The sequence below is a fragment of the Vampirovibrio sp. genome, assembly GCF_041737375.1.
GTDB lineage: Bacteria > Cyanobacteriota > Vampirovibrionia > Vampirovibrionales > Vampirovibrionaceae > Vampirovibrio.
This window is the reverse complement of the sequence record NZ_JBGSRV010000002.1, coordinates 1-55,325: the sequence shown is the minus strand read 5'-3', so window position 1 is coordinate 55,325 and position 55,325 is coordinate 1. Positions and strand designations below refer to the sequence as shown.

General features: G+C 50.0%; 61 protein-coding genes, 2 tRNA genes and 1 pseudogene (1 of these 64 running past the window's edge). 33 read left to right on the top strand and 31 right to left on the bottom strand.

The features are described from left to right. From truA to rpsE, 14 genes are all read right to left on the bottom strand, one after another. Positions 1-278 carry the beginning of a tRNA pseudouridine(38-40) synthase TruA gene (gene truA / locus ACEW81_RS00545; RefSeq protein ID WP_373531008.1) on the bottom strand. 640 nt of this gene lie to the left of the window's left edge, so 278 of the gene's 918 nt are visible here — the first part of the coding sequence; its start codon is at positions 276-278; its stop codon lies beyond the left edge, outside the window. Positions 279-319: 41 nt separating this feature from the next. Continuing rightward, a complete protein-coding gene (rplQ, locus tag ACEW81_RS00540) occupies positions 320-733 on the bottom strand; it encodes a 50S ribosomal protein L17 (protein ID WP_373531007.1) in 414 nt (137 codons plus the stop codon). A 34-nt stretch (positions 734-767) separates the two neighbouring features. After that, positions 768-1,745, bottom strand: a complete 978-nt coding sequence (locus ACEW81_RS00535; RefSeq protein ID WP_373531006.1) for a DNA-directed RNA polymerase subunit alpha — start codon at positions 1,743-1,745, stop codon at positions 768-770. Positions 1,746-1,799: 54 nt separating this feature from the next. Beyond that, positions 1,800-2,408, bottom strand: coding sequence for a 30S ribosomal protein S4 (gene rpsD / locus ACEW81_RS00530; RefSeq protein ID WP_373531005.1), 609 nt, complete (start codon positions 2,406-2,408; stop codon positions 1,800-1,802). A 35-nt stretch (positions 2,409-2,443) separates the two neighbouring features. Further along, positions 2,444-2,833: a 30S ribosomal protein S11 gene (gene rpsK, locus ACEW81_RS00525; RefSeq protein WP_373531004.1), complete on the bottom strand. Its 390-nt coding sequence runs from the start codon at positions 2,831-2,833 to the stop codon at positions 2,444-2,446. Positions 2,834-2,954: 121 nt separating this feature from the next. Continuing rightward, positions 2,955-3,323, bottom strand: a complete 369-nt coding sequence (rpsM, locus tag ACEW81_RS00520) for a 30S ribosomal protein S13 (RefSeq protein WP_373531003.1) — start codon at positions 3,321-3,323, stop codon at positions 2,955-2,957. 242 nt (positions 3,324-3,565) lie between these two features. Continuing rightward, the gene (gene rpmJ, locus ACEW81_RS00515) at positions 3,566-3,679 is read right to left on the bottom strand and encodes a 50S ribosomal protein L36 (protein ID WP_373531002.1); all 114 of its coding nucleotides are present in this window, start codon (positions 3,677-3,679) and stop codon (positions 3,566-3,568) included. Positions 3,680-3,709: 30 nt separating this feature from the next. After that, positions 3,710-3,925 (bottom strand): translation initiation factor IF-1, encoded by a 216-nt coding sequence (infA, locus tag ACEW81_RS00510; protein ID WP_144102307.1) that lies wholly within the window; start codon positions 3,923-3,925, stop codon positions 3,710-3,712. A gap of 44 nt (positions 3,926-3,969) precedes the next feature. After that, positions 3,970-4,731, bottom strand: a complete 762-nt coding sequence (gene map, locus ACEW81_RS00505; RefSeq protein WP_373531001.1) for a type I methionyl aminopeptidase — start codon at positions 4,729-4,731, stop codon at positions 3,970-3,972. Between the two features lie 10 nt (positions 4,732-4,741). Next, on the bottom strand, positions 4,742-5,521 hold the full coding sequence (locus tag ACEW81_RS00500) for an adenylate kinase family protein (protein ID WP_373531000.1): 780 nt from the start codon (positions 5,519-5,521) through the stop codon (positions 4,742-4,744). 29 nt (positions 5,522-5,550) lie between these two features. Beyond that, on the bottom strand, positions 5,551-6,882 hold the full coding sequence (secY, locus tag ACEW81_RS00495; protein ID WP_373530999.1) for a preprotein translocase subunit SecY: 1,332 nt from the start codon (positions 6,880-6,882) through the stop codon (positions 5,551-5,553). Positions 6,883-6,931: 49 nt separating this feature from the next. Beyond that, positions 6,932-7,462, bottom strand: coding sequence for a 50S ribosomal protein L15 (gene rplO / locus ACEW81_RS00490; protein WP_373530998.1), 531 nt, complete (start codon positions 7,460-7,462; stop codon positions 6,932-6,934). A 2-nt stretch (positions 7,463-7,464) separates the two neighbouring features. After that, positions 7,465-7,671, bottom strand: coding sequence for a 50S ribosomal protein L30 (gene rpmD, locus ACEW81_RS00485; protein ID WP_373530997.1), 207 nt, complete (start codon positions 7,669-7,671; stop codon positions 7,465-7,467). 29 nt (positions 7,672-7,700) lie between these two features. Further along, positions 7,701-8,438: a 30S ribosomal protein S5 gene (gene rpsE / locus ACEW81_RS00480; RefSeq protein WP_373531046.1), complete on the bottom strand. Its 738-nt coding sequence runs from the start codon at positions 8,436-8,438 to the stop codon at positions 7,701-7,703. A gap of 341 nt (positions 8,439-8,779) precedes the next feature. Here rpsE and ACEW81_RS00475 point away from each other — a divergent pair, with 341 nt between their 5' ends. Both ACEW81_RS00475 and ACEW81_RS00470 read left to right on the top strand, forming a co-directional pair. After that, a complete protein-coding gene (locus ACEW81_RS00475; protein ID WP_373530996.1) occupies positions 8,780-9,757 on the top strand; it encodes a metallophosphoesterase in 978 nt (325 codons plus the stop codon). After that, positions 9,754-10,728, top strand: a complete 975-nt coding sequence (locus ACEW81_RS00470; RefSeq protein WP_373530995.1) for a metallophosphoesterase — start codon at positions 9,754-9,756, stop codon at positions 10,726-10,728. The genes ACEW81_RS00475 and ACEW81_RS00470 overlap by 4 nt, the downstream gene beginning before the upstream one ends. A 35-nt stretch (positions 10,729-10,763) precedes the next feature. Here the strand turns inward: ACEW81_RS00470 and ACEW81_RS00465 are convergent, their stop codons facing one another. After that, positions 10,764-11,096, bottom strand: coding sequence for a hypothetical protein (locus ACEW81_RS00465; RefSeq protein ID WP_373530994.1), 333 nt, complete (start codon positions 11,094-11,096; stop codon positions 10,764-10,766). Positions 11,097-11,368: 272 nt separating this feature from the next. Between ACEW81_RS00465 and ACEW81_RS00460 the strand changes: the two genes are divergently transcribed. Beyond that, positions 11,369-11,584 (top strand): helix-turn-helix transcriptional regulator, encoded by a 216-nt coding sequence (locus tag ACEW81_RS00460; RefSeq protein WP_373530993.1) that lies wholly within the window; start codon positions 11,369-11,371, stop codon positions 11,582-11,584. A 4-nt stretch (positions 11,585-11,588) separates the two neighbouring features. On the opposite strand, the gene ACEW81_RS00455 is transcribed toward ACEW81_RS00460, so the two are convergent. After that, complete coding sequence (locus tag ACEW81_RS00455; protein ID WP_373530992.1) at positions 11,589-12,926, bottom strand: thymidine phosphorylase; 1,338 nt, start codon at positions 12,924-12,926, stop codon at positions 11,589-11,591. Positions 12,927-13,016: 90 nt separating this feature from the next. On the opposite strand from ACEW81_RS00455, the gene ACEW81_RS00450 reads away from it, so the two are divergent. The 5 genes from ACEW81_RS00450 (at position 13,017) to ACEW81_RS00430 (ending at position 18,894) form a co-directional block, all read left to right on the top strand. Beyond that, positions 13,017-13,877 (top strand): purine-nucleoside phosphorylase, encoded by an 861-nt coding sequence (locus tag ACEW81_RS00450; RefSeq protein WP_373530991.1) that lies wholly within the window; start codon positions 13,017-13,019, stop codon positions 13,875-13,877. Beyond that, positions 13,877-16,432 carry a DEAD/DEAH box helicase gene (locus ACEW81_RS00445; protein WP_373530990.1) on the top strand — a complete coding sequence of 852 codons (2,556 nt, stop codon included), beginning with the start codon at positions 13,877-13,879 and terminating at the stop codon, positions 16,430-16,432. Before ACEW81_RS00450 ends, ACEW81_RS00445 begins: the two co-directional genes overlap by 1 nt. Then, positions 16,429-16,605, top strand: a complete 177-nt coding sequence (locus ACEW81_RS00440; RefSeq protein ID WP_373530989.1) for a hypothetical protein — start codon at positions 16,429-16,431, stop codon at positions 16,603-16,605. Before ACEW81_RS00445 ends, ACEW81_RS00440 begins: the two co-directional genes overlap by 4 nt. Before the next feature lie 44 nt (positions 16,606-16,649). Further along, positions 16,650-17,987, top strand: coding sequence for a DEAD/DEAH box helicase (locus ACEW81_RS00435; RefSeq protein WP_373530988.1), 1,338 nt, complete (start codon positions 16,650-16,652; stop codon positions 17,985-17,987). A gap of 115 nt (positions 17,988-18,102) precedes the next feature. Continuing rightward, positions 18,103-18,894: an alpha/beta hydrolase gene (locus ACEW81_RS00430; RefSeq protein WP_373530987.1), complete on the top strand. Its 792-nt coding sequence runs from the start codon at positions 18,103-18,105 to the stop codon at positions 18,892-18,894. Between the two features lie 100 nt (positions 18,895-18,994). Here the strand turns inward: ACEW81_RS00430 and ACEW81_RS00425 are convergent, their stop codons facing one another. Beyond that, entirely contained in the window at positions 18,995-20,131 is a 1,137-nt protein-coding gene (locus tag ACEW81_RS00425) for a hypothetical protein (RefSeq protein ID WP_373530986.1), read from the bottom strand. Positions 20,132-20,600: 469 nt separating this feature from the next. Between ACEW81_RS00425 and ACEW81_RS00420 the strand changes: the two genes are divergently transcribed. The 7 genes from ACEW81_RS00420 (at position 20,601) to ACEW81_RS00390 (ending at position 30,412) form a co-directional block, all read left to right on the top strand. Next, complete coding sequence (locus tag ACEW81_RS00420) at positions 20,601-21,992, top strand: MptA/MptB family glycosyltransferase (protein ID WP_373530985.1); 1,392 nt, start codon at positions 20,601-20,603, stop codon at positions 21,990-21,992. 29 nt (positions 21,993-22,021) lie between these two features. Continuing rightward, on the top strand, positions 22,022-23,704 hold the full coding sequence (locus ACEW81_RS00415) for a glycosyltransferase family 39 protein (RefSeq protein WP_373530984.1): 1,683 nt from the start codon (positions 22,022-22,024) through the stop codon (positions 23,702-23,704). A gap of 143 nt (positions 23,705-23,847) precedes the next feature. Then, positions 23,848-24,276, top strand: coding sequence for a hypothetical protein (locus ACEW81_RS00410; protein ID WP_373530983.1), 429 nt, complete (start codon positions 23,848-23,850; stop codon positions 24,274-24,276). Positions 24,277-24,586: 310 nt separating this feature from the next. After that, positions 24,587-25,624 carry an aspartate carbamoyltransferase catalytic subunit gene (locus tag ACEW81_RS00405; RefSeq protein ID WP_373530982.1) on the top strand — a complete coding sequence of 346 codons (1,038 nt, stop codon included), beginning with the start codon at positions 24,587-24,589 and terminating at the stop codon, positions 25,622-25,624. Beyond that, entirely contained in the window at positions 25,621-26,934 is a 1,314-nt protein-coding gene (locus tag ACEW81_RS00400) for a dihydroorotase (RefSeq protein WP_373530981.1), read from the top strand. The genes ACEW81_RS00405 and ACEW81_RS00400 overlap by 4 nt, the downstream gene beginning before the upstream one ends. 336 nt (positions 26,935-27,270) lie before the next feature. Continuing rightward, positions 27,271-28,764: a hypothetical protein gene (locus ACEW81_RS00395; RefSeq protein ID WP_373530980.1), complete on the top strand. Its 1,494-nt coding sequence runs from the start codon at positions 27,271-27,273 to the stop codon at positions 28,762-28,764. 190 nt (positions 28,765-28,954) lie between these two features. Then, complete coding sequence (locus ACEW81_RS00390) at positions 28,955-30,412, top strand: hypothetical protein (RefSeq protein ID WP_373530979.1); 1,458 nt, start codon at positions 28,955-28,957, stop codon at positions 30,410-30,412. On the opposite strand, the gene ACEW81_RS00385 is transcribed toward ACEW81_RS00390, so the two are convergent. The 3 genes from ACEW81_RS00385 to ACEW81_RS00375 form a co-directional block, all read right to left on the bottom strand. Continuing rightward, complete coding sequence (locus ACEW81_RS00385) at positions 30,390-30,746, bottom strand: hypothetical protein (protein ID WP_373530978.1); 357 nt, start codon at positions 30,744-30,746, stop codon at positions 30,390-30,392. The genes ACEW81_RS00390 and ACEW81_RS00385 overlap by 23 nt on opposite strands. Positions 30,747-30,835: 89 nt before the next feature. After that, positions 30,836-31,828 carry a hypothetical protein gene (locus tag ACEW81_RS00380; protein ID WP_373530977.1) on the bottom strand — a complete coding sequence of 331 codons (993 nt, stop codon included), beginning with the start codon at positions 31,826-31,828 and terminating at the stop codon, positions 30,836-30,838. Then, entirely contained in the window at positions 31,825-32,295 is a 471-nt protein-coding gene (locus ACEW81_RS00375; RefSeq protein ID WP_373530976.1) for a YkgJ family cysteine cluster protein, read from the bottom strand. Before ACEW81_RS00375 ends, ACEW81_RS00380 begins: the two co-directional genes overlap by 4 nt. Before the next feature lie 271 nt (positions 32,296-32,566). On the opposite strand from ACEW81_RS00375, the gene ACEW81_RS00370 reads away from it, so the two are divergent. The 9 genes from ACEW81_RS00370 to ACEW81_RS00330 all read left to right on the top strand — a co-directional run bounded on the left by ACEW81_RS00370 (position 32,567) and on the right by ACEW81_RS00330 (position 36,805). Continuing rightward, positions 32,567-33,022: a YaiI/YqxD family protein gene (locus tag ACEW81_RS00370; RefSeq protein ID WP_373530975.1), complete on the top strand. Its 456-nt coding sequence runs from the start codon at positions 32,567-32,569 to the stop codon at positions 33,020-33,022. 41 nt (positions 33,023-33,063) lie between these two features. Next, on the top strand, positions 33,064-33,387 hold the full coding sequence (locus ACEW81_RS00365; RefSeq protein WP_373530974.1) for an ArsR/SmtB family transcription factor: 324 nt from the start codon (positions 33,064-33,066) through the stop codon (positions 33,385-33,387). Further along, the gene (locus ACEW81_RS00360) at positions 33,375-33,584 is read left to right on the top strand and encodes an arsenate reductase/protein-tyrosine-phosphatase family protein (protein WP_373530973.1); all 210 of its coding nucleotides are present in this window, start codon (positions 33,375-33,377) and stop codon (positions 33,582-33,584) included. The genes ACEW81_RS00365 and ACEW81_RS00360 overlap by 13 nt, the downstream gene beginning before the upstream one ends. A gap of 40 nt (positions 33,585-33,624) precedes the next feature. Then, complete coding sequence (locus tag ACEW81_RS00355) at positions 33,625-34,119, top strand: ArsI/CadI family heavy metal resistance metalloenzyme (RefSeq protein ID WP_373530972.1); 495 nt, start codon at positions 33,625-33,627, stop codon at positions 34,117-34,119. Next, on the top strand, positions 34,119-35,183 hold the full coding sequence (arsB, locus tag ACEW81_RS00350) for an ACR3 family arsenite efflux transporter (RefSeq protein WP_373530971.1): 1,065 nt from the start codon (positions 34,119-34,121) through the stop codon (positions 35,181-35,183). Before ACEW81_RS00355 ends, arsB begins: the two co-directional genes overlap by 1 nt. Positions 35,184-35,360: 177 nt before the next feature. Then, positions 35,361-35,433, top strand: a tRNA-Gly gene (locus tag ACEW81_RS00345). 197 nt (positions 35,434-35,630) lie between these two features. Beyond that, positions 35,631-36,119 carry a hypothetical protein gene (locus ACEW81_RS00340; protein ID WP_373530970.1) on the top strand — a complete coding sequence of 163 codons (489 nt, stop codon included), beginning with the start codon at positions 35,631-35,633 and terminating at the stop codon, positions 36,117-36,119. A gap of 141 nt (positions 36,120-36,260) precedes the next feature. Further along, positions 36,261-36,464: a hypothetical protein gene (locus tag ACEW81_RS00335; RefSeq protein ID WP_373530969.1), complete on the top strand. Its 204-nt coding sequence runs from the start codon at positions 36,261-36,263 to the stop codon at positions 36,462-36,464. 113 nt (positions 36,465-36,577) lie between these two features. Continuing rightward, entirely contained in the window at positions 36,578-36,805 is a 228-nt protein-coding gene (locus ACEW81_RS00330; RefSeq protein WP_373530968.1) for a hypothetical protein, read from the top strand. 21 nt (positions 36,806-36,826) lie between these two features. Here ACEW81_RS00330 and ACEW81_RS00325 read toward each other — a convergent pair whose 3' ends face one another. The 3 genes from ACEW81_RS00325 to ACEW81_RS00315 all read right to left on the bottom strand — a co-directional run bounded on the left by ACEW81_RS00325 (position 36,827) and on the right by ACEW81_RS00315 (position 40,792). Further along, positions 36,827-38,689, bottom strand: a complete 1,863-nt coding sequence (locus tag ACEW81_RS00325) for a motility associated factor glycosyltransferase family protein (RefSeq protein WP_373530967.1) — start codon at positions 38,687-38,689, stop codon at positions 36,827-36,829. A 116-nt stretch (positions 38,690-38,805) separates the two neighbouring features. Beyond that, positions 38,806-39,471, bottom strand: a complete 666-nt coding sequence (locus ACEW81_RS00320; RefSeq protein WP_373530966.1) for a hypothetical protein — start codon at positions 39,469-39,471, stop codon at positions 38,806-38,808. A 190-nt stretch (positions 39,472-39,661) separates the two neighbouring features. Beyond that, on the bottom strand, positions 39,662-40,792 hold the full coding sequence (locus tag ACEW81_RS00315; protein WP_373530965.1) for a YkgJ family cysteine cluster protein: 1,131 nt from the start codon (positions 40,790-40,792) through the stop codon (positions 39,662-39,664). A gap of 8 nt (positions 40,793-40,800) precedes the next feature. Here ACEW81_RS00315 and ACEW81_RS00310 point away from each other — a divergent pair, with 8 nt between their 5' ends. After that, positions 40,801-41,628 (top strand): prolipoprotein diacylglyceryl transferase, encoded by an 828-nt coding sequence (locus ACEW81_RS00310; protein ID WP_373530964.1) that lies wholly within the window; start codon positions 40,801-40,803, stop codon positions 41,626-41,628. On the opposite strand, the gene ispF is transcribed toward ACEW81_RS00310, so the two are convergent. The 4 genes from ispF to ACEW81_RS00290 form a co-directional block, all read right to left on the bottom strand. Beyond that, positions 41,625-42,122, bottom strand: coding sequence for a 2-C-methyl-D-erythritol 2,4-cyclodiphosphate synthase (gene ispF / locus ACEW81_RS00305; RefSeq protein WP_373530963.1), 498 nt, complete (start codon positions 42,120-42,122; stop codon positions 41,625-41,627). The two genes, ACEW81_RS00310 and ispF, sit on opposite strands and share 4 nt — an antisense overlap. A 58-nt stretch (positions 42,123-42,180) precedes the next feature. Next, on the bottom strand, positions 42,181-43,008 hold the full coding sequence (locus tag ACEW81_RS00300; protein WP_373530962.1) for a hypothetical protein: 828 nt from the start codon (positions 43,006-43,008) through the stop codon (positions 42,181-42,183). Positions 43,009-43,131: 123 nt separating this feature from the next. Next, complete coding sequence (locus tag ACEW81_RS00295; protein WP_373530961.1) at positions 43,132-43,947, bottom strand: Cof-type HAD-IIB family hydrolase; 816 nt, start codon at positions 43,945-43,947, stop codon at positions 43,132-43,134. Positions 43,948-43,989: 42 nt separating this feature from the next. Further along, positions 43,990-44,376 (bottom strand): winged helix-turn-helix transcriptional regulator, encoded by a 387-nt coding sequence (locus ACEW81_RS00290; RefSeq protein WP_373530960.1) that lies wholly within the window; start codon positions 44,374-44,376, stop codon positions 43,990-43,992. 320 nt (positions 44,377-44,696) lie between these two features. Here ACEW81_RS00290 and ACEW81_RS00285 point away from each other — a divergent pair, with 320 nt between their 5' ends. The 4 genes from ACEW81_RS00285 to ACEW81_RS00270 all read left to right on the top strand — a co-directional run bounded on the left by ACEW81_RS00285 (position 44,697) and on the right by ACEW81_RS00270 (position 47,644). Beyond that, positions 44,697-45,161, top strand: a complete 465-nt coding sequence (locus ACEW81_RS00285) for a DUF5069 domain-containing protein (RefSeq protein WP_373530959.1) — start codon at positions 44,697-44,699, stop codon at positions 45,159-45,161. Positions 45,162-45,227: 66 nt separating this feature from the next. Beyond that, the gene (locus ACEW81_RS00280) at positions 45,228-45,692 is read left to right on the top strand and encodes a DUF5069 domain-containing protein (protein WP_373530958.1); all 465 of its coding nucleotides are present in this window, start codon (positions 45,228-45,230) and stop codon (positions 45,690-45,692) included. 199 nt (positions 45,693-45,891) lie between these two features. Further along, entirely contained in the window at positions 45,892-47,040 is a 1,149-nt protein-coding gene (locus tag ACEW81_RS00275; protein WP_373530957.1) for a KamA family radical SAM protein, read from the top strand. Between the two features lie 289 nt (positions 47,041-47,329). Then, entirely contained in the window at positions 47,330-47,644 is a 315-nt protein-coding gene (locus ACEW81_RS00270) for a hypothetical protein (protein WP_373530956.1), read from the top strand. A 75-nt stretch (positions 47,645-47,719) separates the two neighbouring features. On the opposite strand, the gene ACEW81_RS00265 is transcribed toward ACEW81_RS00270, so the two are convergent. Continuing rightward, complete coding sequence (locus ACEW81_RS00265) at positions 47,720-49,363, bottom strand: peptide ABC transporter substrate-binding protein (RefSeq protein ID WP_373530955.1); 1,644 nt, start codon at positions 49,361-49,363, stop codon at positions 47,720-47,722. A gap of 242 nt (positions 49,364-49,605) precedes the next feature. On the opposite strand from ACEW81_RS00265, the gene ACEW81_RS00260 reads away from it, so the two are divergent. From ACEW81_RS00260 to ACEW81_RS00245, 4 genes are all read left to right on the top strand, one after another. Continuing rightward, positions 49,606-52,152, top strand: a complete 2,547-nt coding sequence (locus tag ACEW81_RS00260; RefSeq protein WP_373530954.1) for a beta-galactosidase — start codon at positions 49,606-49,608, stop codon at positions 52,150-52,152. A 16-nt stretch (positions 52,153-52,168) separates the two neighbouring features. Continuing rightward, entirely contained in the window at positions 52,169-52,537 is a 369-nt protein-coding gene (locus tag ACEW81_RS00255) for a hypothetical protein (RefSeq protein ID WP_373530953.1), read from the top strand. Positions 52,538-52,810: 273 nt separating this feature from the next. Beyond that, positions 52,811-52,883 (top strand) — tRNA-Glu (locus ACEW81_RS00250). 246 nt (positions 52,884-53,129) lie between these two features. Then, positions 53,130-53,498, top strand: a complete 369-nt coding sequence (locus ACEW81_RS00245; RefSeq protein ID WP_373530952.1) for a hypothetical protein — start codon at positions 53,130-53,132, stop codon at positions 53,496-53,498. Here ACEW81_RS00245 and ACEW81_RS00240 read toward each other — a convergent pair. The 3 genes and pseudogenes from ACEW81_RS00240 to ACEW81_RS00230 form a co-directional block, all read right to left on the bottom strand. Further along, positions 53,430-54,335 (bottom strand): annotated as a pseudogene (locus ACEW81_RS00240) (recombinase family protein); the annotation flags it as partial. The gene ACEW81_RS00245 and the pseudogene ACEW81_RS00240 overlap by 69 nt on opposite strands. A gap of 454 nt (positions 54,336-54,789) precedes the next feature. Further along, positions 54,790-55,059: a helix-turn-helix transcriptional regulator gene (locus ACEW81_RS00235; RefSeq protein ID WP_373530951.1), complete on the bottom strand. Its 270-nt coding sequence runs from the start codon at positions 55,057-55,059 to the stop codon at positions 54,790-54,792. A gap of 55 nt (positions 55,060-55,114) precedes the next feature. Then, positions 55,115-55,325: hypothetical protein (locus ACEW81_RS00230; RefSeq protein ID WP_373530950.1), on the bottom strand; the 211-nt coding region annotated here is incomplete at its 5' end.

Below are 55,325 nucleotides of genomic sequence, written 5' to 3'. Positions count from 1 at the left end.
TGTACGTTGATCAAAGCCTCTTTTGCAATGTCAAAGTGCGCCACTTGCCCGTGAGCGTTCACACCGGCATCAGTTCGCCCGGCAAAGCTAACGGCAGAGGTTTTCAGGTTCAGCTTTCGCAAGCCGTCTTGTACGGACGATTGCACTGTTTGCAGATGAGGCTGGAATTGGCTGCCATGAAAAAATTGGCCACAATACTCAACCAGAAGAGCGATTCTTATAATCGAATCGCTCTCTTCTGGTTGAAGATAATTGGATTGTACCGTGACGTCTGTCATGCCTGTTTCTTTTCAAAGCTTGCCAAATAACCGGTAAAACTCTATTCAGCCAACTCGAAAGTCAGTTGAATCAAAGCCATCGGAGCAGCATCACCACGACGGGGAGGCATTTGAACCACGCGGGTATAACCACCCTTGCGGTTTTCAAACCGGGGGCCAACCTTACTGAAAATACGGCGAAGCACAGTTTCCGGCACTTCTCTGTTTTTCTCATCAGTTAGCATTTCACCCGTACGGCTATGATAAATCAGGTTTCTGACCTGACGAATCGCATGGACATCACCGCGTTTTGCCAAGGTAACGATGCGATCAGCGTGTTTTTTCAAAGCTTTAGCCCGCACCAAGGTGGTGGTGATCTCATCATGCGTGAACAAGCTGGTGGCCAGCGTGCGGATCAACGCCTTGCGCTGGTCAGCGGGTCTGCCCAAGTGGTCAACTTTACAGCGGTGTCTCATGATGGGTTCCTTTTATTTGAGGGGATTTTAATATTTATTCTACGTCAACGGGAAGGACAGTTCCTTCTGGGTCGGGACGCAGGAACAAGGCGAATGCTTGCAAGCGCTCAATCACTTCATCAGAAGACTTTTTACCGAAATTCTTGATGTTCAGCAAATCGTTCTCTGATTTGGTCAGGAGTTCCGCAATACTGTTGATGTTGGCCCGTTTCAAGCAGTTAAAAGCACGTACAGACAGCTCTAAATCTTCAATGCTGATATTAGGAGCTTGTACTTCTTCCTTGCTTTCAATTTCCTGCTGGGCTTGAGTGACCAACGTTGGAATGCCACTCAGGGAAGCGATCGGAACCAAATGCTCAATCAGCATATTGGCCGATTGGCTCAAAGCGGAACTGACATCCATGCTGCCGTTGGACCAGATTTCAAGCAAGAGCTTGTCATAATCGGTACGTTGGCCTACACGAGTATCTTCAACGCTGTAAGCAACCCGGCGAATGGGCATAAATACAGCATCCAGCGTCAACGTATCCACAGCCTTGTTGGAGGTGTTGGTATCAGCAGGAACATATCCTTTGCCCACTTCTGCGGTCATTACCGCATGGAGGCTTGCCCCTTCACTTAAAGTACAGATGTGCCAATCGGGGTTTACGATTTTTACATCCGCAGGGACTTCAAGATCGCCAGCCACAACGGGGCCCACTTTATCTGCATCCAGTCGGATGTAGAGTGGTTCATCGCTGTTACTTTTCAGCACAACGCCTTTAAGGTTCAGCATTACATCAAGCACATCTTCTACCACACCAGGAATGGTGGTGAATTCGTGTGTAACGCCTTCAATACGCACAGAGGTAATTGCACAGCCTTGCAAGCTGGAAAGTAAGACTCTTCTTAAAGAGTTACCTAAAGTAGTGCCGTAACCTCTTTCCAGTGGCTCGATTACAAACTTGCCATAAATGGAACCATCGGAATCAGTGGTTGTATTGACACATTTAATGTTCAGCGGCTGATCCATGTATTCTGTTACTCCAAAATTAATGCTTTTACGAGTAGATCAATGCGACTAGGATTAACGAGAATAGTATTCAATGATCAGTGCTTCGTTAATGGTCTGATCCAGATCTTCACGCTCAGGAATGCTCTTGAACTTGACGACCAGATTATTCTCATCGACTTCCAACCAATGGGGGACCATGGGGGTGTGGTGAGGATTAGCTGCTTGCAGCGTTTTGACAAGCGCCTTGCTCTTTTCACGCACGGTTAGCAAATCACCAGGCTTCATTTGGTAAGAAGCAATGTCAACTTTGTGACCATTTACTTCCACATGCCCGTGACTCACTAGTTGGCGAGACTGAGGACGTGTTGTCGCCAACCCAGAACGAAACAAGATGTTGTCCAGGCGACTTTCAAGCAATTGCAATAAAATCGTTCCTGTAACGCCTTGTTTGCGAACAGCCTTGTCGTAAGTGCGGCGGAATTGTTTTTCAACCAAGCCGTAAGTACGGCGCACTTTTTGTTTTTCTGCCAACTGGACAGCATATTCAGATAGTTTTTTACGAGCAGCGCCGTGTTGACCCGGCGGGTTGCTGTTTTTCATTTTCGCGGCTTTGGGGCTGATATCAAGGATAGTACCAGCTCTACGGCTTTGCTTGAAGATTGAATCGCGATAACGTGCCAAGACAAAAACTCCTATGGGGATTTTTTAATAAATCTTTAGACTCTACGACGTTTGGGTGGACGGCAACCATTGTGTGGAATGGGTGTCACATCTTTAATCAAACTGATTTCCAAACCGGCTACTTGTAGAGCGCGAATAGCCGTCTCACGCCCTGCTCCAGGTCCACTCACGTAGACTTCAGCAGCACGCATGCCATTGTCCATGGCTTTTTTAGCAACAGACTCGGCAGCAGATTGGGCTGCAAAGGGAGTGCCTTTACGCGCACCCTTAAAGCCTTCAGAGCCTGAACTTCCCCAAGCAATAACGTTACCCTGGGGGTCAGTCGCTGAAACGATAGTATTGTTAAATGTAGATTGAATGTGGACAACGCCTTGAAGAATATTTTTCTTCTCTTTGCGTTTCGGTTTTCCAGATTTGTCAGCCATATTGACTTTTTATCTCCATTAAAAACTTGTGAAAGTGAAGTAGGCTTCAGTTAAAAGACAGGTAAAACAAGAGCTTTGAATATAAAAACCTAACCTTGATTCAAATGAATCAGCGATGGGGCTAAGCTTTTTTCTTCATCGGGGCCGAACGCTTACCACGACGGGTACGGGCGTTGGTTTTAGTACGCTGGCCACGCACCGGCAGGCCGCGCTTGTGGCGTTGCCCACGATAGCAGTTGATTTCAATCAGCCGCTTGATGTTCAAGCCTTCAGAACGGCGTAAATCACCTTCCACTTGATAATTCTTTTCAATCTCATCCCGCAGCGCGTTGATTTCAGACTCAGTCAAATCATCGGTCCGCTTATCGGGGTTGACTTTAGTGATTTGCAAAATTTTACGTGCCAGCGACAAGCCAATACCGTAAATGTAAGGCAGGGCATACAGCATCTTTTTATTTCTTGGGAGGTCTACTCCGACGATTCTGGCCATTGGGACTCCTGATTAACTGGTCTTAAACTTAACTGAAATTTGAAAAAGAAAACAAAGAGCACGTTTTCTTTTTAAGAATTCGCACTGTTGAAAATTAAAATTAAATTAAAAGTAAACTAGAATCAAGAGGAGAGTCGAATTTGAGGTAAAAGACATAAACTTTTGCAATAATTGCAAAGGTAATTCCTCTTGCGTTACACAAAAATAGCCTACCCTGCCGAAGTAGGGAGGCTAAGACAGAATCATCCTTGACGCTGTTTGTGCTTGGGGTTTAAGCAGATGACGGCTACCCGTTTTTTGCGACGGATGACTTTGCAATGCTCACACATTTTTTTGACAGATGTACGGACTTTCATGGGTCTAACCTTCGATTTAAGGGGGATGGACTATTTAAGACGGTATGTAATCCGCCCACGAGTGAGGTCATAGGGAGACAGTTCTATCTTGACCTTATCTCCAGGCAGAATACGAATGAAGTTTTTGCGAATTTTACCAGAAATATGAGCGAGGATCACCAAACCATTTTCCAATTCTACCCGAAACATAGCGTTGGGGAGGGATTCGTGGACGGTGCCTTCCATTTCGATGACGTCTTTGGCCATAAGTGCTTTTGCTGATTCCTAATAATGCGACTGGGTGCCGGTAATCACTGCAGAAGAGTCAGGATTTCAGGCTCCCCTTTGGTAACCACTACTGTATGCTCAAAATGAGCCGAGGGCAAGTGATCTTTTGTAAGTACTGTCCATTCGTCCGCTGCGGTGTATACGTCATCTTCGCCCAGGTTAAACATAGGCTCAATGGCCAGTACATTGCCTTCTTCTAGCTTAGGGCCTTGCTCTCCGGTACGAAAATTGTGGATAAAAGGCGCTTCGTGCGGCTTTTTCCCAACGCCATGCCCGCCATAATTGCGAACCAGGCCATAGCCGTACTTTTTACAAACATCCTCAATGGCCCCTGAAATGTCATCCAGATAGTTTCCTGGGCGCATTTGAGCAATACCTGCCAGTAGACCTTCCTCTGTGGCGGCGAGCAGTTTTAAAACTTCCGGCTTCACCGTTCCAACGGGCCAGGTCACCGCCGAGTCGGAATACAATCCTTTATAAATGGTTCCACAATCTACGCTAACCACGTCTCCATCCAGGAGAATCTTTTCGGCATTTGGAATGCCATGCACCACTTCTTCATTGACCGACATGCATAAGGTCTTCGGGAAGCCGTATAAACCTTTGAATGCGGGTACTCCACCTGCTTTGCGAATATAAGATTCCGCAATCTCATCCAGTTCCAACGTGCTGATCCCCGGTTTGATGGCGGCTTGCACAGCCTGATGCGCCTCTGCGTTGATTTTGGCCGCAGTTCGGATTAGGCCTATTTCATGTCTGGATTTACGATCAATACGTTCGGGCATGGGAAAGCTCCTAGGAAGCGGTTGATAAGCCAAGGATGGGTTGGATGAGCGATTCAATCGCCAATGTTACTTTTTCAGGTGCCTGTTCTCCATTGATTTCGGCAAGATATCCTTTTTCCTGAAGATGTTCAATGAGGGGATTGGTTTCTTTTTGGTATTCAGCCAAACGCTTTTCTACAGTTTGCGGCTCATCATCAGTTCTCACAATTAATTCAGCCTGATCAATATCGCACAATCCAATAGCACGGCCTTGTTGATCTGTGGCTATTGAGCCATCCGGGCTGATTTTTTGCTGTTTGGGCGCGAGGCACTCATCATTGACATTGTAAACATGACGCGCGTTTTCACTGCAAAATCTTCTGCCTGTGGCTCGTGCTTTAACAATGTCCAGACTGACATTCAAATAAATGGCTTTGCTCAGCTCCGCTTCCCAGTGCTGGCAAAGCTCTAGAAGGGCATCGGCTTGCTCCTGGTTGCGTGGAAAGCCATCCAGAATAAATCCTTTTGCTTCTGAATGGTCAGCTGCCAGTGCTTCAAGACCTTTTTGAAACACTTTGACTACGGTTTTAATGGGTACCAATTTCCCATTATTCATATAAGATTCCAGCTCAGCTTTAAGCTCGGGATCTTTCCCTTCCTTCATAATGGCTCGAAAAGTAGAGCCCATATCAAAGGTGGGTAGATGGTAGCGTTCAGATAAAATTTGAGTTTGAGTCCCTTTCCCACCATTGGGCGGCGCCACAAAGGGGAAAAGCAGTTTGTTTTTTAAGTTTTTTGAAAAATCAGTCATAAGTCGCTGTTATCTTTCAATTGACCGGATTACTTGAGAAATCCTTCGTACTGCCGTGCCAGTAAGTGAACTCTGATTTGATTCACCGTGTCTAGCGCTACACCTACCATAATAATGAGCGATGTGGCTCCTAGCCCCTGTAAGGTGGTGATGCCTGTAATGCTGGTGGCTGAGCTGGCGATTAAGGTAATGGCAGCCAAGGCGAAAGCACCAATAAATGTGGTTCGGCTTAGAATTTCGCCCAGCTTTTCGGCTGTAGGTCGACCGGGTTTTACGCCTGGAATGGAGCTACCATATTTTTTCAAATTATCGGCAATTTCCTTGGGCTGCATGCTGGGGATGATCGATGAATAAAAGAAGGTAAAGAAGACAATCAGAAGGAATTCACCCACGATATACGCGGGTTTTCCTGCCGCCAGGTAAACGGTGTAGAAGTTGAGCACTTCACGCATGATGCCCGTTGGGTTTTGCTGCTGTAAAAAGGCAAAAATAGTACTGGGGAAAGCCAATACAGCAAAGGCAAAAATAATGGGCATTACACCGGCTGGATTGATTTTAAAAGGAATGTGCGTGTTTTGTCCGCCGTAAATTCGGTTGCCCACTTGGCGTTTGGCGCTGACAATAAAGATTTTCCGGGTGGCTTCTTGCAAGACAATGATTAATCCGATGGTTACCAGATAGATACCCAGCAAAAGCACCAGAAAAAATGATTTTTGGGCGTCGTTAGAAACCAATTGCTCGGTTTGGGTCCAGTAGAAGGGCACTCGGGACAAAATACCAGCGAAAATGAGCAGAGAGCCGCCATTGCCGATGCCCCGTTCCGTAATCATTTCTGACACCCAAAGGGCGAAAACAGCGCCTGCCGTTAAGGTTAACACCGCCTGCACATAAAATACCCAAGGCGTGATATTGGGATCAATGGCACCGGCACTGCCGATTAAACGCAATATCAAAACGGCCTGAAATCCGGCCAGCACAATGGTTAGGTAACGGGTGTATTGAGAGATTTTTCGGCGGCCAGCCTCTCCTTCTTCCTTCTGCAATTCTTCTAAACGCGGAATAACCACGGATAAAAGCTGCATGATGATAGAAGAAGTGATGTAGGGGCCAATACCGAGGGCTAATACGGAAACGCTTGTGAGAGCGCCGCCGGAGAACATATCCAGGAATCCTAGCAACTGGTTGCCAAGTGCGCCTTGAATCAGTTCTGGATGTACGCCCCACACGGGAACATGAACACCGAGGCGAAAAACTGCCAGCATCAGAATGGTAAATATTAATTTACTTTTGAGGCCGGACGCTTCCCACATTGCCTGGATGTCGCCGACTCCCGGTATTGCGCCTGCTTTGGGCTTAGCCACCGAAGAATCCTCTTTAATCAAATATATGGAGTACCTTGGATAGTGCGACCTAAGCTTCTGCAGCTTCGGCGGGGCCTATCAAGCGAATGCTGCCACCAGCCGCCTCGATTTTCTGACGGGCGGAAGGGGTCACATAATGCGCTTCTACTGTGATTTTGCGCTTTACTTCGCCTTTACCCAGAACCCGGATGCCGTCGTGCTTGATTTTCATCAGCCCGCCGGTCAGCAGCAAATCGTAGGTCAGTTCATTTTCTTCAGGCAGCAAAATCTGTTCCAGATCTTCAACGTTCAATTCCAGCCATTGGCGGGGATTGACCAGTTCAAATCCGTTGATTTTTGGCATACGGCGATAACCGGGCATCTGACCGCCCTCAAAGCCACGTTTTCTGGAACGACCAGAACGCTGGCCTTCACCGTTGTGACCTCGGTTGGCGGTTTTACCGGCGCCGCTGGCCCGACCGCGTCCAACCCGCAACTTTGCTTTCACAGAGCCTTTGGCTGGTTTTAAATCGGTTAAGGAAAGAAAGGTTTTGACCTCGCCCTCAGGGGCTGCGGTGGTTTCAGTTGTTTTCTTTGACATGATTATGCAGTCTCCACGGTGAGCAGGTGGGAAATTTTGGTGATCATGCCACGGATAACCGCCGTATCATAATGCACCACAGTGTGGTTGGTTTTGGTCAAACCCAAAGCGCGTGCGACCCGGCGATGTTTTTCGGGCCTGCCCAGCAAGCTACGGGTCAGCGTCACTTTGACCTGACGATCGGTCTTCTGTTGTTCGTTAGCGGACATTTAAAATTTTCTCCGAATTCAAATAAGGTCTACATCAGGATTTCTTTGACGGTTTTCCCACGGGCACGTGCGATTTGTTCGAACGTGCGTAGCTCCGCAAGGCCTTTTAAAGTGGCTCGAGCCACGTTTAAAGGGGAGTTGGAACCCAAGGATTTGGACAGAATGTTCTCAATCCCGGCAAGTTCCAGCAGCGCCCGAGCGGCTCCGCCAGCGATAACCCCGGTACCTTTGGAAGCGGGGCGCAATACTACCACGCTGCCGCCAGCCTTACTTTTTACAGGGTGAGGAATGGTGGTGTTGTGCAGCGGCACATCAATTAAAGATTTTTTAGCCGCAGCCACGCCTTTTTGGATGGCGCCAATGACTTCATTGGACTTGCCAATGCCAATGCCGACCTGGCCTTTGCCATTACCGACCACTACAACGGCCCGGAAAGACATCTTCTTACCGCCCTTGACCACCTTGGTTACCCGACGGATTTGAATTACTTTTTCTTTCCACTCGCTGCGCTCGGCATCGTCGGCTTGTCCGGGGCCTGGGCCACGTCCTTGTCCGGGTCCGCCACCAGGTCCACGGCCTTGACCGCGTCCTTGTCCGGGTCCGCCACCGGGGCCTCTTCTTTGGCCTCTATCACCACCGGGTCCACCCGGTCCACCCGGTCCGCCAGCGCGTGGGGGACGTGCTTCTGGTGCTGAAGCTTGTTGGGGGGCAGCATCCTGGCCCTGCTGAACTGCTTGATCCAGCGGCTTATCGTTTTCGTTGGACATTTCGTTTGTCATTGGCCTTTTTGTTTCCTATATAAAGGGCTATTTATCTTTACAATTCGGAGCCGCAAATTTTCCTGGGTTAAAGGAAACTACGGTGAGACTGGGCTTCCGTGGACACTGATGACGGATAGAGGGGACTCTAAGGGCCAAGCCTACATTGAGGATTGATACTCTAACAAAAGCATATGCCCCTGACAAGATTTCCCTGTGAGATGCCGTAAATTTGTTGCGACTGACCTTCATTTTGGATTCAATCAGGGGATGGGTTATTATAAGGCCATTCGTGATCAGATGTATCTTTCTTTATTTATAAGTGAGATCTTTTGCAAGGAGCTTTAATTATGAGAGGTAAGATTGGGCAACTGCTGACCGGGCTTTTTCTGCTGGTAGCCGTTGCGCTGCTGGGTTGGTGGAGTCGTCAGGAATTACTGGCTTCAGCCAAGCTTCAGGCGTTGGAAAGCCCTTTGGCCCCTCAAGAGCTTTCGCAAGTTTTGAAAGAGCCTTATAAGTTTGTGGCTTTTGGCGATTGGGGCGCTGGCACTCCCTTTCAGCAAGATGTGGCTTCCCAGTTGGCCATGGAGCTGGATAAAGACCCTTATGAGGCAGCCTTACTGCTGGGTGATAACATTTATCCGGATGGCAATATTCAAAAATTCGGAAAACCTTACTTTACAGATATGTACGGGGCGCTGATTCGTCAAAACGTTCATTTTATAGTGGCCATTGGTAATCACGACATTGTAGGCGGCCATCAGGCTGATCAGTTGAGCTTTTTCAAGATGCCTGGCTATTATTATTCGGTTAAAAAGCCGGGTGTTGAGTTTTTCGTGATTGATACCAACCATTTCGCAAATGATCAGGTTCAACAACAGTGGTTAAAGCAAGCGTTGTCGGCTTCCACTTCAACCTGGAAGGCCGTAGTGGGCCATCATCCGGTTTATTCATCAGGTGAGCATGGCTCTAATCAGGGCTTGAAAGACACGCTGGAGCCACTGTTGATTGACTATCGGGTCAATTTATATCTGGCTGGCCACGATCATAATTATGAGCGCTTTAAGCCCATTCACGGGGTTCAGTACATTGTTTCCGGTGGTGGTGGGGCTTATCTTCGTAACGTTGATAAGCCGCTTCCTCAGTCCCTGATTTATCTGAAGGCGCATCACTTTCTGGATTTTGAGCTAAAGGGCAATCAACTGAAAATGAGGGTGGTGGATAAGACGGGTAGCACCATTGATCAGGCCCAGTGGGTTCAGCCTGCGCTTCGCCCTCAGGCACTCCCTCATAAAAAGCAGGCATGCGTGAGAAAGTGTGTGCGATGACCCAGCCAGACTCTGTTTTAAAAAACAAACGAAAAAAAACGGTTCTTTCTATCATTTTCTTCAGTTTGCTGTTCTTATTGGTGGGCTTGGGTTGGGCTTTCTTTTTTGAGGATTTTGATTTCTACCGACCTGAAACCCCGCTGGTTTGTGGGGTCGCTCCTTCCTCTAAGCAGCCGCTGCGATTTATTGCCTTTGGCGATTTTGGTCAAGGCACTCCCTTTCAGGCCAAATTGGCTAAGCAAATGGTCAAAGCACATCAGCGGCAGCCTTTTGGCTTGGCCTTGCTGTTAGGCGATAACATTTACCCGAATGGCGACATCAAGAAACTGGCCAAAACTCACTTTGAAAACCCGTATGCGGGCTTGATTGAGCGCAATATACAATTTATAGCCACGATTGGCGATCATGATGACCGTAACGGGCATCGTGAAGATGAAATGTCCTACTTCAAGATGCCCAAGGATTACTATAAAGTCTCTCAAGGCCCGGTTGATTTTTTTATTTTAAATACCACGTTTTTTGTGCGAAGTCCTGAGCAGCGGGCCTGGATTGAGCGCGCTTTGGCTGAAAGCAAGGCCCCCTGGAAAATTGTGGTGGGGCATCATCCCATGTATTCATCCGGGCGCAATGGCAATACTGATGGTGCTCGTAAAGTGCTGGAGCCTCTCATGATTCGCTATGGCGTGGATCTGTACCTGGCAGGGCATGACCATGATTATGAGCGTTTTGCCCCCATTCAAGGGGTTCGCTATGTGGTTTCCGGGGGTGGGGGCAGTTACCTGTATAACTTTAGAAAGACCCAGCCCCATTCGGAAGTTCGCCTGAAAACGCACCACTTTTTATTGCTTGAGGTCACCCAAAATCATTTGTGGCTGAAGGCAATCAATCGTCATGGCGACGTGATTGATTGCGTGGATTGGGGTAAAGACGCTGATGCCACCCAAAACGCCTCTTCTTCCAGTGTTCTTTAAAAGCCGCAGTTTTTAAGCCTTTAAAAAAAGGTGGGTTAATCTGGTTTGGATGCTTGACTGGCGGGCAAGGCCGGGTTTTTGATCAACCAGTGAATCAGGAAGATGAAGCCGCTAATAATGCTGCCCAATGCGGGTGGGGTTAATGCCTGTGGATTTCCGCCCTCACCAATTAAAGCCCCTAGCAGTTGAAAGGCGCTAAGGCCGAAGACGATTACCATTAAAAAGCAAACGGCGTATCGGTAAATTTCAAAAATAATGGCTTTCCGTTCTTGCATGGTCGCTCCTACCCGTTCCACATAATCAACCAGTAACAAAGTCCCCACAAACAGGGCGGGAATCAGTATGCTACCCAACAGCAAAATTTCCATTGTATGTTGCTCCCTGCCCTATTTTGAACTTATTGGGTTCATTATAAGGCATTTTCTGCGGGGGGGAATTCCTGTGGCTGATTTTGCGTTTTTTGTGGGGAAATACGGCGAAAAGAAAGGGCGCTACTCTACAGATTCTTGTGTATAATTTTGTTAAGTAACCCGATTGTTGGGTACTTTCGTAAAAAAGCCTTTATGGCCTTGGTCGTTTGGGATAAAGCCACATCACAGATCCGGGTGAGCCACCATCAAGCAGCGGGTGATTTTTTAGTATGAAAGTGAAAATCAAGGATATTGCCAGGGAAAAAAATGCCTGGAGTTTGTATCGCCTTGCCAAAGAGCTGGGGCTACCGCAGCAGACTGTGTATTCCTGGGCCAGTGGGCGCACTCAGCCCAGTTATGACAACATGGACCGGCTTTGCGATATTCTGGATTGCCCGGTGGGTGAGTTGTTTGAGGCTGAACCCGTTCAGAAAAAGCTGTTTTAGGGCTTTAAACGGATATTTTTAGTCCTTTGGCGCACACATCGCCCATGAGTACTTCCTCAATCAAAGGGGGCGCTGTCACTGGTTCTGGTGAGAAGGTGAACGCGTTTTTCAGCACTTGCAAAGCCTCCCGGTGATCGTGGTCATCGGCGTAAAGCTCTACCAGCGTTTCGCCCATTTTGACTTTATCGCCCACTTTTTTGCGAAGCAGAACCCCAACCCCTAAATTAATGCCACTTTCCTTGCTCAGGCGGCCTGCGCCTACCATTTTTGCGGATTTGGCCACTTCCAGGGCGTCAATATTGGCAATGTACCCAGCTTCAGTAGAGGGCAGCATCAGTACCCGGTCTGGCTGAGGCAACAAACTAAAGTCATCCAGCGCGGCGACATCGCCTTTTTGGGCTTTGACCAGTTCCTTGAACTTGGCCAGGGCGCTGCCATCATAAAGCTCTTGGCGCAAACGGGTTTCGGCCTCTTCCAGGGTGGCATAGGTGCCTGCGCCCACCAGAGAAACGCCGCCCAGCCTCACGCACAAATCTTCTAAATCCTGAGGGCCTTTGCCTTTCAGCAGGTTTACAATTTCCATCACCTCCAGGCTATGCCCAATGGCGTAGCCCAAGGGTTGGTTCATGGCGGAAATGACGGTAGAAATACTTTTTCCCAGCCGTTTTCCCACTTCCCGGCAGGTAAAGGCCAGATTTTTGGCCTCTTCCAGCGTTCCCATAAAAGCGCCAGCGCCGTATTTAATGTCTAAAACAATCACATCCGCTCCGGCTGCAATTTTTTTGGAGATGACCGAAGCCGCAATCAGCGGAATGCTGGCCACCGTGGCGGTGACATCCCGCAGGGCGTACATTTTGCCATCGGCAGGGGCTAAATCCGCTGTTTGAGAGGAAATGGCCATGCCTAGTTTCTGGATTTGCTCTACAAATTCAATGCCACTTAATGAGGTTTTGAAGTTGGGAATGGCCTCCAGTTTGTCGATGGTGCCGCCGGTAAAGCCTAGCCCCCGGCCGGACAGCTTGGCTACTTTAACCCCTGCGGTGGCCAACATGGGCAGCAAAGCCAGTGTGGTTTTATCGCCTACGCCCCCGGTGCTGTGTTTGTCTACTACCACCCCGCCCGCTTCGGACAGATCCATTTTTTTGCCGGAGTTGACGAACGCCTGAGTCAGCCAGGTGGTTTCGTCCATGTTTAATCCATTGATGCAGGCGGCCATTAACCAGGCCGAAATCTGGTAATCATGCGCTTTTCCAGACTCCATCATCTGTACCAGTGCGGCGACTTCCTCTTCGGAATGCGTTAAACCCCGGCGTTTTTTATCTATAATCTCAATGATGTTCATGGGCGTTGCCTGCTTTTTAAAACTTTAATAAGGCGTCTAAAACGAACGCACATCAAAATTATAGCCCAAAAGCCAGACAGGATTTTCAGGATGACTTTTCAGGAACAATTGGCCCAGGCGGTTGCCTTTATTCAAAATCAATCCCCGTATCCGCAATTGAAGGGCTTGGTTGTGCTGGGTTCCGGGTTGGGTGCTTTTGCGGAAACCCTTCAAAATCCCCACTATATTGAATACAAGGATATTCCCTACTTCCAGCAATCCTCGGTGCAGGGCCATGCGGGGCGGCTGGTATTGGGTGAGGCCGCTCCCGGTTTCGCCATTGCCTGTATGCAGGGGCGTTTTCACTACTATGAAGGACATGCCATGGATACGGTGGTATTTCCGGTTCGGGTACTGAAGCAACTGGGCATTGAGTTTATGATGGTCACCAACGCAGCGGGTGGTATTCATCCCGATTTTCAGCCCGGCACCCTGATGCTGATTGAGGATCATTTGAACCTGATGGGCGATAATCCCTTGAAGGGGCCTAATTATGATATGCTAGGACCTCGATTCCCTGATATGAGTGAGGCTTACAATCAAGAAATGCGAACCCTAGCCAAGCAGGTGGCTTCTGAACAAAATATTGAACTGGCCAGTGGGGTTTACGCAGGGTTAAGCGGCCCTACTTACGAAACCCCCGCCGAGGTGAGAATGCTCAGAGGGTTAGGGGCTGATGCAGTGGGCATGTCCACGGTGCCAGAAGTGATTGCGGCCAATCATATGGGCCTCAACGTCATGGGGATTTCCTGTATTACCAATCAGGCGGCGGGCTTGTCCCTGCAAAAATTAAGCCATCAGGAAGTGATGGACACTGCCGAGCAAAGCCGCCAGCGATTTATGGATTTATTGCAAGGTGTTTTGACCCGTTTGGCGGCGAAGTCCATCGCCTTACCACAGGGGGGCGTCTAATGTCCGGTTTTCAACTAGAAGATTTTCAGGCCCAGTTGGACTTTCCGTTGGATGAGTTTCAGGAGCAAGCCATTCGCAGTATCGCTGAAGGACATAGCGTGGTGGTGTGCGCCCCTACCGGCAGCGGAAAAACCATTGTGGCTGAATACGCCGCTATGCGAGCCTTGTCTGAAGGCAAAAAGATTTTTTATACCACCCCCCTCAAGGCGCTGAGCAACCAGAAGTACTTCGATCTCAAAAAACAATACGGTGAGGCCAATGTGGGTTTGCTGACCGGCGATTCTTCCTTTAACCGGGACGCCCGCATTATTGTAATGACCACCGAAATTTTTCGGAACATGCTGTATGGCATTGAAGGGGATAGCAGCGTACTGAGCTATTTGGGCTATGTGGTACTGGATGAATGCCACTATATGAACGATTCCGAGCGGGGTACGGTGTGGGAAGAGTGCATTATTTACTGCCCGGACAACATTCAGTTAATCGCCCTGTCAGCCACGGTGGCCAATGCCGCTGAACTGACCGACTGGATTAACGAGGTTCACCACGATACCCGCCTGATTTGGAGCGATTTTAGACCGGTTCCGCTGCGGTTTTCCTTTTACGATCGGGATCGCTTGCTCCCCTTGTTTGAACCACCCGGCCCGGATGGCCAGAAAAAGCTGAGCCGGAAACTCAAGCTGGATTTAAAGGGACAGCGCTTGCCCAAGGCCAACCGTTTTTTCCGGCCCAACGAGCTGATTAACCTGATGGCGGAAAAGGACATGCTGCCTGCCATCTTCTTTACCTTTAGCCGCAAGGATTGCGACAAGCATCTTGAATTCACCTTTCCGCTCAAGTTGCTCAGCCCTGCCGAGCGCAAGCTGCTGGAAAAGAAAGTGGATGACTACGTGGCTCAAAATCCCTTTCTGGAAAGCAGCCCGCAAATCAAATTTATTCGAAACGGCTTTGCCAGTCACCATGCCGGGTTATTGCCCGCCATGAAACACCTGGTGGAAACCCTGTTTCAGCAAGGGTTGATTAAGGCGGTATTTGCCACAGAAACGCTGGCTGCGGGCATTAACATGCCAGCTCGCTCTACGGTAATCACCAAAATTTCCAAGCGCACCAACGATGGCCACCGACTGCTGACCGCTAGCGAATTCCTGCAAATGTCCGGTCGGGCCGGGCGTAGAGGCATGGATGCGGTTGGTTATGTTCTGGTGGTCAGTTCTCAGTACGAAGGGGCCATGGAAGTGGCGACGCTGGCCAGCAGTCCGCCCGATCCGCTGAATAGCCAGTTTACCCCCACCTACGGCATGGTGTTGAACTTGCTGCAAAAACACAGCTTGAAGCAGGCCGAATTTTTGATCCGTCAGAGTTTTGGTCAGTTTACCGCCGCCCGTCGCCTGCGTCCGCTGGAAGAATCCAAGGCGCACCACGAGTTTGAACTTCAGCAACTGCTGGATTTCAAATGCCCTTATGAGGTGAGTGACAAAGATTTTCACGGTTATTTACGGGCCAAAGAGCTGGTGCATGAGTCAGCCCGCTTTGTGCGGATTTTGCAAAAACAGCTCAAGCAGCACGGAAATTCTCCCGAGGTGCATAAGCAGTTGAGCCATGAACAAGGAAAACTCAACAACCTGAGAACCACGGTGAACAGTAGCCCTTGCCATAAGTGCGATTTGATTCGTAAGCATGAGCGGGTGGAAGAGCGCACTCAGCGGGAACAACGCAAGTTGAAAACGGTTAATCGCTTGCTGGCTGAGGAAAATGATACCCACTGGCGCCGGTTTATGAATATTTACGCCCTCTTACGGGAATCAGAGTATCTGGATGAGAACGACAAGCCCACCAAGCGGGGGGATTTAACCGCCCAGATTCGTTCCGAGAACGAGTACGCCATGGCTGAAATCCTGTTGGCGGTAGGCGTCATTGATGATTTGACCGCCCCTCAGTTGGCGGCCACCTTGTCAGCCCTGCTGAATGACAGCAACCGGGAAAATTTGTACGTGAAGTTTAGATTGTCGAATCCGGTGATGGAAGCCTTGGGCAAGGTGGATCTGCTATTCAAGCGGGTGGATCGTTTGCAGCGTAAGCATCATGTGGAAGTGGGCATTCTCCTGAATCCGGTGGCCAGTGGTCTGGTAGAGGCATGGGCCATGGGCTATGCCTGGGAGCGCCTGATTGGCATGACCAACATTGGAGAAGGCGATATGGTGAGGCAATTCCGGCGCACCGCTGATATTTTGCGCCAAATCAGCCGCATTGATACTTTGCCGCTTAAAATACGTCTGAATGCCAAGGAAGCCTTGAAACTGATTGATCGTGAACCGATTAAAGAAGTGGAAATGGTTGAGGAAGCGCCGGTTAAACCGGTTGAAGAATCAACGGGCCTTGTTTCCGCCGATGAGCGGGCGCAATTTTTAAAATTGGTGGGCGTTGATTCAAACAGTGACGCTGAAGCGCCAGCTGAAACCCAACCAGTCCCGCCATCGGCCCAAGAACCGAACGTTGATTCTGACGTCCCGGACTTGGATAAGCCGATTGTTCAAACCGTGGAGCCTACTGAATGATGAATGAGCCTGAATATTTGCCCGCAACGCCAGAGGCTGCTCTGCCTACTGAGCCTGCTCAGGCTGTTCAGTCTGATTCTACTATCAAGCGCTCCAAACTCCCCGATTTCCAGCCTTTGGGCGCCATTCGGGATTATTTTACCGAACTGATGAAGCAAGACTCTATTCGATAATCCGTTTTACTGCATCCCAACCAGACAGGTGTACAATTAATTTTATGACTCAATTTCACACACTCTCCCTTGACCCCGCCGTTTTAAAATCCCTGGATCACATGGGTTATCACGAGATGACCCCCATTCAGGAAATGGCCATTCCCAAACTTTTGACCGGACAGGATTTTTTAGGCCAAGCGCCTACGGGTACCGGTAAAACTGCCGCCTTTGGCATTCCCCTGATCAGTCGTTTGCAACCTGGCAGCGGCACCATTGACGCTTTGATTCTGGGTCCCACCCGTGAGCTGGTTCAGCAAATTTCTGAAGAGTTGAACCGCATTGGGGCCGAAAAAGGCATTGTGGCCTTGCCCATTTTTGGCGGTGAGAATGTATTTGTGCAAAAAGAATCCCTTCGGGAGCGCAAAGCCCAGATTATTGTAGGCACACCGGGCCGGGTGCTGGATCACATCGGGCAAGTCACCCTGGATTTGTCGCATGCCCGCATGGTGATTCTGGATGAGGCCGATGAAATGCTGGACATGGGTTTCCGGCCCGATATTGAGTCCATCTTCAAAAACTTGCCCGGTGGGCGGGAAACCTGGTTGTTTTCGGCCACCATTTCCCCGGATATTCGCAAGATTGCCGATCAATACATGTATCATCCCGAAGAGGTGCGGATTCAGCCGCAAACCAAAACGGCGGACAATATTGAGCAGCTTTACTACGTGGTGAAAGACGAGGAAAAACACCGCCTGCTGCGTCAGATTATGAAAGAAAATCAGGATATGTACGGCATTGTGTTTTGCCAAACCAAGCGGGATGTGGTGTTGCTAACCCGTAAACTGCGGGATTACTACCCCATTGATTGCCTGCATGGCGCTATGCAGCAAAGCGATCGGGATCAGGTAATGGATGAATTTCGCTCTGGCAAGCTGAAGCTGCTGGTTTCTACCGATATTATGGCCCGTGGTATTGATGTGAACAACCTCACCCACGTTATTAACTACTCTCCGCCCAACGATCCTGAATCCTATATTCACCGTATTGGCAGAACGGCCCGTAAGGGGGAAACCGGGGTGGCGGTAACCTTCTTTACCCCTTATGAGAAGCGTTCGCTGGAACTGCTGGAGCGTCGGGTTAAAATGGGGCTGCAAAAGCACCCGAGCTGCGAACTTGAATTTGAAGACGTTCCTGCTGGCGCTCAGGGCGGCGGTGGCCGTTACCGGGGTCCTGGTGGCGGCGGTGGCGGTGGTCATCGATCTGGTGGTGGGGGACAACGACCCGGCGGGCCTTCTTCCGGTGGGCAAAATCGTCGCCCTCGACGTCCGGGCAGTGGCAGTCCGCGTCCCGAAGGCGCACCCGTTTCTCCTTCGGTGAACCCTTCTGGAGAAAACGCTTAGCGCAGCGCTTGCCTTTGAAAGTCAGTCGATTTGTAAAAATAGCCGGTTCGCGGGAACTGTCGATGGGAACCCCTCGTCTAGCAGTCTAGTGCGTGGACAATTAGGGCGGATTTTTATGAGTGGAAACAAAAAAGGGGTTTTGCTGCTTCATGGCTTAACGGGCTCTCCGGTTGAAATGATGCCGGTGCAGTCCCAGTTGGAGCAAACCGGCTACCACACCCGCCTGATTACTTTGCCGGGACATGGAGAGCGGCCCGCCCGATGCTTTTTTGAAACTTCCGCCATCGAAATTCTTGACCATTGCGCCGCCGAGTATGAACGCTTCGCCGCGGAGGTGGATGAGGTGTACATGGTGGGGCATTCTTTGGGTGGCATTTGTACCTTGCTAACCGCAGCCACCCAGCCGGTTAAGCTGAAAGGCATTGTGGTGTTTTCGGCCCCTTACGAGCATGCCTATTTTTATAACTATGTTCTTGGACTGGCCCGCATGCCCATTCCTCACCTGATTCGGGGGCTTTATTTCGCCCCTCGGGATAAGGCCCGTTTCACTCGCCCCGATTGCAAGCCGTGGAATATTCCCAAACTGGTGCAGCAAAGCCGTGTTATTTTTTCTCTCATGAAGGAGCAGGTGCGCCATATTCAGGTGCCGGTCAGCTTGGCTCATTCAGTTTATGATTTGACCATTCCTTATACCGAAATGCAAAAGCTGGCTGCCATTATCGGTCAGTCGGCCCCGGTTCGCATGACCTCCTTAAATCGTTCCGGGCATCGTATTTTTCCGGTGAGTGGGGATATGGATGAAGCCATGCGGGTGATTGCCCATTTTATAGATCAGGATTGCGACACCTTGGCTGCCTCAAGAGCCGCCCTTAGTAACCGGCAATCGCTTTCTTTGCCCAGTTTATAAAATCTCCTTGATGAAATTGGCTGGACTCAATTTTATGAAAAATCGATGAAAAAAGAGCCGGTGAAAATCGGCTCTTTTTTGGGGTATTCAATCTTTGTATTTACTGAAAGCTTTCGTGGATTTTTTGATCCCGCTCCAGACCGCAAGGGGTGTAGCGATACACAATCACCGGCATCAAGGGATTCTCTGCGTACTGGCGTACCACCACTTCGTAAACGCCGTCCTTGTCAAGGTCTTCCACAATGCGGCGGGGAATGGTGTTGGCCGTAAAGGTGGCCATGGGCTGGCCATCGTTACCGGTGACCCGAACATGATATTGCTTGGGCTCAGGGCTGGGGAAAAACTGGATTAAGGCTGCCTTTCCATTAAAGATAGCGGATTGCTGAGCCACGCTCGCCCCGGAAATGGGCTGAGAGGAAGTTTCCAGCGGACTGGCCTCATCCGGGCTGCAAGTGTTGCCCAAGGGAACATCGGTTAAGCTGCCGGTGGTGGCATCGGCTGAACTGAGCGGCAAGCTGCTGGTGCTAACGCCTTGCAGGGAGGTGACTGAATCACCATAGGGCACATAGGTTAAGCTGAAATCCCGATGGCTGAAGCTTTTGTAAGCGGGCATGGGTTTCATTTTTGCAATGACCTGAATATAGCTGGGCCAAAATCCCGGTTGGTGATTCATGGCATCCCGTATTACGGCGTCTCCCAGCTTGAAGGTGGCATCCATTTTGCGGGTGGTGGTAATTTCCGGGGTGGAATTCTCCAGGTTGATGTCTGCCTCCACTTGGGCCATGGCATAGGCCAGGGCGGAGAATTGATCTTTAAAATAGTCGTTGGCTTTTCTCAGGAAAAACAGGCCGGTTTTGTTTTGCTTGAAAACCATTTGGGCGTACCCGTGGTCAAAGCCCAGCATCAAGTCTTTTTCGTTGGTTAGGCGGCGTTTGTGGATGGCTTCCAGCAATTTGTCGTGCTCGCCGGGCGCTAAATCGTGATAAGCCCGCCGCAGGGCTTCCATATGTACCAGCAACACCGGGGTGCTATTTAAAGCCTGAATCACTTGATCCTGAGTGGTAAATGTTTCGGGAAAGGCTTTGGCAGAAGCGTAACCGTTCACTTCCATGGGGGTGGATCTTAAAATATCAATGCTTTCAGCAGGGCTGGCCAGGTTGATATTGGCCGTCAGGCAAAGCAAAACGCTCATGCCCCACGCAAATTGAGTTAAACCAGCCCGGATTCTGATATTCATTGCTTTTACACTCCCGATTTCAACGCTAATGATTGCCGATGGGTTTGAAAATGCTTGCCATGCTCGGTTTCACACCTTGATGCTTCAGGACGAACCCTAACGGGCCTTGTTCACATCGTTTCCTGAAACAAGAGGCCTCATATACGACCATGCTCTAACCATCATTTTCTTTGTTGAGATTCCACTTTTGGACGCTCGATCGTATACCCTGTTGTATCAGATGCCATGGGTCAGGGCAACCCTGTGAACGGTCCGCACGTTTTAGCCGCTTGGCAGTGCTGCCTTTTAATGGAAGGGTTTGCAGGGGGCTTTCAACATTTTCGCTTGATTCCCTTTCACGCAACCGGCAAAATGGATCAAGCACTGTTTGTAAAAAATTCCCCAACCAGGTTTTAAACTGTTGCGCGCTTCTCTATTCTCCGCTTTTCTGCCTATTACGCAAACCCGATTTTTTCAATGGGGGTGTTGCATGGCGCTGGCCTTGCTGCTGACCGCCCTGTTTTATAAAACCCCGGCCTTGTCCGCTCCTCGCTGGAGCCGGGAGGTGTTTGTATGGCCGTTGACCTTTGCTCTGATTTTTCTATATTGGCAGGGGGCTAAAACGGTTCTGGCGGAAACAACGCCTTTAAAACGGATTGGATGGTCCGGGGTGCTGTGGGCGGTTCTGGCGGTGCTCATTCCCGCTTTTCACTCAACCGATATTTATGGCTATATCAATCGGGGCTGGCAGCAGTTGCATTATGGGCTAAACCCTTATGTCTTCACCATTGATCACATCCCCAACTGGCATGCCGACCCCATGATTACCAATCACTGGGTCAACAACCCCAGCCCCTACGGCTTTTTGTATTTACTCATTGCCAAGCTGCTCTGTTGGGTGGGTCAAGGCAATAAAGCGCTGACGGTTCTGGTGTTTAAGGGTTTTAATGCCCTTTTATATCTGGGCACCGCCGCACTCATCTGGCTGGGGGCAAGACATTTGGAGCAAAAAGGCCCGGACACTGTTCGAGAGCGATTTAACCCGAATTGGGCCGTGTACTTGTACCTTTGGAATCCGCTGGTTTTAATTCATTCCCTGGGTAACGGGCATAACGATATGCTGATGGGCTTTTTTGTCACCTTGGCCGCATTGTCGGCCTTATTGGGTGGTTGGTTTTGGATTTTACCGGCATTAATGGCGGCTACCCTCATTAAATACGGGGCGCTGGTGATTTTGCCGCTGGCCTTTTTGTTTTTGCTCAAAAACAAAGCATGGGTGGCCTTAGGGGCAGGGCTTGCTTTGGCCATCCTTGTTTTTGCGGTGACTGGTCTGCCCTATTTGCCAGATTGGCGGCAGTTTCATTTGGCAGAAATCAATCACAACGCTTTTGTCAGTCATGGGTCTTTGCATTCCTTTGTTTACTCTTTGTTCAAATATATAGATAAAACCATTCTGCCTGCCTTGCACCCGCATCGAGAGTGGGTTCGAGGGATTTTAAAAAATGGCCTGTTAGGCGCTTACGCCCTGTTTTTTGCGGGCTTGTGCTGGCGTCGGTTTCGGCAGTCGGGTTATCCGGCTTCTCAGTGGATTCAGGACGCCTTGCTGGTAATGGCCGTATTGATTGGCCTGATCAGTCTTAAATTTTATCCCTGGTATCTGGGGATGTTTTTTCCGCTGGTTTTCTACCTACCCCATGAGCATTGGCTGCGTCGTTTGCTGATTCCGCTATCTTGCGCTCAATTGTTTTCCATTACGTTTATTGGGCAGGCCCATTTGCTTAATTTTTTGGTGATGACCGCACTGCCCATCCTCTGGTTTCTTTGGAAGCAAAAAACAGACAAGCCTTTGCCGGTTTCGGGTTCCGGTTCGGAGGTGGCTTGATGAGGCGGGTTCAACCTTGGGCTTGGCTTGTGTTGGCCTTGATTGTGTTGTTGGGCGTGGGCGTTCGTTTTTATAAGCTGGATGAAAAAAGCTTGTGGAGTGATGAAGTTGCCACCATTGCCACCAGTTTGGGCAATTCTATTGATCCTGATGCTTACCGCTTGCGGGGGGAGCGATTTGATCCGCCTGCCCCGGTGCCAGCGCTGGTTTACAAAAGCAAAGCCACCCAGTCTCACGGCGCCGCAAATTTTGGGCGTACCGCCGAGGTTTTAAAGGCCAATGTGCATCCGCCGTTGTTTTTCTGGTTGATGAATTTATGGATTCATGGCGTGGGGCTGGAACCCGGTTTATTGCGGGTGCCAGCGGCTTTGTTTGGGGTGCTTTCTATTTTTCTGTGTTTTGGGCTTTCTTTACGGTTGGCCGATCTGGATGCGGTGCAGTTTTCCGCCAACCAGCGGCAAGGCTTTGCGCTGCTCACGTCCGCTATGTTGGCCTTGTCGGCCTATCAGGTCGATCATGCTCAGGATGCTCGCCAGTACACGCTGTTGCTTTGTTTGGCCTTGACGGCTGTTTGGCAGGTGGTTGGTTTGGCCCAAAGCCAGGGTCGTGGTTTTTTAAAGTGGGTGCTGCTGGCCCTGATTTTGGCGGCGGGGCTGTATGCTCAGTATTTCTTTTTGCTATTTGCGGTGTTTGTTTTTGCGGTGCTGCTGTGGCGGGGACGATCTCAAAAAAGGGTTTGGGTGGGTTCACTGACTTGTCTGGGGCTAATTGGGTTGTTGTTGTTGCCCTGGGCCTCGTCGATATTTCAGGCGCAACTGGTGTTTTTGAAACTGGCGGGCCATTACACCTCGGGTTTGTGGCATCCTGTGCAGTTGCCTGAAAAATTGTGGCGCATTTTTTGCGAATTTTTTATGCCAGGCAGTAAAGCTGGAAAGTGGCTCCCTTTGCTGATTTTGTTGGGCTGGGGCAGTAGCGTTTGGTGTGCTGACCAACGAAATCGCAATCACAGGCTGGAAAAAAATCAGAGCCTACAAAAACCGTGGGCGCTTTCGCCGGTATTGGCCCTTTGTTTAATGTGGCTGGTGTGTTTAACGGGTGAGCAAATTTTGCTGGATCTGCTAAAAAACACCCATACCGCCACCATTCGCCGCTATTTATTTTTGGTCAGTCCCGCCTGTTATTTGTTGCTGGCCTATGCGCTTTTTGCCATGAGACGTCATTGGCGGCCTTCCCGCTGGCGATGGTTGCCGGTGGTACTGGGCACGGTATTGCTGACTGTAATGAGCGTGGATACCTTTTACGCCCTGTTTAAAGCCCACACCTCCTCCGATGAGTTTAAACAAGCCGCTGCTTATATCAATGGCCAGAGTGGCCCCCATGATTTGGTGCTGGTGAATAAAACGGGGGCCATGGCGGTGGGGCTTGCCTATTACCTTAAGCCGGAAACCCGCATGTGGGGTGTGAATGTTTCCACCGCTCAGGATTTAAGGCCGGGGGCTCCCTTGTTGACTCAATTAACCCGTATGCTGCCAGCGGGCCCTTGTGAGGGGCGGGTTTGGCTGGTCTTTTCTCACTCGGCAACCAGCACCCGAGAGCGGTTGCAGGCTTGGTTGGCTCAAAATAATTATCAGGCAGGCCCTGAGTTTAAAGTGCCAGGGGTTCGGGTTTTACAGGCAGGGTGTCCGTCTTCAGGGGTTGAGGCCAATCACTGAGTGATTCACTGTAGCAACAAAATCCACTTCAATGTTTTTATGCTTGTACAGGGTATTAGGTCGTAGATCAATTCAGTAGGGGACGTGTGCGTTGCTGGGGCCAAGGCTCAATCATTGACATGCGTTGAACAGGAGACAATATAATGGCATATGGGGGATTTATGGGCGGCGGTGGCTACGGCTACGGTGCCGGTTTTGCGCCCACGCCGGGTGGCTTTACCCCGGCACGAACAGGCGCTGTAGAAAGCTCACCTGCAACACCGTTTGAAAAAGTAAGCGGCAAGCTGGACCGGCAAGAATCCAGCGTGAGAGGTTCCGTGTGGGGCGGTGGTATTGGTGGTGCTGGCGGTGCTGCTGCGGGTGCCGCTGTGGGTAGCCGTTTTGCTGGAAAAGCCGGTGCTGCTGTGGGCGGCGTGATTGGTGCGGTCGGTGGGATTGTGGGCGGCGTTTTTGCTGGTAAAGAGATCAACAAGGGTCGCTCCGCCTTAAAAGACACCAGCGATGATGGTAAGTTCAACGGATCACGTAGAGAGGAGTTTCAGATGGATCGTACCTACAATTCGGTCTTCTAACCCCCCATCTTCGGCATTTTTGCCAGCAAACCCCGATTGTGCAATGCATAATCGGGGTTTTTGCTATGCAGCAGGGTAACAATATCTGGCTGTGCCCTTTTCAAAATAAGGTTTTCGGAGACAATAGGAAGGTATCCTTTTAATGCTGATTCGGCGAGGTCAGCAAGGGTGTCAAACAGGTGTCAACGAAAGTGCCTAATAACGTCACGACTCTGATGGACTACACTGTGTTCTGTTTCGGCAGAATCCGCTCAGGTTATTCTTTTTATACACCCCCCGCCCTCCTCGCCCCATAACAGGAGGTTTTTTTATGGCCACAAATTCCCCGTTACCCACCAAGGGACTCTGGAATCGTCGACATGTGATTGATTCCGCCTCTTTGTCCCTGGAGGAAGTGCAAGAGGTGCTGCGAACGGCAACCTCTTTTTCTCATATCCTGAGTCGTCCGGTTAAAAAAATTCCCACCTTGCGGGGCAAAGTGGTGGTTAATATGTTTTATGAAAATTCCACCCGCACCCGCACCAGTTTTGAACTGGCGGCTCAGTATCTAAGCGCGGACGCCGTTAATTTTTCGGTTTCCAGCTCTTCGGTTAAAAAGGGAGAATCCCTGATTGATACCGCCGAAACCTTGGCGGCCATGGGCACCGATGCGGTGGTGATTCGCCATGCCAGCTCCGGGGTTTGCCAGCAGTTGGTCAATTACTTTGGGGACCGCATGTGCATTTTGAACGCGGGAGATGGGTATCATGACCATCCCACCCAAGGGCTGCTGGATTTATTCAGTCTGCTGGAGCGCATGGACGATTTAACCGGCAAAAAAATTGTGATTGTGGGCGATATTTTGCACAGTCGGGTGGCTCGCAGCAATATTCATTTGCTCAAGCTGTTTGGGGCCGAAGTCCATTTGTTAGCCCCTTCCACATTGCTGCCCATGCATATTGAAGCACTGGGCTGCAAGGCGCACACCGACATTGAGGAAGCGCTTCGGGACGCGGATGTGGTGATGTGCCTGAGAATGCAGCTGGAGCGTCAGCGGGCGGGGCTAATTCCAGCCTTGAGAGAGTACATTCGGTTTTATTCCATTACTCAGGATCGTCTGGATCGTTTTTGTAAGCCTAACGTGCTGGTTATGCATCCCGGCCCCATGAACCGAGGGGTGGAAATTGCCAGTGACGTGGCCGATAACAAGGCGCTGTCCCTGATTACCAATCAGGTGACCAGTGGGGTGGCCATTCGCATGTCTCTGTTGTATCTCTGCTTGAGTACCCCTGCTGAGCGCAGTGGTCTGGAGCGTTTTCAAGCCAGTTATAGTGAGCGGAACCAGCAGACAGGAGTGCTTGCGGTATGAAAAAATTGTTAAAAGGCGGACGTGTCCTTGATCCGGCTTCCGGGCTGGATGCGGTCATGGATGTGCTCATTGATGGGAACGTTATTGCCGCCATTGAAACCGATATTCCGGGCAGCTCGGCCGATGAGGTGATTGAGCTGCATGCCGGACAGTGGGTGGCACCAGGGCTGGTGGATGTTCACGTTCATTTCCGGGACCCCGGCAGTCCGGATAAGGAAACCACCGAAACGGGCGCCGCCGCTGCGGTGGCCGGTGGCTTTACCACCGTGTGCGTGATGCCCAACACCTCTCCGGTGATTGACAGCACCCCCATGGTTCAGTACATTCTGAACGCCGCTCAATCCACGGGTATCCAGATTTTCCCCATTGCCGCCGTAACCCGTGGCCTGGAAGGGGAAGAAATGACCTCTATTGGAACCCTCCTGAGTCAGGGTGCGGTTGGCTTTTCTGATGATGGCAGGCCGGTTGCCAGTGCCAACATGATGCGTAAGGCGCTGGAATATTCCAATATGTTTGATGTACCGATTGTGTGCCACGCCGAGGATTGCACCCTGTTTGGAAATGGGGTCATGCACGAGGGCTATTACTCCACCTTGCTGGGGTTACCGGGCATTCCTTCGGTGGCTGAAAGTGTGATGGTGGCCCGTGACATTGAACTGGCCCGCTTTACGGGGGGCCGGGTTCACTTTGCCCATATTTCAAGCAAGGAAAGCGTCTCCCTGATTCGCAAGGCCAAAGCGGAAGGGCTTCGCATTACCGCTGAAACCACCCCCCACTATCTGGCCCTGACGGATGCCTGTTGTCAGGCCTATGACCCGGATTTCAAGATGAACGGGCCTTTACGGGGCGAGGCTGACCAGAAAGCATTGATTGAGGCGGTGATGGACGGCACCATTGACGTGATTGCCACCGATCATGCCCCCCATACCCCGGATGAAAAGTCCATGGCTTTTGATTGCGCCCCCAACGGGGTGATTGGGCTGGAAACTTCTTTATCCATTATGCTCACCCACTTTTATCACACCAAAAAGCTGAATCCGCTGGATTTGATTGCCATGATGTCCACCCGCCCCGCTGAAATTTTCAAATTGAAACACTCTGGCAGGCTGGCAGTGGGAGAAAGGGCCGATGTGGTGGTGATTGATCCTGAACAGTCGTGGGTGGTGGATCCGGCTCAGTTCCACAGCAAGTCCAGAAATACGCCGTTCAAGGGGCAAACCCTGAAAGGGCGAGCTATTCTAACGCTGGCAAACGGGCAATGCCTTTACCAGCAGTCGTCTTTGCTCAAGCGTTCGGCCATGGCGGTTTAGCATTTAAAATCCTCAAGTCTCCGGTTGTTTCAACACAGCCGGAGATTTGCTTTGTTTGAGGCACAAATTTTTAGTGCTTCGGTTTTCTTTTTTTGTATGATAGATTTTCCTAAATCTTAATGTGAAAGTTCTAATATTCGTGTTCATCTCTGATATCCAGAATAACTCTGCATTTTGTTGGTGGCAGCCTATGGATGGGCCGCCTGCTTTCAGTTGAGTTTTTGAGGTATCAACACTCAAGATTGATTCAGTAACCGGCGGGCTTCCTAAAAAATAGAAGTGGCCGGTTTTTTCGTAGTTATCCCGCTCATTGCTTCAGGAAAGTTATTACCCCCAATGATGCCCCCTATTGAGAAGCAACTATCTGCCAGGGTTCCCCTGATTCTCCAGAAAATGCCTTTCTGGGATCGAACGGTGGGCAATTTGCTGCATGTCAGTGAAGGGCAGAACGGGTTGTCCTGGATGTCTTTCCTGAGGGACACCTCCGTGGCCTGGTTGCCCAAAATCGTGGTGTCCCGAAGTCTCATTGAGATTTCGGAAAGTACTTTTCTGGAGTTTCTGGAATCGGGCGTCATCTATTTTTCAGTGCCTGTGGCGGCTAAAGGCATGCATCGTTTTTTCCTGCGTCAGGCCGAGCAAACGCTGAACGGCAATTTGTCCAAAGCGCATTTGGCCATGCCGGTTCATCAGTTAAGAGAATTAGCGGCCAAGCCCGGTGAAACTTTATTGAAGAAGGAGCTGCCCCGTATTTTGGCGGTAAAAGCGGCCACCATTGTAGGGCCCATGGTGGCGGTAGGCCTGGGGTGTGAGTACCTGATTAACTACGGCAAAAACCTGATGACCGCTAAAGTGTTTAAAAAAGACAAGTTTAGCGATGTGGTGAATCTATCCAAGGGAACCATGAAAAGTGGTGAGGAAAGCGAGGTGGTTACCCGATCCGTTCATCGTACGCTGGCCACCTTGGGCCTGATGGGGGGTACTCTGCTTGGCTCTTTGGCCATGGCCCGCTATGGACATAAGCTTCCGCAAACGCCACTCAAGGGCCTTAAAGAGGCATTGCTGAAAAGTAACTGGAAAAAACTGGGCGAAAAGGTGCCAGAAAACCCGCTTGCCGCCGTGGTGAAGCATTTTGATTATGACTCGACCAAGGGCGGATTCTCGATTTCTTCTAACCAGTTGCGCTGGTACATGCTGGGTTCTATTCCCGCTTACGCCGATGCGGCCCGAGATAAGCTGGAGCGGGTGGAGTCCGTTTCCCGGCTGGCGGTGATTATGGGGTATTTGGCTTTTGGCCAGCAAGCGCTGGAAAAAGGCATGTTAAGCGTTATTAAAAAATACCGGCCCGATTTGCACGGGGCCATGATTGCGGATGTGGGGCCGGGTGGCAAGTCTCAGGTCATGCGACTCACGGATGTGGTGGACAAGGCGTTTCACAAAGAAAATCTGGCCCAGAGCGGACGATCCATTCAGGCCAACTCTCTGGATGGCTTGTTTCACAAAGCGGATGAGGCGGCTTTAAGGGTTGCTTCTGACGAGCAGCTGAAGCGGGCCATTACCGGCAAAAATGTTTTGTTTGGGGTGCCTATGGTGGTTGGGGTTCTGGGAACCGGCGTTGGGGTTACTCTGTTAAATCAGTTCTGGACGAAATACCGATTTAACAAGGCGGAATCGCCTGTTTTGGCGGGCGCTTTACCGGCACTCGGTAATCAAAAGCCGGTTCAAGTGGTTCAAACTGTCAATCCGGCAAGGGCGGTCTATAACTATTCATCCCCGTTTCAAAATTCGGCCATGCCGGTGAACCGATTTGCCGGTTATCGTCCTTTCATATAAAGTTTGGTAGTGGAAGGAAGCACCCTTTTCAGGGTGTTTGATTTCCCCCTGTTTCCTCACCTTGTTTTAGATTCATCATCTTAGAGTCATCACCCCTTGAACATTCGGCAGTTGGCAAGGGTTCTTACCGTTTGCTGACACAAAAAACGCCGTCTCGGTTTAATATGACTGACGAACCAGAGTGTACCGCGTGACCCAAGTCTCCAATCTCAGTGCCAGCGTTGCTAGGCTGGCAAGCCAGAGCAGGCTGTATCGAACCTTGGCTTTTCAGGAAGGCCAGGGTGGGGGAACCGCCATGAAGTTTTTACAGGACACCGGTTCCGCCTGGTTGCCCAAAATACTGATTTCCCGAAGCAAGGCCGAAGGGGCTGAAGCCAGCTTACTGGAGTTTGGGGAATCGGCCATGACCTATGCCTTGCCCACGTTTTTGGGGCCGGGTTTGGCGAATCTATTTTTCAAATTTGGCGCTTATCGTCGACCGTTCGATAAAGCGTTCAATAAAAAACTGCTGACTGAAACTTATGAGGTGCTGAGCAAGGCCAGCGATCAAAAGGCGGCCGCTCAGGCCATGGTGACCAAAGCGGCGGTGATTCTGTCCACCATTGGGGGCATTGGCCTGTGGGGCGAGTCGTTGGTGAATTACGGTAAAAACCTGATGACCGCTAAAGTTTTTAAAAAAGACAAGTTTAGCGATGTGATTAACCTGACCCCCGGTAAAATCCAGCCGCAATCGGGCTATGGGCAAGAAGACAGTCCGCAGGTGAAGAAAGCTAAAAATCGAATCAAGCAGGTTAGCGTTGGCTTTGCGGGATTGCTGGGCGGCGCGTTTTTGTTGGCCCGGTTTGGCCATCGCTCCGAGGGGGTGAAAAAAATCTCCGGGCAAGTGGTCAAGCATCTGGATTTCAGCTTTGCTCAAAACGCTCAAAAAAAGGTGACCTACGGCCTGGGCAATCGAAAAGGGTTGTTGGGGGCCATGATGCTTACTTGCGCCATTCCTTACCTGGATTCGGCCAGAGACGGCTATGAACGACTGGAAACGGCCTTGAGACTGCCGGTTGTTTTTGCCTATATTCTGTACGGACAGGAATTGATTCAAAAGGGCATGGTCAAATATTTTCCCCATCTTTTTAAAGAGGCTTTGGATGCTCAGGGCAAGGTGATGAGTACCCGCCAAATCGCGGAAACCGCCTTGATGAGAGCCGCCAAGGATAGCCAAAACTTAACGCCAGAGATGGAAGCAGTAGCGGCACCGCATATACGCCGTGGTCTTATGGCAAAAAGCCTGACGGTGGTTGTGCCATTGGCAAGTGGCATTGTGTTTACCGGCTTGGGGCTAGGCCTTTTAAACCGGTTTTTAACCAATTATCGCTTTAAACAGCAAAGTCTCACCGGATCGGGCGGTAATCCTCAGCCTCGTCCGTCGCTGGTACCTTTTAGTGGGCCTCCGCTGAACACTTTCGGGTTGCCTTTCAGCGGGGTCGCCGCTGATCCCTCTTTGGCCACTGGCTCTTATCCGCTGGGCGGTTTGAACCGGGGCTCGTTCGCAGGCGGCTTCGGCAATTCGGGGTTTTATCCCGCTCAACCCGCTACCCGTGGTGGGGTGGCGTTTGGAAAAGACGCCGGGGCTAAGCGGTCGTATCCGGGATAAACTGTTTGATTTCCAGCAGTTTACCGGGGCGCTGGCTCAGGCTAAGCATGAACTCTTCAATCCGTTTGCCGGGTACAAAGTAGTTGTTTAACCTGACGTTTCCGCTGTCGTGATGGAGTTCCATCATTTTAACCACGTAATGCTTGGCTTCGCCCACCTCGTTCAGGGAATCTTCATCGTTAAGCCCGTTAGAGTCGTGTTTGATGCTGACATAGTTGAACCCGTCGTGGCTGATAATCATTTCTCCACCCTCTTCCACCTCAAAGTGGAAGTGATCGCCCCGGCGATGCTTTTGAAAAATACTGATGACCTTGTTGCTAATTTCGTCTGTCATAGGGTTTGTCCTGATTGTAAAATTTATAAGGGTACTATCGGCATAGAATAGGTATAGGGCAGGGGGGATATTCAGTATGATTCCCCGGTTCAGGTCTGTTGAAGCTTGTTGAGCCATCGTTTGAGATCGAGCCCTTCGGCTCGAGTTTGGCAATCATACCAAAATAAGGTTAAAGCACTGATATGAAAAGGCATGATCAGGCAATTGGCAAGGCTGCTCCAGATATTCCAGATGGATTGAACATAGAGTGGAACGCTGTGGTGATTGTCTAATCCGGTGCGAGACATTTCAACCCCCATCCACAGAGACACCGGACCCATTAGTACGCCCATAAAACTCCAGCTAAGCAGCATAAAGCCGATGCTGAAGAGCAAGACTCTGGGGACTGATTTGAAGAGCAGTTGATAGGAATCCCCTATATGGCGCCAGAATTTTTTGGGTGCCTCCGTATTTGTGAGCAAGGATAAAATGGGGAAGTTAAATAAAAACCATTGCACGGTTCCCAAACTAACCAGCAGCACGAAAGCCCCAAAACCTACCACCAGTGCGAAAATACCCATCATTAATTTGGAGGTGGCGCCGCCACTGGAGGCCATCAGCGCCGTCATTGTAAAGCCCACTAAAATCATGCCCAGGTAAAAAATAACCAGCGTTACCACCAGCAGGCCCAAAAACATCAGCCCCAGTAGCACGGTCATGCCCATCAAGGGCAGCGCGTTTGCCCGAAGGTGCTGAAAGCACTCTTTCAGGCTGGGGGTGGTATTTCTCAGTAAGGACAGGTAAAAGAATCGGCATAGCATGCCATAGCTGATTAACCAGGCCAGAAAAACGGGAATGATCAGCACGCAGGTGCCTGCCAATAGCAGCAGTCGAATGGCCAGCTCGCCCACCCCCACTTGGGTTAGGAATGCCTGATTGGAAAATAAACTGAGCAAGATGTGAAACAGGGTGTTGAGTATGGCCGGAACCGCCATTAGCAGTAAAACTACCTTCAGGTTCACTCTCACCAGGGTCCAGGCTCTGCTAATCAAGGTTAAAATGCCTTGAGGCGGATAAATAACCGGAGCGGGCAGCGCTGTCATGAGGAAACCGGTCGCTCCGCCTGGGGTGGTTCATTTTCGGGGGAAGAGACTTGTTTCAAGACATCCTGAAAGGTGCGGAGCAGCCGGAACTGATATCCGCAGCCTTCCGCCAGTTTGCCGCCCATTAAAATGGAATGCTCCGATGGGTACTGGCGGCAGAAGTTGGGGCGCTTGTTATAAATGCCACAGGTGTTGTTGGATTGCAGGTGAATGCACTGGAATAGAAGCCCGTCCGGGTCGCTTTGGGAGGGCAGGGGCTTAAAGTATTCATATTCCGGGTTCTTGGTTTTGACATCCTCAAACATTTCAAGGCTGTTAATGGTTTGCTGGCCATACACCAGGTAAATGTTGGAACAGCACTTGCCGCACTGGTTACAAGCCCCGGTGCGCTCAAAGTATTGCCCTTGCTGGGCGCCTGCCTGACGGGTTTCTTCAGGTTGCAGAAAGGATTTTACAATTTCTAGCATGCTTTTATTTTATACGGTTTCCCTGCTTTTGGCTGCCCTACACACACTTGTTTTAGGTCGCTTTACGGATGGCTTGCAAAGAAGGCTTTATGGCCAGTGGCCTCATTATTTTGAGTGGCTGGCGTGAACCTGCCACGCTTGGGCTGCTTTGGGTGGTTGTGGCTTGTGGAAACCCGATGCTGGCTTAAATGCGATACACTGGTGGGGTGTTCTCTTCAACGTTTTGGCGGGGAGGGAGCTTGTATTTACAGCGAAATGGCGAGTTTGTGACATGAAAATTTGGGTGGATGCCGATGCTTGCCCAGGCGCGGTTAGGGATATTATTTTGAGGGCGGCAAACCGCCTGGTACTGCACACCACGTTTGTGGCCAACAAGGCTTTGTGTTTGCCGGTGGCCCCTCACCTCTACTTTGTGCAAGTAGCGGCGGGCCCCGATGTGGTGGACTTGTACATTATCGAGCAAGCTCAACAAGGCGAATTGGTAATCACTCAGGATATTCCACTGGCGGCCCAACTGGTGAATCAGGGGGTCACCGTGATCAGTCCCCATGGCACCCTGTTTACCGATGGCAATATTGGCGATCGTTTGGCCAGCCGAAACCTGATGAGCGATTTACGGGATACGGGCATGATCACCGGTGGCCCCAAGCCCTTTGGGGAAAAAGAAAAGCGGGCCTTTGCCAATGCCTTTGATCAAACCTTAACCCGCCTTTTAAAGGACGCTTAAGAGACTCCAAACCATAATTCCAGTATTCTGGAATTATGGAAATGTTGGAAGCTGTTGAAGCCCTTGGCGCATTGGCCCACGAAACCCGCCTTGAGATTTTTCGATTGCTCGTTCGACGAGGCTCCGAGGGGTTGGCGGTGAGTCAAATTGCGGAACACGTTAAAATTCCGCCTGCCACCCTGTCTTTTCATCTGTCTCACCTGCAACGGGCCGGATTGATTCATTCCCAACGTCTGAGTCGCCAAATCATTTATTCTGCCCGCTACCCCCTGATGAAAGACTTACTCGGCTTCTTGACGGAAAACTGTTGTGAGGATGCCGGTATGAATGATGAGTGCAAGGAAACGACGCAATGTCCAAATTAAAAGTTCTATTTCTCTGTAACGGCAATGCCTGCCGTAGCCAAATGGCGGAAGGATGGGCCAAGGTGCTGCATTCGGATTGTATAGATGTCTATTCCGCTGGAACCGCTCCCCATGGGCTGGATCCCAACTCGGTTACAGTGATGGCAAAATGCTCACCGCTTATCGTCAGGTTCGGGATGAAATTCAGGCATTTATAAAAACATTGCCCTCACTTTTAAGATTAGAGGAACCAATCTCATGACCACTGCCAGAGTTCATATCAATTTGTTCGTTTCAAATTTAGAGGCCTCCGTTTCTTTCTACAGTAAAATTTTTAATGTGCCGCCCTCTAAACTCAAGACGGATTACGCCAATTTCAGGCTGGAAACACCTGCCTTGCACCTAGCTCTGGTGCATCAACCGGGTATGAAATCCAACTCAGTCACGAATGGCCAAGGGCAGCATTTTGGGGTGGAACTGTTTGATGATCAGGTTCTAAATACCTGGAAAGAGTCGGTTAAATCTCAAGGCTTAGTACCGCATTTGGAAGAAGAAAACGTGACCTGTTGTTATGCGGTGGCCAACAAGTTTTGGTTGCACGATCCCGATGGCAATGAATGGGAGTTTTGGGTTCGTCACGATGATGAGGGAGAAACGTTATTCTCTTCCAATGAGGCCACCCGTTGTTGCGCCCCTGAAGCAATGCCTGTGAGTGAACCCGCTGTCAGTAATCGAGAAAGTTGTTGCGGATAATGAACGACTCGCCGCTTTGCCGTTTATCCCCGTTGGATCGGTATCTCACGCTGTGGATCTTTTTGGCCATGGCGGCAGGCATTGCCATTGGCTATTGGAATCCTAATGTTGAAGCCGTGATGGGTCAATTTCAAGTGGGTACCACCAATATTCCCATTGCCATTGGCCTGATTTTAATGATGTACCCCCCTTTGGCCAAAGTGCGCTACGAGGCGCTGGGCGCAGTTTTTAAAAACTGGAAACTGCTGGGGCTTTCGCTCATTCAAAACTGGATTATTGGCCCCGTTCTCATGTTTGTTTTGGCCATTACGTTTTTATCCGATACGCCGCATTATATGGTTGGCCTCATCTTGATCGGCTTGGCTCGGTGTATTGCCATGGTTCTGGTCTGGAATGATTTGGCTGATGGGGATAGCGATTACGCAGCCGGATTGGTGGCGTTTAACAGTATTTTTCAAGTTCTGTTTTATAGCGTGTATGCCTGGCTGTTTATTACCGTTTTTCTGCCATTATTGGGGTTAAAAGGGGCCATTGTACCTATTAGTATTGTGGAAGTGGCCCAAAGTGTTTTAATTTATCTGGGAATTCCGTTTATGGCAGGCATGCTGACCCGCTATGGCTTGCTCAAAGTTAAAAGCGCCGCTTGGTATTCAAACACCTTTATTCCGGCCATTAGCCCCATTACCTTAATTGCTTTGCTGTTTACCATTGTGGTGATGTTCAGCCTGAAGGGCAATCTGATTGTACAGATTCCCCTGGATGTGGCCCGAATTGCGCTGCCTTTGCTGATTTATTTTGTGCTGATGTTTTTTGTGAGTTTTTATCTTGGCAAAAAGGCGGGGGCGGATTACTCCAAATCGGCGTCTTTGGCCTTTACGGCTTCTGGAAATAACTTTGAGCTGGCCATTGCGGTGGCCGTGGCTGTTTTTGGCATCAATTCCGGGGAGGCCTTTACAGCGGTGATTGGGCCGTTGGTTGAAGTACCTGCCTTGATTATTCTGGTGAATGTGGCCCTTGGGCTTCGACAGCGCTGGTTTCAGTCTGCCGTATCCAAAAATGGCTGAAATCCGCCAGAAACGGTGAAAAGCGTTGTTGTAAACTCTTTGTTACAAAAGATCGCCCAAACCCTGCGGCTCCCCCGGAAAAGGTTGACAACCTAAAACCCTTGATTGACAATAGTTTTCACTGAATTGTCAGACTGCTTTGGAAGCGTATAGCAACCAGTCTCCAGCAATTCCCTTGCGGGTGTAACTCAATTGGTAGAGTACTTGCCTTCCAAGCAAGATGTTGAGGGTTCGAGCCCCTTCGCCCGCTAATTTTAATTCTGGGTTCCAGTTTTTTTCAAGTTGGCATCGTGAGCGTTTCAAACACCATTTAATCCACAATGCTACCGGGGGGTGATGATGAAGGCTTGGGTAATCTTTTTGGTAGCGGCTGGTCTGTGGCTTGCTTTCATTCCCGCGCCGGTAGCCGCTCAAAATAGCTGTCAAAACAAAGGGTTTGCCGTTATTATGGCCACTCCGGTTTCTTCACGGATTAACTGGGTGGGCGATCGGGTGGAGGCTGTTTTGTCGGAGCCATTGGCCTTATCGCCACAAAGCACCTTGCCCGCCGGAAGTTTAATGAAAGGCAGGGTAGCTGCGGTTAAACTCTCGGCCCGGAATAAACCGGGCAGCATCCGGCTTCAATTCACCCTTGCTTCTCCACTCCCTCCCCACACGCCGTTCATCGCTCAAATCAACACCCCCGACGGCTGGCTGAGACAAACGGATGAAAATACAAATAGCTGGACGGTATCCCCCTTGCGCTCTACCCGCTTGCTGAACCAGAAAATCCAGCAGCGACTGGGGAGTGACCGAGCCGTTTGGGCCTCCGTATTGGGCCTCAACCAAAATACCATTCCTGCTGTGGAATCCGATCGCTTTATGAGAGACTACAACCGAAACGATGTGATGGTAGGGGCGGGCGATCGGTTGCAACTGCAATTGCTTTGCCCTTAAACGGGCCTTCCTCAGCCTCTCCTTTAAATCAATCGACCCCTTTTAAAATCATTGCCCTCAAACAATCTGCCTGTCCCGGCAATAGACGGCCCCGCCTCAAACCGGTATGATGAAGCATTGAAACCGTTGAGGGTTTATTTTATGGAAATACGCTGCCCACAATGCGGAAGACAATCCGTGGTGGCCCAGGATATTGAAGCCTTGAGTGATTCCGCCCTTCTGGTCAAGCTGGAAAAGCGGATTCAACTTTGCTGCCAGCAGTGCGGCTGGATGGGCTTTCGAGAAATGCCGCTGGATGCCGTGGAGCGAGATACGCCGGACCACATCCCGAACTCGAACGCCTGAACCTTTGAAAAAAACTTTGAAAAAAGCCGCTCCCCAACACCCGTCAAGCTCGCCACTCCAAAGCGAGATGATTTTTTAGTGAAAACAGCCGTATATTAATTGAGGACGCTCGCATGGAAACCGAACAAAGCCAAATCTCCTTACCCCCTGCTTTATATCGACAATTGAACCGCTTAAAAGCAGAAGGCCAATTCAACAGTGATGCGGACTTACTACAAGCCTGTTTTGAAGCACTGGAGCGAAGCTGGGAACGGAGTGCCGGACAAAAAAACAGCAGTTTGCGCAGTACAACACCGTACATGAGCCGCCCCGGCCTGGGAATTGAAGATTACGATACCTAACATTGTAGACGGGCTTATTTGCTAGTGAAGGCTGCTGGATGCCAACGCAGCCTGATAGCCAGCCATGGCCTTTTTAAGAGAAGGAAGCACCTGATTTTCAAGCAAATCGGCGCTTTGCTTGCAGAGAGCTTTTAGCTCTTTTTGGGCTTTAAAAGGCCCGTCCGACAGGGCCAGAGTCGCTTGAAAACGATCCTGAAAAGTCCGCAGCTCATGAATAAGCACATAAGCCGCAAAGGGATACCCCGAAAACCGGGCGTAAACCTGCTTGTTGGCCTCCAGCATGGCTTGGGCCAGTTTGCGAATATCGCTTTGATTTCGGGATACCTTAAGCCCCAGTTCCCGCCAAAACTGAATATGTTGTCCAACTTCCAGCTCAAATGCCTGAACCGCTGCCAGCAAATCTTTTGTTTTAAGAGCCGCATCGCTCACACTGTGACCCGGCGGTTCCATCAAGGCGTAGGAGGTCTTCCAGTTGGAAAACTCAGCGCTTAACGTTTCCAAATGCCGCAACGGAAACCCTTCAATATGGGCGCCGCCCAACGAGGCGTTCCACAAGGTGGTGGGCTTTTCCTTTTTGGCGTTTTCCAGGGCCATCTCTTCCAGATGAATTAAAAAACTTTTGTAAGACTGTAAGGTGGGTAGCTCTTGCCCGTCTTGCCCCATTACGTTAGTCAGTGCGTAGGGGGCTGCGTACAGTGTTTCCGAGGTTTCCAAATCGAGTTGTCCCTGCTCGTTCAAGCGCATTTCTACGCCACCGGCATACACTTGCCGGTTTGGAAAAGCCAAATCCTGCCCCACCAGCACAATGGGATCACATTGCAACACTTGGGCCATTTGAAAGCCAATAATGGATACGGTTCCCCCGCCACCCAACCGCAAATGCTTGCGGCTGAAAGCCTCATCCAGAAAATCCACAAACTGGGTGTTATTTTGAGCCAGCATTAACAACTTGCCCCGGCTGGGGATTTGAAAAACAGTGGGCTGGGTAAAGGGACTGACCACAAAGGTGATCTCTCGCAAATAGCTGTCGGGCAAGCCGTGAACCTGCTCCCGCATGCCGTTGGCATCATAAAACAGGGCAAAATCCGGGGTAATTCCGGCATCATAAAGCCGGTGTAAAGCCCCGCCCACCGCAATTAATACCGCAGCCCCCTGCATGGTTTTAAGATGGGGCAGCATGGCATCTAAAGATGGCCCTCGGGAAATCACCAGCGCTGGCTTCCCGGCAAACTGGCCTGCCAACGCATCCATGGTTTCCATGGCTCCAAAATTGGAGGAGTTTTCAAAAAACTGCTGAATCCATTGCACATGAAAATGTTCGCCCGTTTTGAAATCCTGAATGCGAAACAGTTCCATGCGGGTAATTTGGGCCATTAAAGGCTCAATTTCATCGGCAAACAGGCTGGCGCAACCCGGCAGGGTTAAAACATCCAGTTTGTACTGGCTGTACAGTTTTTTGCGAAGGGCCGTCAAAAACTCCAGCTGATCGCAAAACAGGGCCACACGGGGCAGAGCCAGCAAATGGGCCAAATCCACGTTTTCCAACACAAAGCGCAGCAAGGCCCGATCGGGTTCATAAATAATGATCTGGCCGGGGCTTTTCTGGCTTAATTCATCCAGCAAATAGCCCAGCCCTACGCCCAATAGCACATGCACTCTATCGGCCATTAGGGTGGCCTGCTCAGCAATCATTCGCCGGGTTTCCTCAAAGGGCGAGTGGGGGTCATGCAAAAATACGCCCCGATACTTCAGGGTAAAGCCGCCGTCCGGGCAGGCCAACAATTCAAAATCCGTAATGGGAGTTGCTGCTTCCAAATGCTTGACGGTGGCCGCATGAAGCGGATTGGTGGCTAATAAAGCCTGGATGTTTTGCTCGTAATACATGGCCAGCGCTTTCCCGTGTTCATAAGATAGAATCCGTTTTCAGACTAGCCTGAACCCGAGTAAAACACCTCCCTCAGCCAGAGGAAATAATGCGATGCTGGTCGTTGGGAGGGTCGTTATTGATTGGTGGATACTTGCTGATGCTCAAACCCTGGAGAATCTTCTGGTAAGTCCTTATAGCCCGGACTGGAACGTACGAATTGTTCCAGGGTGCCTTGGCGGGTTTCTTGCTCCAAGCGGTTTTCCCGATCCACCAAGGCGTTAATGCCTTCCGGGATTTTGGCCAACGTCGGGTTTTTCGCTTTCAGTTCCATCCATACGGCAGCCTCAAAGCGCCAGCTTTCCACTTCCTCGTTTAAAGAATTTAATTCATCATCGTGCATGGCCTCATGAGAAATCAGGGCGGCCAACGCCTCTGGTGGGGCAGAGCGATGCTTTGCGTTCACAAAAATAACCTGTTCGCCCTGACTGCTCATCCAGCTCAAGGCATCGTAATTTCTCAGCGATTTGTTGATTTCTGCCATGTTTTTAAACACCACCCGCACCGGCTTATGCACAATTCGACGCAGGGAGCGCTCTCCCTGACTTTCCTTCATCAGATAAAACGCCTGCATAATGGCATTTTCACGGGTGCAACGTAAAAAAGCGGTCATGGTGTAGTGGGTTTGAGAAAAGGCGGGAACTTCCACGCAAAGCCCCAAAAGCAGACAAAAAGCCAACACACTGTAAACCAGTTGCAAGCGGGATAACCGGGCAAGATCCGAACGTATTCCCTGGAGCATGGGCGAGTTTATCCCTTCAAAAAATTGGGTGAAAAATTCCATACCGTGGTTATCGACCGTTTTCAAAAATCTTTAAATTAAAATTTTAGAAAACACGTTGAAAACAGGGGGGCTGAAAAGCCAGTCATCCCAAGGTTTGCCGCATTGAAAGCCGTGTATTCAGAGAGGTTACTCAGGATTTCCGCAATTGCTACATTGTTTGCGATGCGGCCAGCACTTTTAATAAAACCCCACTTTTAAAACGACCCATAAAAAAGTGAAAGAACCTGGGCTGATGACCGGTGTAATAACGCTCCACCAAGCGAATGGCGGTGGCCACATCCGTTTGGCAGGTTTGACCCTCTCCTTGTAAGGATGCCAATGCTTTGGCGTACCAGCGAACCAGCAAAGCGGCGATACCGGCCATGGCTATTAGGGATTCAGCGGAACCTCCCGCTGACAACAAGCGATTTCGGCACAGCAGGTTGTACAAAAACGCCTTCAGGTGTCGTTCATGGTCTGGGTGCCAAAACACCTGCGCCTGCGCCCGTAGCGCAACAGGTTCTCCAAACAACCGGGAATCATGATAGGTTCCACCGGTCAGTAGGCTCAGTAAACTCAGGGTGCGATAGGGCTTTCGTAAAAAACAACAGGTTACAAGCTGGTTCAGCCACGGTTTGGGTTTTAGCAGCTGAGGGCTTACGGAATGGCCAGAAGGGTTCAGGCTGGCCTGAACGTGAGCCAGCGCCTGCTCGGCGGATAGATTGTCTTCTTCAAACCAGCGTTGCCAGGTTTGGCGAATGGCCATATAGTGTTGCCAATCCATGGTTTTAAAGGCGCTTACCTGAACCCGTGCGGGGAAATCGCCAATGTCTTCCAGCCAGGCCTGAGAATCCTGAATGGCGGTATCGTCCGCTGGCTGGGACGGGTGGGCAGTTGTTTTGGGGAGAATGGGCTGAAAGGCCAGCAGGAGTTTCTCTGAAATGGATTTGCAAGCGGCGGAAGTGTCATGGCGGGCGGTTCCATCGGGCATTCGCACGGTGGCAAACGGAAAGCGCTTGCATTCATGGGGCTTCAGGGCTAACCCTTCGTTTACTTCAATCAGGCAGCGTTTATCCGGGGCCAAAAACACGCACACGTTTTCATCCGTCAGCGGAATTCGGTAAATTTCTGCCGACTGAGGGGACAAGGCCCGCCGGGTGCTTGCCAAGCGTTGCTGAACCCACGCTTTTTGCAGTAACTGCTCCGCTTTATGGGTTTCAATGGGAATATTCCAGCTGCTGCAGCACTCTCCACACAACTGACAATTAAAATAAACCGCTGGATTTGAGTCCTGACTCATATTCCCTTATGATACTCAGTATCGTGCATCAACGCTGGGGCCATTCCATGTATCCGCTTTTGTTTGAATTTTTTGGGCTTAAAATCCACGCCTACGGCGTTTTAGTAGCGCTGGCCTTTTTGCTGGGCTTCGCTTTAATTGCCTACCGGGCCAAGCAGGCCGGAGACAAGGTGGATGACTATACGGAAGCCCTCATCTGGTTCATTATAGCAGGCATTGGCGGCGCTAGACTCTTCTATTTCATCTGGTTTCCCGCCCAGTTCTTTCAAGATCCCATTGGTTCCTTGCTCAGTCAGGGCGGACTGGTTTGGTATGGCGGGGTGATTGGCGCCTTTTTGGCCACCGTGATTTATACCCGGCTTAAACAAATCCCGCTGCATCATTTTGGAGACATCGTGGTGCCAGCCGCCGCACTGGGGTTGGCTATCGGTCGAATTGGCTGCCTGCTGGCCGGATGCTGTTATGGGGCACCCTGTGATTTGCCCTGGGCCATTCACTACCCGCATCAGCACGAAACGGGCGGCATGGCCGTTCACCCCGCCCCCCTTTATGAAACCGCCCTGATGCTATTGGTGATGGGCCTTCTTTTAAAACTGGACAAACACAAGCCGTTTGAGGGCTTTACCACCTGGTGGTTCTTTATTTTGGCCGGAATGGTGCGCTTTGTTCTGGAATTTGTGCGGGGCGATCAGCTGGTATGGAGCCAAAGCCTGCAAATAAGCGCCTCTCAATGGATTAGTATTGGTGGTATGGCCATTGGGGCGGCCATGTTGTTCTATCTTTCCTGGAAAAAGCGACAAATTCAGGCCAGCGCATCCAGCCCATTGCCGCTTTAAACAGCCACCAACAAGGCGGTTACACTGGCCGCAATGGCCTCTTGGGTGCCCACTGGCGGGAATTTTTCGGCGGTTTTGGCCTTTACGCTCACACAATCCAGCGGCAAGCCCAGCAAATTCGATAAATTTTCCCGAATTTGTTGCTTATACGGCCCCAACTTGGGCTTTTCCAGAAAAACAGTGGCATCGATGTTACCAGTCTGGTAACCCGCTTGCCTGATGAGCGGCAAAATCTTCTGTAATAACCGGGTGCTGGAAATACCTTTGTATTGCGCCTCGGAAGGCGGAAAGTGATCGCCAATATCCCCCAAACCGCAGGCGCCCAGCAAGGCGTCAATTAAGGCATGTAGCAACACATCTCCATCCGAATGGGCTTCACTGCCCAGCGCAAAATCCACCTGAACACCGCCCAGCATCAGCGGGGGGCCTTCCACCAAGCGGTGAATATCGTAACCCTGACCTATTTTATAAGGAAACTGAGGGGAAGCTGGCATAGGAAATAGCGTGTCCTAATTAACTAGACTGGTTTCTGAGAGAACTTTTTTTGCCGGTTTATCTGTCAGGGTCGGTGGGGGGATTTTTCTTCAGCAAGGCTTTTAAAGCATTGGAACGTGCCTGTCCATTATCTTGGGCATTGCTCATATCCCGTGCAAAATCTATAATCGCTTTGGGATAAAAATCATTCTGACCACCCAAGGCCTCCAGCAACTTTGCAGCTTCGGTGTTTCCCTCCCGGGCCGCCACAGAGGTTAAACTCCAGTTGTTCCTGTTAGCGAGATCCACCTTGGCGCCATTGTCCACCAATATGGAAATGTTTTCCAAATGGTTTTTGCGTACGGCATTGACCAATAACTGGTTAAACCGTGCCGGAAAACTTTCCTGAAGTTTCTTAAGCGCCTTTTGAGTCGTTTCAAACGTTTTGACAGCCGCTTCCTGATGCGCGGGGCTTTGCGATGTCCAGAAGTTATTCAGGCTTTGCTCAGCCAATTGGCGACCTTCCTTGAGCGGCTGAACCCTGTGACGTTCTTCTGAAATCTCACGTACAGTATCCTGAGCTCTTAAAAAATCTTGTTGGGTCAACTGGGCATAAATGTTTTGCAGCATGTTCAGCTTAGAAAAGATGCTCTTCTCGGCTTGGGCCAATTGAATTTCAGGGGCTGAGACAGGCAATAGGTGGCCATTACGGATTTCTTCCAGCATCTTGAGCTGGAAGTAATTGGGAAGGGGATTGTTGTTCTGATGAGAGGATACCGGTAACGAGGCGATGCAAGTAGCCATTCCGCATAACGCCAATGTTTGTTCCCGCTTGGTTCGGGCTTCGCGAGACAGATTGGCAGGCTGGTCAACCGATCGATGGGCATTTCCTATAAGAGAGAGCATGGTGTCAATCCTTTGTTGGGCGAGTTCCTAATATAAGCGTCTGTCTTAGACATAAAAACAAAGGCATGCTTATTTTGCCCATGCGTCCTGAGTTTGGTGGGTACAGTGGGGCGTTTTTTTGCTTTAAGCCTTCAATGGCAGGCTGCCTAGCACGAACTTTTCAATGGCCTCGGCAGCGCCGTCCTGGTGGATGGTGGTGGTCACAAAATTGGCTTTTTCTTTCACATAATCCGGGGCATTGCCCATGGCCACACCCACCCCGGCATGCTCAATCATTGAGAGATCATTGCCCTGATCGCCAATGGCCAGAATTTCATCGGGTTGAATGCCCCATTCCTCGGCCAGCGCCTTCAGGGCGTTCCACTTGGAGGCGGATACATCAATAATTTCGCAAAAATTGGAGCGAGAGCGGCAGAATGACAGACGTCCGGCAAAATGGCCGAGCAGGTACGCTAACAAAGTGTCCAGCCGCTCATCATCAATCACCATAATTTTAGTGGGCGGCTGAATCATGCAGCCCAGCAAGTCATCATGGAAAATAGGCTCTACCCCGGAAGCCCGCCGGTAATAACTGGCATGGTGATTGCTGGGATGGGTCCATAGTTGATCATCCATATACAAATTGATGTGGTATTTTTCCTCAACCAGCGATGTCATCACTTCCTGCGCCAACGGCATGGCAATGGGGGCATGAAAGCGCAAGGCATGTCCTTCAGTGATTTCCCGAACCATGGCCCCCTGATACGTGACCATAGGCTCTACAATCCCGATTTCACGGGCAAATGGCAGGGCGGATAAAAACATGCGTCCGGTGGCGATGACCACTCTTACTTCGGTGTTGGCAATCAAGTGGCTCAACACCTTGAGGACTTTGGGACTGATTTTAAGTTGATCGTTGACGATGGTGCCGTCAAGATCTAAAGCAACAAGTTTAATCATGCCCTCATCATACTATCCATTGGCCGGAAGGCAAACCCGCCCTTAATCGCTATCTCTGTCGTAGGAGGCTTCTGGCGCCTCCTTATCTTCTTCGCACCAGCGTTTGGCAATTTCAAACAGTTCATCCAGGGCGGTTACCAGTTCTTTACCCCGTTCCGATAACCCGTAGGTCACCTGAGGCGGAATGGTGGCCACATGATCCCGGTAAACAATGCGAGACTCTTCCAGCAGTCTCAAACGCTCGGTGAGGACTTTGGCCGACAGGCCGGGAACACTGCGCTTGAGCACCCCAAAACGCTGGGGCCCCTGAGAGCAAAGCACCCATAAAATATAACAAGTCCACTGGCCCATAATCAGGCGCAACAACGAATCCATAGGGCAGCCCGAAGGGCTGTGCGGCAGTTTAGGTTTTAAAGGCTGAATAGACACAAGGGCCTCCTAACAGTTCAGAAAGCGAAAGATTCAAAAAGAAAAGACGAGAAATAAACAAAGAAACGACGTTAAATAGTTGGTTACCAATTAGAAACTAGTTACTAAAAAGTACCTACTTTTCTTTTGTAACCGGCAGATTTATACTGCAAACCAGTTACTTATAGTAACCAGATTACTACAAGTAACATCAATTGCAAAGAGGTCCCCTGAATTCGAAATAAGGCCCTGCGCTCCCTGAGATCAGGGATGTGTTTGTCCCTTCTAGGGTGAGACTTCTTGAACAACCGTTTTATAGCCCGTTTTGAGGATATTCCAGCATGACCACCACCATTGAATCAACCTCGCTAAAAACTCTGGCCAAGGATTTAAGCCAGGAACCACCCAGAAGCCCCCGAGACACCTTGGCGGGCTATGTGATTGCCGCCCGCATTTTGGATAAATGCCGAGCTTTCCTGAATGGCACGGCCGGGGAATATGATTTTGACTGCTATTTGGATAATGTATTTTTTGGCTTTACGGGCATTAAAGCCGATGATTTCAAAGCCTTTGTGGCCACTGGCGCCAGCGATGAAGCCGTTGCCGAATGGATTACCCAGCATGCCAAGCCCATGGAACGTTTGGAGCTTGTGAAATGGAACAATCACCTGCGCTACGCCAATATTAAAGAGATGGAAGACTCATTCCAGCTTTTTATGGAAGACTACATTGAAAAAAATGTGCCTAAGCACCGGCCCATCTATCACGCCTTTGATATTTTTGACCTGGAAGAAGGTCGGCTTTAGAACCATAAAAGCACCCTTAGTCAGTAATAGGAATTAAGTCAAGTTTATTGAAGAGGTATCCAAATAATGACTACTGCAACCGTTTCTGATCAGCTCAAGGCGTTGGCCAAAGATCTGAGCCATGACTATCCTCGCAGCCCTCGGGAAACCATTGGAGGCTATGTGTTGGCCGCCCGTGCCCTGGATAAATGCCGGGCCACGCTGAATGGCACCAATGGCGAATACCACTATGACTGCCCGTTAGATAACATGTTTCTGGGCTTTGCCGGAATCAATGCCGATGAACTCAAAGCCTTTGTGGCCACTGGCGCTTCCGATGAGCAAGTGGGCGAGTGGATCCAGCAACACGCCAAGCAAAAAGATCGTTTGGAAGTGGTGAAGTGGAACAATAGCCTTCGCTATGCCACCATTAAAGACCTTCCAGACGCCTTGCAACTGTTTATGGAAGATTATGTGCCGGAAGTGGTACCTGCTGGCAAGGTGGTTTACCACTTTTTTGATGTCTACGATATTGAAGAAAAACGCATTTAACAGGCTCTAAAACGCCGACAGGCTAATTCGGCTTATACGTTTGGCGGACTTGTCAGGCCAGAGGCTTTCGCTAGAATAGGAGAACCTCAGGAATGGCAAGTCCGCCCCTTTATCCCGCCCAGTACCCAGCGCAAATACGATGTAAGAAAAAATACCACCATTAACGGCAACCTGAACTGTATTGAAGGGAGAACGCCTCATGGCTCAAATGCTCACCAATCACCTGGACCCGCCACTGTGGTGTCCCAATGGCCAAGTGCTAAAAAATTACACTCAGGAAAAGTTAACGCCTGAGTGGCATGACTGGAAATGGCAGTTCAGAAACCGCATTACCAGTTTGGCGCAATTGAAGGAATACGCCCACGTTACCGGGGAAGAGGAAAAAGCCTTTCAGGCCGCCGGTAAAAACCTACCGTTTGCCATTACCCCCTATTATCTGGACTTGATCAATCCGCTGGACCCGCAAGATCCCATTCGCAAAACCGTCATACCTCGCATGGCCGAATTTACCACCACCTCGGCGGAAATGGTCGACCCCTGCGGCGAGGATGGCAGCATGGTGGTACCCGGACTGGTACACCGTTATCCAGATCGGGTGCTGTTTCTGGTGAATGAAACCTGCTCGGTTTATTGCCGCTATTGCACCCGCAGCCGTTTGGTGGGCAGTGGCAAGCACGAAGTGGAGTTTTCCGCCGCCTACGAGTATTTGCGAAATCACCCCGAGGTTCGGGATGTGCTGATTTCTGGCGGAGATCCGCTGGTGATGAGCGATGACAAGCTGGAAGGCATTTTGGCGAACCTGCGAGCCATTCCCAGCATCGAAATTGTGCGAATTGGCACCAAAATACCGGTGGTGCTTCCTCAGCGCATTACCGATGAGCTGGTGAATCGCCTCAAGAAATACCACCCCTTTTATATGAGCATTCACTTTCTGCACCCCGATGAAATCACACCCGAAGTAGAAGCGGCCTGCAACAAGCTGGCCGATGCCGGGATTCCCACTTTTAGCCAAACCGTATTGCTAAAAGGGGTGAATGATGATCCGGTGCTGATGAGAACCTTGATGCAAAAACTGCTCAAAATTCGGGTACGGCCCTATTATATTTATCAATGCGATCCAGTGCAGGGAACTTCCCATTTCCGCACCAGTATTGATAAGGGACTGGAAATTATGGAGCACCTGCGGGGCCACACCACCGGCTACGCCATTCCTACCTACGTGGTGGATGCACCCGGTGGGGGCGGTAAAATCCCGGTTTCCCCGGATTATATTGTGTCCCGAGAGCCGGGTCGAACCGTGCTTCGCAACTACAAAGGCGAAACTTACCAATATCTGGAAGACGCTTAATAAAACCTGTTCTGTTCCACGAAAAAACGTTTAATTCAGCCTCCTACCGTGTCCTTTCAGGGCCTGTGGGATGCTGTTTTTTTAAGTTGAATGGATGCGTTTGTTAAGAAATTGTCATTAACTCAACTCAAATCTCATTTACTTGTTTTTATACAATCACAAGGACAAATTAAAAAACGAAATGATTCATTACTGGTGCCTCAAGCTTAAAATCCAGTATTTGCAATTAACGTTTTAAGCATATCTTACTGATGGGACAAATGTTAACGAACAATGGGGGGAATTTAATATGGCAGGTATTAGTGGATTTGCAAAAGGTGTCAAAGCGGCTTTCAGCAAAAATCACGCTGGTAAAACAGGTTTATACAAAAACAGTGCCGGCAACGTAAAAGCAAAGCCCGGCTTTGAATTAGCCAAAGGTCAAAAGGGTGGCGGCACGGTTAAAAAAGATGAATTTGCAAATGCGTTGTTGAGAAACCCAAAAACTGTTGCCGCAGTTGGTGGAGCCGGGTTAGTGGGCGGTGGCTTGGCCTATAATTCTTTGTCCAGCGAGCCTTCTTCTCCACAGGCTGCTGCTAAGCCGCAAATGGGTGGCTACTACTAACCTATCCAATTAATACACTCAATAAAAGCTGGCCGGATTAATGTCTGGCCAGCTTTTTATTATGGCGTTAGTGAATTAATCAAGCACTCGTAATTCATCAAAATTGGGTAAATTCAGGGCGTTAATGCTTAAGCCCTGAATGCGGGGTTTTACCAGATAGGTTTTTTCTGAGGCATAAACTGGAATAATGGCCGTTTCGGTTTCCAGTAATAATTGTTGGGCCTGATTGTATAACTTTTGGCGCTGGACAGGGTTCAAGGTAATTACCGCTTTTTGCACCCATTGATCATAACGCTGGTTTTTCCATTGGGTATGGTTATTGCCACTGCCGGAGAGAAAAACATTCATAAAGCTATCCGCATCCGGGTAATCCACAAACCAGCCCAGGCGAAAAATTTGGGGGGGATCCTCATCCAGCTTGCTTAGCAATACTTTCCATTCCATATTGTCCAGCCGTACATCCACGTTTAAATTTTTCTTCCACAAGTACTGGGCAATTTCAGCTTCTTTTTGAATATCGTACTGGGTTTGGAAACTCAAATGCACGGTAGGAAAGCCTTTACCTTCCGGGTACCCTGCTTCGGCCAGCAGTTTTTTGGCTTTTTGGGGATCATAGGCAATGCCTCGCTGTGGGTTGTAGCCCACCAGACCGGGGGTAACCCATGACGTCATGGGTTTTTGGCCGCTTTGCATCAGCCGGGGGTAATAACTGCGATCTAGCGCGTAAGCAAACGCTTGACGCACTTTGGGGTTATTAAATGGCGGTTTTTCTACGTTAAAGCCAAAGTAGCTAATTCGGTGCAAAACGCTGGTGCGGCAATCTGGACTTTTCCGCAAGCGACGCACATCAAACGATGGAATGCTGGTGGTGGTTTCAATGAAATCAAGCCCGCCATTCTCATACATCACCACGCTGGTGTTGGCATCGTTAATCATGTACATTTCAATGGCTTTAACCTGCGGCCGCTTGGCGGGGGCGGACTCGTAGAAATAAGGGTTGGGGGTCAGTACAATTTTTTCTTCATGCGTCCACTGGGCCATTTGGTAAGCCCCGTTACTGAGCATGTGACTGGCTTCCGTAAATTTATCGCCGTAGTTTGTCACCACATCCCGGCGTAAAGGCAGCATCACCGGAGAGGCGGCCAAATCCAGAAAGAACGGGGTGGGGCGCTCCAGCTCCACGCTTAAGGTATGGGCATCCACGGCATGAACCCCCACCTGGGAGAAATCCTTGAGTCTGCCCTCGTAGAACGCCTTGCCATTTTTCAGCTCATACAGAAAAAAGACGTAGGGTGCCCCGGTGGCCGGACTTAAAGCCCGCTGCCACGCAAACAGAAAATCATCGGCAGTCACTGGCTTGCCATCGCTCCAGCGAGCATTTTTTCGCAAATGAAACACATAGCGCAAGCCATCCCCGCTTCTTTCCCACGATTCGGCAATGGCCGGACTAGGATGCATCTCGGCGTCAAACTGGGTCAACCCCTTGAACAGGGGCAACAGTACGCTAAACGAGGTTAAGTCATCGGTTTTGGCCGGATCTAGATCGGGAGGCTCGGTGCCCAGATTCATGCGAAACGTGTGCCGTGCGCTTTCAGCGTTGCTGAGAGAGTCGGGCTTTTTGCACCCTGTGCTTGCCAGCAGGGCAAGGGTTAACAGGGCCGCGCAACACCGGGAAACAACTAAAACGGGGACTGCTTTGGGCAATGGAAACACGGGCATCCTCACCTGGAAAAAAACGGTTCTACAAACGTCAGCCAATTGGGGTCTGTGCTTGTATCATAACATCCCGTATGATGGAGAGACGTGGTTGAGAATTCCGGCCAGTGACCCCACCTGGCATCTGGATCAAAACCCTATGATAGCGAAGCTTTTTTAGATCAAAGCCCGCTAAATGGTCATTTCATCGATGAGGTAGGGTTACCGGGCGGGGCAACCGGTAAGCATTGGAGGCGGAAATCGGCATGCTGGACATTACCTACGACAGGTACTCCCTGATTATTGACGGCAAGCGGGAATTTATCCGCAGCGGGGCCATGCATTATTTCCGGCTGCCCAGTCAGGAACTTTGGCAGGATCGCCTGTTTAAGCTGAAAGCCGCTGGCTACAATGCGGTGGATCTCTATTTTTGCTGGAACTACCATAGCCCAGCTCCCGGCGTTTACGATTTTACAGGCATCCGGGATATTCAACGCCTGCTGGAAATTACGCAGGAACTGGGCTTGTATGTGATTGCCCGACCCGGTCCTTATATTAACGCCGAGTATTCGGGTGGTGGTTTTCCGGGCTGGCTGCTGGCCAAAAGGCACCTGCCTCTTCGCAACCGACGGGAAGGCGCTTTTGAGTGGTCGGATGAGTACATGGGCTATGTGCGGGAATGGTGGGCTCAAATCACCCCGTTTATCAAAGCATCGCCCAATGTGATTATGATGCAGATTGAAAACGAGTACGCCACCCTGGAAGTGGAACCCGATTACATGCGCTGTCTTTATGAGATGAGCCGGGAAATGGGGGTTACAGTACCCCTGTTTCACAACGATCTGTATGTGGCGGGTTTGTATGAAGACATTGTGGATATTTACTCGTTTGATAATTACTCGGTCACGCAGTTTGAAACCGACTGGCGGGAGATGCCGGAAGTTTTTCAGGTGCTGGACAATGTAGAGAACAGTTTACGCCCTTTCTGCCAAAACCGCCCGTTAATGGCCGCAGAACTGCAAGCCGGATGGTTTGGCACCTGGAAGGGGTATAAGTATGAAAAAATTACGGAAACATTGGGGCGGGAACATATTGCGATTTCCACCAAAAGCCTTTTGGGACAGGGACTGACCCTATTTAACCATTATAAGGCTATTGGGGGAACCAATTGGGACTATACCGGCAGCATAGAAACCTATACCTCTTATGATTTTGGCGCTCCCATTTCGGAAGCGGGCCTGAATACCGAGCGACTGTTTGAAAGCAAGGCGCTGAACTATTTCTTACAAAGCTTTGACCTGACCACCACCGAGCGTGAGGAACACGCTCCCCTACCGCTTTCTCACTCGGAATGCTTTTACGCTTGTCGTTCCCTTCAGCAAGATCCTGATGCCCGCTGGCTGTTTTTACGCAACCTGACCTATGAACCCCACACCTTAACCATTGGCGATCATGATTCGGTGACGATTCGCCCTTTTGAAATCCAGATTTTGCCTTGCCAGATCCCGTTGGCTTCAGGTTATCGATTGGTCTTCAGCAATGTAGAGCCGTTGTATCAAAACAGCACCACGCTGTTGCTAAAGGCCGATCAGCCAGCGACTTTGACGTTGGCTCAAAATGGTCACCCCACCCCTTTAAAAAGCGAAGCGCCGCCCAAGGGGGTTGAAATCCTGCATCAGGAAGCCGATCGTTTAACCCTTTACTGCCCGGAATTGCCGCAACAGGAATTGCGACAATTCAAGGTGGGCGATTTGACCATTATTTTCTTAAGCCGACAGCTGGTGGATACCTTTTGGCTGGAGCCAGATGGGAGCATGGTTTGTGGGCCGGAAACCAGATTGCCGGATGGTGGATATAGTTTAACCAGCCCGAATTTGAACTGGTTCACCATTAGTTCCGATGGCGAAACCATTCAGAGCCATAGGGCTAACAACGACGCCGGGATTGATATCCCCATACTCAAGCAGTGGGATATTTTGAATGAGGCTCCCGAGCTTACCCGGTTATCCCTGCTCAAAAAAGACTTTAAACCCGTCAGCGTTGAGGGGCTGGATTTAGACAGCAACGCAATTTACGAAGGCTCGGCCTGGTACTGCTTGAACTTGCCTTCGGCCCGCCCCCAACACATTACGGTAGATGCCCGGCATATCTGGGGCGTTTTTCTAAACGGCCAACTGATCGGGGAAGATCGGCAACTGGTGCTGATTTACGGCATGGCACACGCGCAGCCCGTTGAAATTGCCATCCCGGAAGCGCTGTGGCATCAGGAGGGTCCTAACGAACTTTTGATTTTCGTCAGCGGACTGGGGCATCCCAAGGGTTTCCATGATGACGCCCAAACCCCCCAGGGGTTGCTGGGCCTTTGGGTAGATGGGGAGGCTCAAAACGCGCAGGTTCTGATTGCCCCGGACAGCTTTAGCCGACGCGCTGACGCCAGTGCCTTCAATCTTTCTGGGCTCGATACGTTTCAAAGCGCGCCTATCGTGTTAATGAGAACCGAGTTTACGCTGCCAGATCATCCGTTATTAGAAATTCCATGGGGGCTTAAGCTTCAGGATGTTGATTTTGAGCGGATCGATATTTATCTTAACGGCTTGCTGATTGGCCGTTACTGGCGAGATTGTCGTCGGCAGGAGATTTTCTATTTGCCCATGGGGGTTTTAAAGCAAGGCAGTTCCCAAAAAAACGTGCTGGAGCTAATCGTGGTCAATTTTAGCCCGTATATCGACCGGGCTCGCCTGTTGCTTCAGCCGCAGCAAGTAGCCCTGCACCCTTACGCGATATTCCACCGTACTTTACAGAAGCAGAAATGACCACTACACTAGTGTTATGACTGTTATTCCAAATTTTATTCTAAAACGGATGTATAAAGCGGGTAGTTTACGCAAACTGCCCGAGGGAATTGGCTTTGACATCGTGAACAACCTAGGGCCCGGACAAATTTCCCTGGTTCAAAGCATTTCTTTGAATGAAAAGGTTTATCCTCCAGCGCAAATTTTTCTGGTGGTAAACGGAGTGTCCATGGCGGGTACCAGTATTAGTGAGGAAAACCCGGCCACTTTTTTCCTGAATCAGGTGATCACCTGCGTTATTGAGGATACCAGCCTGCCAGAGGGTTCTTATGACATAAAGCTGGATCTGGTTAGCCGTGAGGCGGGTAAGGTCAGCTTATCGGTGCAGGACAGCTTGCGGGGTTAAATTTTTCCGCAGGGGTGGGCATGGTTTTTTAGGGAATGGCTGATTGGCTTTGGCTGCTTGTTTTTCGGGCACGGATACGCTTAAACTCTTTCCAGTCAAAGTTCCAGAGCGCTGGAGCTTACCAAAAGCTGAGTTGAAGAGGGATTCAAAGCTTTTAATGCTCAGGAAGGTTATGACACTTTAAAAAAGTCCTGCTTTCCCAAAAGAAATGAAGTGTAAATCACTTGACTCAGGCGTTTAGTTTCAGTATCTTATATCTATTCGCTTCTACACGCCCCCATCGTCTAGAGGCCTAGGACACCTCCCTTTCACGGAGGCGACGGGGATTCGAATTCCCCTGGGGGTACTTACCATTTAAAACCATTTCCTTGTAAAAGTAATCGAAGGGCTCAACCAGCTCCACGGTTACTTTTTCGGCTTTTAGGGAAATGTTCGAAGTGATCGATTTTATCAGATCCCCCTTTTCTTGCTGATTCCCCTCTTTCCAAGTCTCTGAGAGCATTCCGGGGAGTTCTAAGAACTGATCAAATAATTCATAGTATGGGATCTGTGCTTTAGTGATTCTGGCCTGAGCCTCGTCCAATGCCTGTAATTGGCTTTCCAGCTTGGCAGCGGTCGATTTCCAAAGCTCCTCACTGATTTTCTCGTCAATCCGATCTTCGTAAACCTTGGCTATTCGGTTATTGATTCGGTTCCGCTCCTTGGTGATACGCTCGCTTTCATCGTTCTCAGTATTTTGCTTAGCGTGTTTCAGCTCGTAGTAGGATTTTTTCATCTCGACCTTATAATCCAGCGGGAAAACGAGTTTTTCAAAAATAGCATCGAGCTGCGCCGTGATGGAGCGCTCATTGATATAGCCGGTATCACATTGGCGATTGGCCGCCTTCCAGCAGCGGTAATAGATATAGCGCCCGCCCCGCTTCTCCTCGCCACACATGGGAGATCCACACTCGCCGCATGAGAGGGCATGCTGGAAGAGAAAATCATATTTCCGGCCCTTATGCCGGGTTCCTTTCGACAAATGCCGCTGGACGTTCGCCCAGGTTCTGCCATCCACCAGTTTTTCATGACTCCCCTTGTAACCGATGCCCTGATAATGGACTTCACCCGCATAAACTGGATTGGTCAGGATGTTGTATATCTGGGTTTTTGGCACCTTGGGCATGGTGGCACGATAAAACAGCCCGGCATCGTGTAAGGCATCCCGGAGGCTTTCCAGAGAGTGACAGCCATCGGCGTAAAGCTCAAACGCCCTCTGAACTAGCGGGGCCTTATCCGGGTCAATTACTAGCTCACCTTTAACCATCCGATACCCATAGGGGGCCTGCCATGCCCAGCCGCCCTGTTTTATTTTTTGCAGGATGCCTTTTTTCGTTTCCTCCCGCAAATTGTCGATATAATTCTTTGCCAGTAAAACCTTCAGCCCTTGCACCAGTTTGGTGTGACCCGTTCCAGCCTTGCTGATAATCTCGTTTTCCTTCACCAGGTGGAACTCGGCGTCATGTTCCAGTGTTAGCTGCTCAATAAGCACATAGTCCTTAAAATTCCGGGTCAGGCGGTCGGTTTTCTCCACAAGCACGATTTTGGGTGCTTTCTTGCCTTTCAAGGCGGCGGCCATGGCGTTAAACTGCTTCCGCCCCGCCTTGCCAGCTGTAACGCTTTCCACATATGCGGCGGCAATCGTTAAGCCCTGACGCTGGGCATATGCTTTCAATAATTCCAATTGAGACGGTATGCTGAAGCCCTCACGCTCCTGATCCTTTGTGGATACCCGTGCGTAAATAAAGCACTCGGCCATGGCGGCAGTCCTTTTCTGTTTTTTTTTAATAACTCGTATCAGCCCGGTGAAAGCCGGGCTTTTTTGTTTTCTTCCGTAGCGAATCTGGCTTGAGAGCCAGCAACAAATCCCCATTTGCGCTACAGAACTAAGACAAGGGGCATCATACCTCAAGTATGGAAAACCCATGCATAAAACCACTTTGAAATTTTTACAAAGTGAAGAAAATCCCGTGTTCACTCTCTCCGGTGCAGATCAACGGGATAGAAAATCATCCTCAGGTGAATTTTGTCTATTGCCCATGCGGGTGGTTTGAAGTTACATGAACGAATTCAAGTGGACAGTGATATATACAACTAGGGGGGCCTTTGAGCATAGAAGAGGGGCTGATTTCTGACGGCTTGTTTTTAGAAATGTGCAGGAAAGATGAAAATTTCAGAAGGAGAGTATTGAAAACATTTGCAGAGTTGAAAAATCAAGATCCCAGTCTCGCCTTGAGTTCCTCAAATAACCAGGATTGAATTTCTGGCGGGGTTTTATCGATGATTTTCAAAGCCTGAAGCCTCTCAAAGGGGATTTCCAGCTCGCTTGCAATCCGGGCTAATACGTCATCCGAAGGGCTTAGGTTCCCAGATTCAATGCTGGAAATGTTTTGCCTCCCGTAGTCTACGAGCTTGGCCAGTGCTTCCTGCGATATGCCCACGTTGTTTCGTTGCCGTTGAATCAGCTTGCCCAATTCGCTCATTGGGCGATCTTATGATCAGGTATCTGTTTTTGATACGTCTAGGATTTTTAGACGGTTATTCTGTCCTGTTTCTGGCTTTTTTGAAATGGTCAAAAATACGAGATATTGCAATTGCCAAAACTGCAACTAGAATGGTCTGGCTTGCATGGTCAATTTTCTTGGGGTAAAACTCGCCAAAGTAAAGACATTGAAGACCTACAGTGGCTGTAATAACCCCAATACCAATACATAAAGCTGTTAAGGGCTGATGTGCGGGAAACATATAA

Coding starts and splice junctions, on each gene's coding strand:
- rpsE (WP_373531046.1), bottom strand. CDS start 8,438: ATGTCCAACGAAAACGATAAGCCGCTGGATCAAGCAGTTCAGCAGGGC.
- arsB (WP_373530971.1), top strand. CDS start 34,119: ATGAACGACTCGCCGCTTTGCCGTTTATCCCCGTTGGATCGGTATCTC.
- ACEW81_RS00440 (WP_373530989.1), top strand. CDS start 16,429: ATGATGAATGAGCCTGAATATTTGCCCGCAACGCCAGAGGCTGCTCTG.
- ACEW81_RS00365 (WP_373530974.1), top strand. CDS start 33,064: ATGTTGGAAGCTGTTGAAGCCCTTGGCGCATTGGCCCACGAAACCCGC.
- ACEW81_RS00340 (WP_373530970.1), top strand. CDS start 35,631: ATGGCCACTCCGGTTTCTTCACGGATTAACTGGGTGGGCGATCGGGTG.
- ACEW81_RS00265 (WP_373530955.1), bottom strand. CDS start 49,363: ATGCCCGTGTTTCCATTGCCCAAAGCAGTCCCCGTTTTAGTTGTTTCC.
- ACEW81_RS00280 (WP_373530958.1), top strand. CDS start 45,228: ATGACTACTGCAACCGTTTCTGATCAGCTCAAGGCGTTGGCCAAAGAT.
- infA (WP_144102307.1), bottom strand. CDS start 3,925: ATGGCCAAAGACGTCATCGAAATGGAAGGCACCGTCCACGAATCCCTC.
- rpmJ (WP_373531002.1), bottom strand. CDS start 3,679: ATGAAAGTCCGTACATCTGTCAAAAAAATGTGTGAGCATTGCAAAGTC.
- ACEW81_RS00425 (WP_373530986.1), bottom strand. CDS start 20,131: ATGAATATCAGAATCCGGGCTGGTTTAACTCAATTTGCGTGGGGCATG.
- rpsK (WP_373531004.1), bottom strand. CDS start 2,833: ATGGCTGACAAATCTGGAAAACCGAAACGCAAAGAGAAGAAAAATATT.
- ACEW81_RS00385 (WP_373530978.1), bottom strand. CDS start 30,746: ATGACAGACGAAATTAGCAACAAGGTCATCAGTATTTTTCAAAAGCAT.
- ispF (WP_373530963.1), bottom strand. CDS start 42,122: ATGCCAGCTTCCCCTCAGTTTCCTTATAAAATAGGTCAGGGTTACGAT.
- ACEW81_RS00395 (WP_373530980.1), top strand. CDS start 27,271: ATGATGCCCCCTATTGAGAAGCAACTATCTGCCAGGGTTCCCCTGATT.
- ACEW81_RS00310 (WP_373530964.1), top strand. CDS start 40,801: ATGATACTCAGTATCGTGCATCAACGCTGGGGCCATTCCATGTATCCG.
- ACEW81_RS00315 (WP_373530965.1), bottom strand. CDS start 40,792: ATGAGTCAGGACTCAAATCCAGCGGTTTATTTTAATTGTCAGTTGTGT.
- ACEW81_RS00235 (WP_373530951.1), bottom strand. CDS start 55,059: ATGAGCGAATTGGGCAAGCTGATTCAACGGCAACGAAACAACGTGGGC.
- ACEW81_RS00255 (WP_373530953.1), top strand. CDS start 52,169: ATGACTGTTATTCCAAATTTTATTCTAAAACGGATGTATAAAGCGGGT.
- ACEW81_RS00420 (WP_373530985.1), top strand. CDS start 20,601: ATGGCGCTGGCCTTGCTGCTGACCGCCCTGTTTTATAAAACCCCGGCC.
- ACEW81_RS00535 (WP_373531006.1), bottom strand. CDS start 1,745: ATGGATCAGCCGCTGAACATTAAATGTGTCAATACAACCACTGATTCC.
- rpmD (WP_373530997.1), bottom strand. CDS start 7,671: ATGTCCGCTAACGAACAACAGAAGACCGATCGTCAGGTCAAAGTGACG.
- ACEW81_RS00335 (WP_373530969.1), top strand. CDS start 36,261: ATGGAAATACGCTGCCCACAATGCGGAAGACAATCCGTGGTGGCCCAG.
- ACEW81_RS00360 (WP_373530973.1), top strand. CDS start 33,375: ATGTCCAAATTAAAAGTTCTATTTCTCTGTAACGGCAATGCCTGCCGT.
- rplQ (WP_373531007.1), bottom strand. CDS start 733: ATGAGACACCGCTGTAAAGTTGACCACTTGGGCAGACCCGCTGACCAG.
- ACEW81_RS00320 (WP_373530966.1), bottom strand. CDS start 39,471: ATGCTCCAGGGAATACGTTCGGATCTTGCCCGGTTATCCCGCTTGCAA.
- ACEW81_RS00300 (WP_373530962.1), bottom strand. CDS start 43,008: ATGCTCTCTCTTATAGGAAATGCCCATCGATCGGTTGACCAGCCTGCC.
- ACEW81_RS00275 (WP_373530957.1), top strand. CDS start 45,892: ATGGCTCAAATGCTCACCAATCACCTGGACCCGCCACTGTGGTGTCCC.
- ACEW81_RS00410 (WP_373530983.1), top strand. CDS start 23,848: ATGGCATATGGGGGATTTATGGGCGGCGGTGGCTACGGCTACGGTGCC.
- ACEW81_RS00295 (WP_373530961.1), bottom strand. CDS start 43,947: ATGATTAAACTTGTTGCTTTAGATCTTGACGGCACCATCGTCAACGAT.
- ACEW81_RS00405 (WP_373530982.1), top strand. CDS start 24,587: ATGGCCACAAATTCCCCGTTACCCACCAAGGGACTCTGGAATCGTCGA.
- ACEW81_RS00355 (WP_373530972.1), top strand. CDS start 33,625: ATGACCACTGCCAGAGTTCATATCAATTTGTTCGTTTCAAATTTAGAG.
- ACEW81_RS00430 (WP_373530987.1), top strand. CDS start 18,103: ATGAGTGGAAACAAAAAAGGGGTTTTGCTGCTTCATGGCTTAACGGGC.
- ACEW81_RS00455 (WP_373530992.1), bottom strand. CDS start 12,926: ATGAACATCATTGAGATTATAGATAAAAAACGCCGGGGTTTAACGCAT.
- ACEW81_RS00475 (WP_373530996.1), top strand. CDS start 8,780: ATGAGAGGTAAGATTGGGCAACTGCTGACCGGGCTTTTTCTGCTGGTA.
- ACEW81_RS00435 (WP_373530988.1), top strand. CDS start 16,650: ATGACTCAATTTCACACACTCTCCCTTGACCCCGCCGTTTTAAAATCC.
- ACEW81_RS00400 (WP_373530981.1), top strand. CDS start 25,621: ATGAAAAAATTGTTAAAAGGCGGACGTGTCCTTGATCCGGCTTCCGGG.
- ACEW81_RS00380 (WP_373530977.1), bottom strand. CDS start 31,828: ATGACAGCGCTGCCCGCTCCGGTTATTTATCCGCCTCAAGGCATTTTA.
- ACEW81_RS00370 (WP_373530975.1), top strand. CDS start 32,567: ATGAAAATTTGGGTGGATGCCGATGCTTGCCCAGGCGCGGTTAGGGAT.
- ACEW81_RS00445 (WP_373530990.1), top strand. CDS start 13,877: ATGTCCGGTTTTCAACTAGAAGATTTTCAGGCCCAGTTGGACTTTCCG.
- rplO (WP_373530998.1), bottom strand. CDS start 7,462: ATGTCAAAGAAAACAACTGAAACCACCGCAGCCCCTGAGGGCGAGGTC.
- ACEW81_RS00500 (WP_373531000.1), bottom strand. CDS start 5,521: ATGACTGATTTTTCAAAAAACTTAAAAAACAAACTGCTTTTCCCCTTT.
- ACEW81_RS00325 (WP_373530967.1), bottom strand. CDS start 38,689: ATGTATTACGAGCAAAACATCCAGGCTTTATTAGCCACCAATCCGCTT.
- ACEW81_RS00470 (WP_373530995.1), top strand. CDS start 9,754: ATGACCCAGCCAGACTCTGTTTTAAAAAACAAACGAAAAAAAACGGTT.
- ACEW81_RS00375 (WP_373530976.1), bottom strand. CDS start 32,295: ATGCTAGAAATTGTAAAATCCTTTCTGCAACCTGAAGAAACCCGTCAG.
- ACEW81_RS00460 (WP_373530993.1), top strand. CDS start 11,369: ATGAAAGTGAAAATCAAGGATATTGCCAGGGAAAAAAATGCCTGGAGT.
- ACEW81_RS00260 (WP_373530954.1), top strand. CDS start 49,606: ATGCTGGACATTACCTACGACAGGTACTCCCTGATTATTGACGGCAAG.
- ACEW81_RS00465 (WP_373530994.1), bottom strand. CDS start 11,096: ATGGAAATTTTGCTGTTGGGTAGCATACTGATTCCCGCCCTGTTTGTG.
- map (WP_373531001.1), bottom strand. CDS start 4,731: ATGCCCGAACGTATTGATCGTAAATCCAGACATGAAATAGGCCTAATC.
- ACEW81_RS00330 (WP_373530968.1), top strand. CDS start 36,578: ATGGAAACCGAACAAAGCCAAATCTCCTTACCCCCTGCTTTATATCGA.
- rpsM (WP_373531003.1), bottom strand. CDS start 3,323: ATGGCCAGAATCGTCGGAGTAGACCTCCCAAGAAATAAAAAGATGCTG.
- ACEW81_RS00450 (WP_373530991.1), top strand. CDS start 13,017: ATGACTTTTCAGGAACAATTGGCCCAGGCGGTTGCCTTTATTCAAAAT.
- ACEW81_RS00285 (WP_373530959.1), top strand. CDS start 44,697: ATGACCACCACCATTGAATCAACCTCGCTAAAAACTCTGGCCAAGGAT.
- ACEW81_RS00270 (WP_373530956.1), top strand. CDS start 47,330: ATGGCAGGTATTAGTGGATTTGCAAAAGGTGTCAAAGCGGCTTTCAGC.